At 45.5% G+C, this 57671-nt stretch carries 44 protein-coding genes (1 of these 44 cut by a window edge); 24 read left to right on the forward strand and 20 right to left on the reverse strand.

Annotation, left to right across the window (positions count from 1 at the left end):
- The 3 genes from AC2VDX_RS02790 to AC2VDX_RS02800 form a co-directional block, all read left to right on the forward strand.
- Window positions 1-1611: THxN family PEP-CTERM protein (locus tag AC2VDX_RS02790; RefSeq protein WP_486928089.1), on the forward strand; the 1611-nt coding region annotated here is incomplete at its 5' end.
- 299 nt (window positions 1612-1910) lie between these two features.
- Window positions 1911-2141 carry a hypothetical protein gene (locus AC2VDX_RS02795; RefSeq protein WP_378172756.1) on the forward strand — a complete coding sequence of 77 codons (231 nt, stop codon included), beginning with the start codon at window positions 1911-1913 and terminating at the stop codon, window positions 2139-2141.
- Window positions 2142-2202: 61 nt separating this feature from the next.
- Window positions 2203-2385: a hypothetical protein gene (locus AC2VDX_RS02800; RefSeq protein ID WP_378172754.1), complete on the forward strand. Its 183-nt coding sequence runs from the start codon at window positions 2203-2205 to the stop codon at window positions 2383-2385.
- A gap of 78 nt (window positions 2386-2463) precedes the next feature.
- Here the strand turns inward: AC2VDX_RS02800 and AC2VDX_RS02805 are convergent, their stop codons facing one another.
- The gene (locus tag AC2VDX_RS02805) at window positions 2464-4446 is read right to left on the reverse strand and encodes a lipoxygenase family protein (RefSeq protein ID WP_378172751.1); all 1983 of its coding nucleotides are present in this window, start codon (window positions 4444-4446) and stop codon (window positions 2464-2466) included.
- Between the two features lie 816 nt (window positions 4447-5262).
- Complete coding sequence (locus tag AC2VDX_RS02810; protein ID WP_378172748.1) at window positions 5263-6450, reverse strand: alpha/beta fold hydrolase; 1188 nt, start codon at window positions 6448-6450, stop codon at window positions 5263-5265.
- A gap of 309 nt (window positions 6451-6759) precedes the next feature.
- Between AC2VDX_RS02810 and AC2VDX_RS02815 the strand changes: the two genes are divergently transcribed.
- Window positions 6760-7272, forward strand: a complete 513-nt coding sequence (locus AC2VDX_RS02815; RefSeq protein WP_486928090.1) for a hypothetical protein — start codon at window positions 6760-6762, stop codon at window positions 7270-7272.
- Window positions 7273-7371: 99 nt separating this feature from the next.
- Here AC2VDX_RS02815 and AC2VDX_RS02820 read toward each other — a convergent pair whose 3' ends face one another.
- Window positions 7372-8667, reverse strand: a complete 1296-nt coding sequence (locus AC2VDX_RS02820; RefSeq protein ID WP_378172743.1) for a glycosyltransferase — start codon at window positions 8665-8667, stop codon at window positions 7372-7374.
- 697 nt (window positions 8668-9364) lie between these two features.
- Here AC2VDX_RS02820 and AC2VDX_RS02825 point away from each other — a divergent pair.
- From AC2VDX_RS02825 to AC2VDX_RS02845, 5 genes are all read left to right on the forward strand, one after another.
- The gene (locus AC2VDX_RS02825) at window positions 9365-11467 is read left to right on the forward strand and encodes a DUF4912 domain-containing protein (protein WP_378172740.1); all 2103 of its coding nucleotides are present in this window, start codon (window positions 9365-9367) and stop codon (window positions 11465-11467) included.
- A 29-nt stretch (window positions 11468-11496) separates the two neighbouring features.
- Window positions 11497-12549: an RICIN domain-containing protein gene (locus AC2VDX_RS02830; protein WP_378172738.1), complete on the forward strand. Its 1053-nt coding sequence runs from the start codon at window positions 11497-11499 to the stop codon at window positions 12547-12549.
- A 180-nt stretch (window positions 12550-12729) separates the two neighbouring features.
- Window positions 12730-14325, forward strand: a complete 1596-nt coding sequence (locus AC2VDX_RS02835; RefSeq protein WP_378172735.1) for a polyprenyl synthetase family protein — start codon at window positions 12730-12732, stop codon at window positions 14323-14325.
- Window positions 14326-14353: 28 nt separating this feature from the next.
- Window positions 14354-15907: a hypothetical protein gene (locus AC2VDX_RS02840; RefSeq protein ID WP_378172733.1), complete on the forward strand. Its 1554-nt coding sequence runs from the start codon at window positions 14354-14356 to the stop codon at window positions 15905-15907.
- Window positions 15904-16971 carry a hypothetical protein gene (locus AC2VDX_RS02845; protein WP_378172730.1) on the forward strand — a complete coding sequence of 356 codons (1068 nt, stop codon included), beginning with the start codon at window positions 15904-15906 and terminating at the stop codon, window positions 16969-16971. The genes AC2VDX_RS02840 and AC2VDX_RS02845 overlap by 4 nt, the downstream gene beginning before the upstream one ends.
- A gap of 65 nt (window positions 16972-17036) precedes the next feature.
- On the opposite strand, the gene AC2VDX_RS02850 is transcribed toward AC2VDX_RS02845, so the two are convergent.
- The 4 genes from AC2VDX_RS02850 to AC2VDX_RS02865 form a co-directional block, all read right to left on the reverse strand.
- Window positions 17037-19013, reverse strand: coding sequence for an AAA-like domain-containing protein (locus tag AC2VDX_RS02850; RefSeq protein ID WP_486928091.1), 1977 nt, complete (start codon window positions 19011-19013; stop codon window positions 17037-17039).
- Window positions 19014-19497: 484 nt separating this feature from the next.
- Complete coding sequence (locus AC2VDX_RS02855) at window positions 19498-20070, reverse strand: HD domain-containing protein (protein ID WP_378172780.1); 573 nt, start codon at window positions 20068-20070, stop codon at window positions 19498-19500.
- 119 nt (window positions 20071-20189) lie between these two features.
- Window positions 20190-20846 carry a hypothetical protein gene (locus AC2VDX_RS02860; protein ID WP_378172725.1) on the reverse strand — a complete coding sequence of 219 codons (657 nt, stop codon included), beginning with the start codon at window positions 20844-20846 and terminating at the stop codon, window positions 20190-20192.
- Between the two features lie 245 nt (window positions 20847-21091).
- Window positions 21092-22117 carry a serine/threonine protein kinase gene (locus AC2VDX_RS02865; RefSeq protein WP_378172723.1) on the reverse strand — a complete coding sequence of 342 codons (1026 nt, stop codon included), beginning with the start codon at window positions 22115-22117 and terminating at the stop codon, window positions 21092-21094.
- Between the two features lie 54 nt (window positions 22118-22171).
- Here AC2VDX_RS02865 and AC2VDX_RS02870 point away from each other — a divergent pair, with 54 nt between their 5' ends.
- Window positions 22172-22321: a hypothetical protein gene (locus tag AC2VDX_RS02870; protein ID WP_378172720.1), complete on the forward strand. Its 150-nt coding sequence runs from the start codon at window positions 22172-22174 to the stop codon at window positions 22319-22321.
- Between the two features lie 113 nt (window positions 22322-22434).
- Here AC2VDX_RS02870 and AC2VDX_RS02875 read toward each other — a convergent pair whose 3' ends face one another.
- From AC2VDX_RS02875 to AC2VDX_RS02885, 3 genes are read right to left on the reverse strand one after another with little or no spacing between them, the layout of a single operon-like run.
- Window positions 22435-23982 carry a sensor histidine kinase gene (locus AC2VDX_RS02875; protein ID WP_378172717.1) on the reverse strand — a complete coding sequence of 516 codons (1548 nt, stop codon included), beginning with the start codon at window positions 23980-23982 and terminating at the stop codon, window positions 22435-22437.
- Window positions 23979-24425: a response regulator gene (locus tag AC2VDX_RS02880; RefSeq protein ID WP_378172715.1), complete on the reverse strand. Its 447-nt coding sequence runs from the start codon at window positions 24423-24425 to the stop codon at window positions 23979-23981. The genes AC2VDX_RS02875 and AC2VDX_RS02880 overlap by 4 nt, the downstream gene beginning before the upstream one ends.
- A gap of 40 nt (window positions 24426-24465) precedes the next feature.
- Complete coding sequence (locus AC2VDX_RS02885) at window positions 24466-26517, reverse strand: PAS domain S-box protein (RefSeq protein WP_378172712.1); 2052 nt, start codon at window positions 26515-26517, stop codon at window positions 24466-24468.
- 336 nt (window positions 26518-26853) lie between these two features.
- Between AC2VDX_RS02885 and typA the strand changes: the two genes are divergently transcribed.
- Together typA and AC2VDX_RS02895 are read left to right on the forward strand one after the other, a co-directional pair.
- Window positions 26854-28644 carry a translational GTPase TypA gene (gene typA, locus AC2VDX_RS02890; RefSeq protein ID WP_378172710.1) on the forward strand — a complete coding sequence of 597 codons (1791 nt, stop codon included), beginning with the start codon at window positions 26854-26856 and terminating at the stop codon, window positions 28642-28644.
- A gap of 323 nt (window positions 28645-28967) precedes the next feature.
- The gene (locus AC2VDX_RS02895) at window positions 28968-29204 is read left to right on the forward strand and encodes a hypothetical protein (RefSeq protein WP_378172707.1); all 237 of its coding nucleotides are present in this window, start codon (window positions 28968-28970) and stop codon (window positions 29202-29204) included.
- A gap of 104 nt (window positions 29205-29308) precedes the next feature.
- Here the strand turns inward: AC2VDX_RS02895 and AC2VDX_RS02900 are convergent, their stop codons facing one another.
- Window positions 29309-30439 carry a type IV pilus twitching motility protein PilT gene (locus AC2VDX_RS02900; RefSeq protein WP_378172777.1) on the reverse strand — a complete coding sequence of 377 codons (1131 nt, stop codon included), beginning with the start codon at window positions 30437-30439 and terminating at the stop codon, window positions 29309-29311.
- 294 nt (window positions 30440-30733) lie between these two features.
- On the opposite strand from AC2VDX_RS02900, the gene AC2VDX_RS02905 reads away from it, so the two are divergent.
- The gene (locus AC2VDX_RS02905) at window positions 30734-31891 is read left to right on the forward strand and encodes a DUF58 domain-containing protein (protein ID WP_378172705.1); all 1158 of its coding nucleotides are present in this window, start codon (window positions 30734-30736) and stop codon (window positions 31889-31891) included.
- A 94-nt stretch (window positions 31892-31985) separates the two neighbouring features.
- On the forward strand, window positions 31986-32348 hold the full coding sequence (locus AC2VDX_RS02910) for a ferredoxin thioredoxin reductase catalytic beta subunit (protein WP_378172774.1): 363 nt from the start codon (window positions 31986-31988) through the stop codon (window positions 32346-32348).
- 452 nt (window positions 32349-32800) lie between these two features.
- Here the strand turns inward: AC2VDX_RS02910 and AC2VDX_RS02915 are convergent, their stop codons facing one another.
- The 8 genes from AC2VDX_RS02915 to AC2VDX_RS02950 form a co-directional block, all read right to left on the reverse strand.
- Window positions 32801-33985 (reverse strand): endo-1,4-beta-xylanase, encoded by a 1185-nt coding sequence (locus AC2VDX_RS02915; RefSeq protein WP_378172702.1) that lies wholly within the window; start codon window positions 33983-33985, stop codon window positions 32801-32803.
- A 13-nt stretch (window positions 33986-33998) separates the two neighbouring features.
- A complete protein-coding gene (locus AC2VDX_RS02920) occupies window positions 33999-34799 on the reverse strand; it encodes a WecB/TagA/CpsF family glycosyltransferase (protein ID WP_378172699.1) in 801 nt (266 codons plus the stop codon).
- A gap of 1176 nt (window positions 34800-35975) precedes the next feature.
- Window positions 35976-37223: a glycosyltransferase family 4 protein gene (locus tag AC2VDX_RS02925; RefSeq protein ID WP_378172697.1), complete on the reverse strand. Its 1248-nt coding sequence runs from the start codon at window positions 37221-37223 to the stop codon at window positions 35976-35978.
- A gap of 85 nt (window positions 37224-37308) precedes the next feature.
- The gene (locus tag AC2VDX_RS02930) at window positions 37309-38583 is read right to left on the reverse strand and encodes an O-antigen ligase family protein (protein WP_378172694.1); all 1275 of its coding nucleotides are present in this window, start codon (window positions 38581-38583) and stop codon (window positions 37309-37311) included.
- 50 nt (window positions 38584-38633) lie between these two features.
- Complete coding sequence (locus tag AC2VDX_RS02935) at window positions 38634-39923, reverse strand: glycosyltransferase (protein WP_378172691.1); 1290 nt, start codon at window positions 39921-39923, stop codon at window positions 38634-38636.
- Between the two features lie 49 nt (window positions 39924-39972).
- Window positions 39973-41487: a lipopolysaccharide biosynthesis protein gene (locus AC2VDX_RS02940; RefSeq protein WP_378172689.1), complete on the reverse strand. Its 1515-nt coding sequence runs from the start codon at window positions 41485-41487 to the stop codon at window positions 39973-39975.
- A 78-nt stretch (window positions 41488-41565) separates the two neighbouring features.
- The gene (locus AC2VDX_RS02945) at window positions 41566-43788 is read right to left on the reverse strand and encodes a GumC family protein (protein WP_378172686.1); all 2223 of its coding nucleotides are present in this window, start codon (window positions 43786-43788) and stop codon (window positions 41566-41568) included.
- A gap of 266 nt (window positions 43789-44054) precedes the next feature.
- Entirely contained in the window at window positions 44055-45485 is a 1431-nt protein-coding gene (locus AC2VDX_RS02950; protein WP_378172683.1) for a sugar transferase, read from the reverse strand.
- 737 nt (window positions 45486-46222) lie between these two features.
- Between AC2VDX_RS02950 and AC2VDX_RS02955 the strand changes: the two genes are divergently transcribed.
- The 5 genes from AC2VDX_RS02955 to AC2VDX_RS02975 all read left to right on the forward strand — a co-directional run bounded on the left by AC2VDX_RS02955 (window position 46223) and on the right by AC2VDX_RS02975 (window position 51351).
- Window positions 46223-46624, forward strand: a complete 402-nt coding sequence (locus AC2VDX_RS02955) for a DUF309 domain-containing protein (protein WP_378172771.1) — start codon at window positions 46223-46225, stop codon at window positions 46622-46624.
- A 132-nt stretch (window positions 46625-46756) separates the two neighbouring features.
- The gene (locus AC2VDX_RS02960; protein ID WP_190820239.1) at window positions 46757-47269 is read left to right on the forward strand and encodes an LptA/OstA family protein; all 513 of its coding nucleotides are present in this window, start codon (window positions 46757-46759) and stop codon (window positions 47267-47269) included.
- Window positions 47270-47371: 102 nt separating this feature from the next.
- Window positions 47372-48100 (forward strand): LPS export ABC transporter ATP-binding protein, encoded by a 729-nt coding sequence (lptB, locus tag AC2VDX_RS02965; RefSeq protein ID WP_378178314.1) that lies wholly within the window; start codon window positions 47372-47374, stop codon window positions 48098-48100.
- 282 nt (window positions 48101-48382) lie between these two features.
- Window positions 48383-49546 carry an LptF/LptG family permease gene (locus AC2VDX_RS02970; protein ID WP_378178317.1) on the forward strand — a complete coding sequence of 388 codons (1164 nt, stop codon included), beginning with the start codon at window positions 48383-48385 and terminating at the stop codon, window positions 49544-49546.
- A gap of 602 nt (window positions 49547-50148) precedes the next feature.
- Entirely contained in the window at window positions 50149-51351 is a 1203-nt protein-coding gene (locus AC2VDX_RS02975; RefSeq protein WP_378178321.1) for a hypothetical protein, read from the forward strand.
- Window positions 51352-51402: 51 nt separating this feature from the next.
- Here AC2VDX_RS02975 and AC2VDX_RS02980 read toward each other — a convergent pair whose 3' ends face one another.
- Window positions 51403-52830, reverse strand: coding sequence for an NADP-dependent isocitrate dehydrogenase (locus AC2VDX_RS02980; RefSeq protein WP_378178324.1), 1428 nt, complete (start codon window positions 52828-52830; stop codon window positions 51403-51405).
- Between the two features lie 689 nt (window positions 52831-53519).
- Between AC2VDX_RS02980 and AC2VDX_RS02985 the strand changes: the two genes are divergently transcribed.
- The 5 genes from AC2VDX_RS02985 to AC2VDX_RS03005 all read left to right on the forward strand — a co-directional run.
- Window positions 53520-54200, forward strand: a complete 681-nt coding sequence (locus AC2VDX_RS02985) for a response regulator transcription factor (protein ID WP_378178327.1) — start codon at window positions 53520-53522, stop codon at window positions 54198-54200.
- 113 nt (window positions 54201-54313) lie between these two features.
- The gene (locus AC2VDX_RS02990; protein ID WP_378178329.1) at window positions 54314-54808 is read left to right on the forward strand and encodes an adenylyltransferase/cytidyltransferase family protein; all 495 of its coding nucleotides are present in this window, start codon (window positions 54314-54316) and stop codon (window positions 54806-54808) included.
- Between the two features lie 99 nt (window positions 54809-54907).
- Window positions 54908-55630, forward strand: coding sequence for a GUN4 N-terminal ARM-like repeat domain-containing protein (locus tag AC2VDX_RS02995; RefSeq protein WP_378178332.1), 723 nt, complete (start codon window positions 54908-54910; stop codon window positions 55628-55630).
- A gap of 50 nt (window positions 55631-55680) precedes the next feature.
- A complete protein-coding gene (locus AC2VDX_RS03000) occupies window positions 55681-55992 on the forward strand; it encodes a hypothetical protein (protein ID WP_378178335.1) in 312 nt (103 codons plus the stop codon).
- Window positions 55993-56251: 259 nt separating this feature from the next.
- Window positions 56252-57671 carry the 5' portion of a GAF domain-containing sensor histidine kinase gene (locus AC2VDX_RS03005; protein ID WP_486928092.1) on the forward strand. The gene runs 185 nt beyond the window's last position, so 1420 of the gene's 1605 nt are visible here — the first part of the coding sequence; it begins with the start codon at window positions 56252-56254; its stop codon lies beyond the right edge, outside the window.

The following is a 57671-nucleotide window of genomic DNA, read 5'->3' on the forward strand; positions in this document are numbered from 1 at the left end:
CCCGGTGGCTACATCCCCGGACAACCCGGTGGCTACATCCCCGGACAAGGCTCAATCGTGATCCAAGGACAACCAGGTGGTTTCATCCCTGGACAACCAGGTGGCTACATCCCTGGACAACCCGGTGGTTTCATCCCTGGACAACCAGGTGGTTTCATCCCCGGACAACCAGGTGGTTTCATCCCCGGACAAGGCTCAATCGTGATCCAAGGACAACCAGGCGGCTACATCCCCGGACAAGGCCCCACTGTAATCCAAGGACAACCAGGCGGCTACATCCCCGGACAACCCGGTGGTTTCATCCCTGGACAACCAGGTGGCTTCATCCCTGGACAACCAGGCGGCTACATCCCCGGACAAGGCCCCACTGTAATCCCCGGACAACCAGGCGGCTACATCCCCGGACAACCCGGTGGTTTCATCCCTGGACAACCAGGTGGCTTCATCCCTGGACAACCAGGCGGCTACATCCCCGGACAAGGCCCCACCGTAATCCCCGGACAACCAGGCGGCTACATCCCCGGACAAGGCCCTACCGTAATCCCCGGACAACCAGGCGGCTACATCCCCGGACAAGGTCCCACCGTAATCCAAGGACAACCAGGCGGCTACATCCCCGGACAACCCGGTGGCTACATCCCCGGACAACCAGGCGGCTACATCCCCGGACAACCAGGCGGCTACATCCCCGGACAAGGTCCCACCGTAATCCAAGGACAACCCGGTGGCTACATCCCCGGACAAGGTCCTACCGTAATCCAAGGACAACCAGGCGGCTACATCCCCGGACAAGGTCAAGGTCCCACTGTGGTGCCGGGACAAGCTGGTGGCTACATCCCCGGACAAGGCCCTACCGTAATCCAAGGACAACCCGGTGGCTACATCCCCGGACAAGGCCCCACTGTAATCCAAGGACAACCCGGTGGCTACATCCCCGGACAAGGCCCCACTGTGGTGCCGGGACAAGCTGGTGTCATTCAACAAATGGCATCATTAGTAATAACCCTAACCACTTCTGGTATTTGGTCAAGTGTTGTTGAAGAAGCATCTGGTTTTAGTTACCTAAATGGTGTTGGCACAAACCAAATTAGTTGGGGTATCCCCTACAATACACAAGGTTTCCAAAGTGGTTACCGCTTCGATAGTTCAGGTACTACGTATTTACCCTTTAATGGCTCTTACTTTGCCTTAGGGGCATTTACGCATTACAATTACCCAATTTCCGGATACAGCATCCGTTCGGCTAATTTGAAGTTAACCCTGAATATTAATGGGACGAATGTAGAGTTTAACTTCCTGTTCAGCCACAATGAAACACAGAATGAGGGTGTTAATGGCGTTTGTCCTGTGACCCCCGGATATGCTCCGCCGTGTCCAGATGTCATCGCAATTGCCAACGTACAATCCCAAGAGAGTGTAATGATTAATGGGAAGCAGTACGTTCTATATATTTTAGGATTTCTCCAAAACGGTCAGATTGTTAATCAGTTCATCACCTTTGAAAATCAGCTAAACAGCGCCCAATTGTTTGGTCAATTAGTGGAAGCCCAATCACCAGTTGCAAGGCCAATAGCAGTGAACGAAAATCCAAATCTGAGATCCTACAGATAAGATAGACAAGCTGTAGCTAAACCTTTTTTGGGGGTGGGCATTGCCCACCCTTTATGTTAGATGGGTGCTGCCTATATCTTCTAATTAGAAAACCAACAGTGGTAGCTGGTGCAGAAACTCCAATCTGCCTACCTCTAGGATAAAGAGCGCTTTGGTTGCATTGTCGCCAGACATAACCGAAGATAAAAGTAAATAGTCTTTCAAGAATTAAGCCACAAAATCATTTTCTTACTGCAAAATATTGGATTATCTACTGCCGTCAAAATAGACTGAGTTTATTTTTCAATTCTCATAAATCTATGGTTTTTAAAATTTTCCATGCCAAGAAAGTCAATCAGTATAAATATATACCAGATCCAAACCCGGTATTTCCATTCTGCAATGTTCCTGATTTCCTGAATGAACCACTGTATGAATGTCTTCTTAAATACAGCGAAACTTATGGTGATGTAACTTTATTTTGGATATTTTCTCAACCAAATATTCTCATCACTAGTCCAGAGCTTCTGGAAAAGGTGCTGGTGACTTAACATGAATGATTATTACAAATAAGTCCCCAGGGATGCGGGAAAACCAGCATTGCGTAGCGATATGTTTATTTCCAACGGTGCTGATGACTGGGTTTGGAAACGCCAGGAGCATCAATTTTCTCAGAGCAATCGGGATGCACAATTTGATCGCCTCCTACCGGAACAGTGGCGATCGCTACTATTTAGCCTTGAGCCAATACTTCTCGGAGCGAGCCGCCTAACCCACCGACAGAATTACTTATAGGGAATAGGGAAAGGGGAGTTAAATTCTCCCCTTTCCTGCAACGACAGATATTAACCGAAAAGTATTGAGCCACAATCCTTAAATGTTGATCAGCGACCTGATGTTATTGGCATCATAACCAAGTTCTGCAAAGTCTTTCCTGTGACCCAACAAAATTGTTCTCAATTCTTCTGGAATATCTCCGTCTTCATTCTTGAGGATATATCCATACTTAGTTGCGGTTAATACGTTAGCTAGGTAAAGCAGTTCAATCGCTTCAGATATAGGGGGAGCGATCGCTGGATCGTCCTCACTACCAAAGCTGCCATTACGCATTCCCAGCGAGCTATAAGCAATTTCTCCTCCATCGTCAGCTTGACCATCGTTGACCCATGAGTGCCATAGAGTGAGGTGGAAAATCACATAACGGCAGAACTGCTTCAAGTTTTCAATATCAACGACGTTCGGCTGGTCGGATTGAGTAATGGGTCTGACAGCTTTTAAGACTCCATTAACTTTGTACCTGGGAAGAGCTGGTTTGTCCAGTTCGTTGACATCGTACCATTCGTAGTCATCGGTACCTGCTTTTGGGTTGTTTTCTTTAGCAGGTTCATAAGCAACGCTGTGTTCTACTATGTCATCAGATAAACAGCGAATCTCTACCCATTCTTTGACGATTTCATCGTAATGTTTCTCAAAGAAAACATCAGTATACTCGGTTAAAATGTTCCAATAGAGATTGGCAACCTTAGCATAGGTGTGTGAATCTGTTAATGGCTGACGAGGTTTCCAACCCTTCCAGTCCAGCTTCGACATCACTTCATGGCATATCTGATTAATGGAATTGTTGGTTAAAGGTCCGGCGCTGGTGACGTAGCCTATCTCTGATACCAGAACCGTGTCAGCTCGCTGATTGATGTTGATCACGCTCTTGACATGGGGAATCAGCATCAAGCGTACAGGATTTTTTCTCAAATTGCGGAAGGCAGCAATAGTATATTGCTCCATCTGCAAATGACCTTTTATATAATGCTCTATTAACTCCGCAGCGAATAAGTAATTTGTTCGGAAAATTCGCTTAGCCTGGAGCCACTTTTCCCCGTCGTTTGGAGTATAAGTTACTGACTCTTTTAGTGGAGAAAAAGGAGCGAAAGAATCGGGATATCGGCTTTGGACAGTGATGGCAGTAGGGAGCATTTTGCCATCTTTCACCTCAAAAATTGCTTCTACGTTGTTGAGGTCGTGAACTTTATCTTTTTCGTATGCATCCCAATTGAAAGTCATTTTATATTGATTGGGATTATTTTTATTGCGCTTGAGCAGGCAGGGATTCATGCCATTCAAAACCCGCAATCCGAAGTATTCATCGCTTCTGGTGTAGCCGGGATTTTTTTGTTCTAGCTGTAGTGTTAAGTTAGGTGGATAAACAGTTTGAAGTTCTGCTAGGGATGGCTTATTTGGGTTCAGAGTGTTTTCTAAAAGTTGCTTTACTTTTATAGGTGTAAAAACATTTGCTGCTTCGTATCCTTTGAGTTTGCGACCGATAGCATCCTCATCAGGACTACCTTCTAGCTCCGTGAATAACACCCGTGGAAATGGCGAAGATGGCTTATAAACCCAGTAGGGAACTGTACAGGTGCCAAAGTCGTACACTTGCTGCGTAACGTTGTCTTGCCCTTTAATTATGTAAGCTACCTTTCTGGAAAGAACCAGCTCGTTATTAGCGTTGAAACCAGAGCGTATTTCTATAAGTCTTAATTCCAAATCGGGAACATCTTTGAAACCAGCAGTGGAACCAGCATTTTCTGGATCGTAGTAAATCTCAAACTTACCATCTTTGTCGGTAATTCCTTTTCCCAAGTAGTCATCCGGCTTGCCGATATCTCGATCCCACAGCTCTACTTCTATGTTATGCAAAGGCTTATTATTGTCGGCGAATACCAACTGACCTACAGCTTTATGCAACGAGGATTGTTGTTTTTCTGTCTTTTTCTGAGCTTTTTGTTTTCCTACTGACGTGTTGAGTAGCTTGATCATCGCCAGCTTAAATACTTCTTTGATAAGTGTGGTGGTCTTTGTCATATTTATGATCCTGATAAAGGTTGATTATCTGTTTAATCCGATTTGGCTTTACAAAAGTTCTTTTCCAATAGGTTCCAAGCTGGGAATATTGTTTGCGAACTTCCCCCATTGTAGCCTTCTGGCTGGGGGTAGGTATTACTTGTAAAGCTTTAGTTGCTCAATGGATTAAGGATATCTCACTTGGGATAGATTTGCTCTGCTGAAGTTGATGCATATAAATACTATAAATTTTTTGATAAATTTAGGAAAATTTACTTAATTTTAATTTTTACTTAACTTTACATTTTTTGATACCCGTACATAGCAAATATAAAATTTACTTATTTTTACAATGTGACAGAAAAAGAATAACTATAAACACATACTGATTTTCAGATATCTGCTTATTGCATCCTGTTCCCTCCGTAACGCTATGATGCCTTGAGCTAAACCAAAAATTATTCCTTCAAGCCATATTAACAACAAGACGGCTAAAGTATAATTTTTAAACCAGTAGGAAAAGTAGGTTAATAGAATTTTGTGTGGAAAAATTTATTAAATTTTTGTCAAGAAGTAGTAGGATTATAATCCTAGCACTTTAAAGAATTTTTAAAGCGACACAAATATAAAATCCCAAATTTAAAGTCCTCAAGCTCCATCCTGTTGTGGGTGGAGCCAATGTAAAATCTAAAATCGATTGAGAGGAAGTGATGTGTAGCAGTAATTTGGTAAATTGCTACAGCCGCAAGCGCGATCGCTTCCCTGAGCAGAACGTCACCAGCTAGAAAGTTGCCATTGATGTAGAGCGCGATTCAGGAATTCTCGCACCTCGTCGAATCAGAAATAATTTGGAACTGAAGGTACGTCAGCCGCTTCCTCTATGTTGCTCATATTACCGCAATCGATCGCGCCACTAGCGAGAAAGCGAAAAGTTTCCTGGTAAAGACTCTTCCAAAAGCGATTAACCATTCCCTGGCTGACGTCAAAAGGGTTTACCATCGGGTGAGGCACTAAGTCGCTCTCAGGATAGAGATAGCAGCGATGACCCTTGGCATCACCACCCATAGAGTTAAAGAATTGCTGGATAACCTTGTTATCCGTAGCGTCATCGTTTTCTGTCAGCACAAAAAAGGTGGGAATGTTCTTTAAGTTTTGCAAGTTCTGCTGACTGCGGACAAAACCACCAAAGTAGTTAGCTGCTGTCAAGCAGCCTACAGGGAAGCTCACACCTTGCTCCCAGGAGAATTCTCTGACATCTAGCGGTCCTGCCAAATTTATATACCGCTCTCGCATTTCATCGCCAACTTCCAGCAAGGGAGCGTAGGAAACAACCTTCTTGACTCGGTTGGGTTGAGCTGCGGCTAGAGCCAAAGCAACCGCACCTCCTACTGACAACCCTACTGTATAAATTGGTCCCGGCATCGCCTCCAGCTCTGCCAAACGCTGTTTAGCGTCATTGAGGTACTCCATGTGGGAGGAGGTGAAATAGCGCTGAAACTCTCGGTCATTGCGCCGTTCAATTGCTAATGTCATATCCACCAGACGGGGAAAACGTAGACCGATGCGAGCAATTAAAGACCCCATTTGGCGAACGGTTGGTCGCTGCAACTGCGAGGGGCTATCCTTAGCAACAATATTAGAGAGGAAACTATGGATAACTGGATCTCGCGCCATTTGTTCGCGGATCGGGTCGCGAAATTCCGGCTTGAGGTCAATTTGCGCCCAGTAATTATCGGCTGGCACGAAACAATGCCCGGTTAGGGGAACCTGGTAGATGTTGAAGCCGTTACGATACAGGTAGTCTGCCAATACCCACATTTGGGTTGGTTTGGCAGCAAAGCCGTGGAAGATCATCACCGTACCGCGAATCGGCTCTCCTGGTTCGTGAATCTGGTAGTAGGGTCCAGCGCCTTCTCGTTTGTCTGGGTGAAAATACCATTTGAGGAAGTATGCCTCAATTGCTTGTTTAGTTTGGGCAATTTGTTCGTTAGTTGGGGTGAAATAGTTATCTAAATTGGTTGTCATAGAGGCAGCCTCAAAATACTTGCAATCTTTATAGATGTAGCTGTAATTTTACCAACATAACAATAATTATTATTTAACAAAAGTTTACAGTATAAAATTAATTTTATCGAGTTTTATCCCTTTTCCCTATTGACAAGTTTAAATTAAGCCAGCAAGATTTAATCATTCCAATAGAATTTAATTGCCAACCGCAAAAGTTGACCTTGGCTAAGTTAGAAAACTGGGTCTAAAAGAAGACAAAGACAACCGGAAAAAAAACTTATGCTCAATCAAGTTACCTCTCAAAGCTTATCATTAGGGGCTGATTCCGTGACTGTAATTAACATAGATGCAACAACCAACAACAAAGAAAATTCAGTCGTCCAGTTCTTAACAGCAGGAACCTATGAAGTAAGAGTCGTCGGTACATCAGAAGGGGGAAGATATGATGCATGGAGTCTTTGGAATTTTACTACTGGATGCGACGAAAAAGGAGAAAACTGCATCACGGGGTGGGTGAATGAATATAACATAATGTCAAGTGAATTTACCATCAATATTCCCAGTAGTGGTAAATATTCAACAGCCGAACAGGCGCTAGCTTTGGCTCAAAATACATCATTTACCCTGACATCAGATGCGAACGTTAACTTTTTCATTGGCGACGATATTCTCCCAGATAACCGAGGAGGAGTGTCACTAGCGGTGAAAAAAGTTCGTGAAGCCTCTGCTTACCCACAATTGAAGACTGGGTCATTGGTTCTGATACTGATAGTGTTACTTACGGTAGGGGTAATTTGGCTTTTGATTAACTTGATTACTTCCAATGCTACATCCAGTTAGGAGCGATCGCTCCTGTGGGGAAAGAGTGTGACTACAAGTCTTCAACCAATAAAGTTAAAACCTTTCTCCACGCATACTGAAGCGCCAAAAGTCAACAGCCTACTTCCTACGGCTTGAGGTTTCGTTGTCTAAATACGCTTCGATTGCATCGCCAGCGGCTTTGGTACCATCTTCCGCCTGTACCAAACGACCGACTTCTGCCGCACGAGCTGCATAAGTGGGGTCAAACAGCAGATGTTTGAGTTCGGCGGCGATCCGGTCAGCGGTACAATGCTGACGGTCGATGGTTCGCGCTACCCCCAACCGCACCAAACGGGCGGCATTATCCGGCTGATCGTAAGCGCAGGGAACTACTAGCATGGGACGACCAGAACGCAGCGCCTGCGCGGTTGTGCCGACACCGCCGTGGTGGACAATTGCCGCCGCACGGGGAAAGAGTGCTGAGTGGGGGGCGTAGTCAACTGCGATCGCTTCTTCAGGCAGATAGTTTGGGGGAATATTATCCGCCGCATTTCCCATCAGCAAGATTGCTCGGTAGCCTAACTGGTGGGCGGCAATAGCTCCCTCTAAATAAAAGTTCCCTTGCGTCCACACTACTAGAGAGCCTAAAGTGAATACAATTGGGGGCGGTCCCGCTTGCAAAAACTTCTCCAGTTCGGGAGACAAACCTTGCTGCTGTTGGTAGTTATATAAAGGAAACCCGGTAATCTTCGTTTGGGGAGGCCAATCGGGTTGCGGTTTTGCCAGAAGCTGGGAGAATAGACCAAGTACCAAATCCGGTGAATGCTGACCTTCAAAAAAGGGATCTCCACTCGGTGGTAAACCGAGTTCAGCTCGCAGATGCCGCACTGCTGCGCTCCAATAGCGTGCCTGCCACCGGAAAGATCGATACATAGCATCGTTGGCAACCAATGTCATGGCACGTTCGTAAGCTGATGTCGCTAGAGCAAGGCTGGGAGCATCGTAAACAGACATCAACGAGGCAGGGGAGAGAACAGTCGATACTCTAGGAGTCCCAGTTTTTTCAGCCGCAACAGTTGCTGCAAAAGCCAGATGATGCGTTATCACTAAATCCGCTTCCCCTACTGCTGCGATTAAGTCGTGGTAGGTTGCCCGCAAATGAGGCGCGATTAGGTAGCTGATACCGTAGTCCAGAGACTGCTGGGAGTATGAGAGCAACCCGATAAACTCTCCATCTTGTTCGAGATTGATTGCTCCGCTTGGTCTGACGGCAAGAAACTCAATTCCTTCTGATTCGATGATATAGCTATACAGTGGGCTGCTGGCAGCAAGAACAACACGATATCCCCTGGTTCGCAACTCTTTGGCGATCGCTACGTAGGGATATAAATCTCCCAAAGAGCCAAAGGTAGCGATCGCAATATATTTGCTCATTCTTCTGCCCTTGGCATACTACATGAAACGTTGACTTGATGAAGTATCATATTTTACAATATCTATCCTTTTTAGATTAACCATCTAGTTGAGTTGTACTTTCCTACTTTTCCTACTTTCTGTACCTATTATTTTTATGTCCTAATTTACATACATTTGACGCATTTATCCACCATAAACTTGAAGGTTTATTACTAAAAAGACTTTACTATAACATAATAATATGTTAAGAGTATTATCTAAAAGAATCTAAAAAACTTATTCTCAGAGGAAAAACGATTGTACCTAGTCCCATTATAAGGTGGTCGAGTCGGAGCTATTTTCCGATAAAATGCATTTTAAGAGTAGCCTCGTGCTGAATATGGCAGGCAACAATCCGGAACCTTTGAATAGATTTATTTATCCAGGCAAAGGTACTAATGTAAATTAACTTAGCAATGAACAAAGTATGTAGAGATAATTATAAAATTTTATGTATATTGATTTGTTGTAACGAAAGATTGACTTAATTTTGATGGGTAACGTTCGCACTCTAACCAAGCTACAAATAATTAAGATGGTCTACTAAATGTTGATAAAAAGAAGGAGCGATCGCTTCGTATTAGATATTTAGAGAAAGGATTTTAAGTTTAAATAATGATTATTTTACACTCAGCAAGCCGCCCAGCAAAAAAAAATAATTTAATCGAGGCAATTTATGATGGTAAATTTACATAAAAAAGAAACTTCCATCGTCTCTATTACAATGTTCCTTGCCCTCGCTGCTGTCACACCAAAGTTTCTAGAAGCAGCCCTTATTCTCAATCCTGTGCTGGCTCAATCTGCCCCACTCTCTTTCCAATTGCCCACATCTGTACCCCGTGGCACAACAGTGCGGATCGATGGATCGAGCAGCATGGAAAAAGCTAACAAAGCCCTAAAACAGCGTTTTGAGAAACAGTTTCCTGGTACGAAAGTGGAAATCGAAGCGGGGGGAAGCGATCGCGCGATCGCTTCCCTGCTGGATGGAAAAATCGATCTAGCTGCCATCGGTCGTCCTCTGACTAAGCAAGAAAAAGCTCAAGGACTGGTGCAAGTTCCCTTAAACAGACAAAAGATTGCGCTGATAGTTAGACCTGATAATCCTTTTAAAGGAAGCTTGAGCTTTGAGCAATTTGCTCGGATTTTTCGAGGTGAAATTACCAATTGGTCTCAGGTTGGAGGTGCCCCTGGGTTAATTCAGCTGATCGACCGCCCGGACGGTAGCGATACTCGGCGGGCGTTTCAAAGCTACAAGGTGTTCCAAACCGCTCCCTTTAAGACAGGAGCAAAAGCCAAGCAGATCCCCAAGGGTAGTACAGCAGAAGTCATTAAGCAACTAGAGAAAAACAGTATTACTTATGCGATCGCCGACCAAGTGCTGAAGCGGAAGGATGTGCGAATCGTCCCCATGCATGGAGTCTTACCCGATAATCCCAAGTATCCTTTTTCACAACCCCTGTCTTACATCTACAAAAAGCCAAATCCCAACCCCGCAGTTTTAGCATTTTTGGGCTACGCTACCGATCCATCCAATCAGCAGATCGTAAAAGGAGCGATCGCTGCTACAACTACTGCATCAAGCGTGACTGTTGCTAGCAACACAGCACAGATAGACACTGCCAATAGTAGTGCAGAAACTGCTACTGCACCAAGCGCGAGTGCTTATAGCAACACAGCACTGTTAAACGCTGCTAGTAGTGGTGCAGAAACTGCAACTTTAGAAGGGGGATTATCCTGGTGGTGGCTTTGGCTACTGGGGATTCCAATATTAGGAGGGTTCCTCTGGTGGTTACTAAAAGATCGACGAGTAGCGATCGCCTCCATAGCAGACACTACTGTTGCTGCCACTATACCAGCAACATCTGCCGCCACCCCAACGCCTGCCCATAGCATCCTATTCTTAGTGCCTTATGACGGCAAAAACGCCTACGCTTATTGGAAAATTGCCCCAGACCAAATCGAGGAACTCCAGCGCCGAGGGGGACAAAAGCTCGTGTTGCGGCTGTATGATGTCACCGACATCCCAGACCTAGAACGCTACAACCTCCCAAGCCTACAGCAGTTCGGCTGTCAAGTTCAACAGGATTATTTGCTCCTTACCCTACCAGCCGAGAATCGGGATTATATAACCGAGTTGGGGTACCTCACCCAAGTAGGAAGTTGGCTACCGCTGACTCGCTCCGGGACAGTGCAAGTTGCCAAGAGCGCACCCACAGGCAATATCCTCACCCTAGAAAACAGCAGCTATGGGGGCACAACTCAGCTCACCCAAGCCACAGACACCGCCGTGGTAGCGACAACCACCCCATCTTGGTACACAAGCGAACATCACTCACCAGTCCCATCCCACAGCCGCCTGTTCTTGGTGCCTTATGACGGCAAAAACGCCTACGCTTATTGGGAAATTGCCCCAAGGGAAATCGAAGCCCTCCAGCAACAAGGGGGACAAAAACTGATGTTGCGGCTGTATGATGTCACTGACATCCCAGACCCAGAGAGCCACATCCCCCACAGCCTACAACAGTTCGACTGTAAAATCCCAAACCAATATTTGCTGATTAACCTACCAGCAGAGAACCGAGATTACATAGTCGAGTTGGGGTACCTCACCCAGGCAGGAAGTTGGCTACCACTGACTCGCTCAGGGATGGTGCGAGTTGCCAAGAGCATCCCTACAGGCGATGTCGTCCTGCTCTTGGTGCTTCGCGATCGCCAAAATGCCTACACCTATGGGGAAATACCCCCAGTGGCAATAGAGGCTCTCAAGCGCCACGGGTAGAAAAGCTAACGCGGCAAATCTACGCAGCCATGAATATGGACATGGACTCTGAGGCTGTCCGTATATCAAATGTTGACTTAATTATCAAAGGAGCAAAAATGATTTCACAGGGTACTGTTCAAGAGCAGTCTAAAAGTGGCTACTTTCTGATCAGAAGTAAGCTCAATGGCTTCGTGCTGGATGTTGCAGGTAACAACCCGGAACCTAAAACCAACCTAGTGGTTTACCCAGCTAAGGGTACTTATGGAGAGCCGAATCAGCAATGGCAAATTACTAAGGATGGATTAATTAAAAGTAAGCTCAACGGCTTAGTACTGGATATTCCAGCAAGCAAAAGAGACCCTTTTACCCCCCTGATTATGTACCCAGTAAACGGTGCTAACGGTACGCCCAATCAGCAATGGACAATTACTGAGGATGGGTTGATCAAAAGTAAGCTTAATGACTTCGTACTAGATATCCTAGGAAGTATTCCGGAGCCTTTGACCCCCATTGTTATGTACCCAGTCAACGGTACTCACGGTACGCCGAATCAGCAATGGGAACTTGTTCCCGTTCCAGAAGAAACTTCGCCAGCATCAGTGTCCTTCCTAACACAAGGACCAAAAGGCAGCTTTATCAATGCAACGAATTTTGACATCCGACCAAAAAAAGAAACGCCTAAATCGAGAATTAAAACTGTGCGTATTCATGCTGCTTGGGCTATCGACAAGATTCAAGTTCAATATGAAAATCTGGCAACCAATCCACCTGAGACATACGAGTCAATAGCATATGGTGGATCGGGTGGTCAACTTGGCGAATTTAGCCTAGAAGCGGGAGATTATTTGACAGGAATTTTAGGAACCTGGGGGAAACAAGCCCCTAGTTATCCACAACAAGATATTGTCAGCTTACAGTTTCAAACCCATAAACAAGTTAAATCACAGGTATTTGGCGGAGGAAATAGCCAAAAGGAAGTTGAACCTTTCTCTTTTGAAGCACCTCAAGGTTACGAAATTATAGGCTTTTTCGGTGCCTATAGCGGCAATCTTGATGTGTTAGTTCGCCTGGGTGTTTATCTCAAAGCGATCGCCCTGTAACCCTGACAGAATGACAACCGTCTCAAAAGCTCGCTTGGGTGGGGATTGAAATAACTTGTAGAAAAAAATAAGCTTGATCTTGTCAATAACCCCACCTAAACCTGTTTTCAATGACAGCTAAAAAAATCTGACTCGGTTGGTATCCAATAGCTTGAATGTTTTGATTCATAGAGAAATTTAATGCTGGCAATTTTCTTATTTGCGGTATGTTTTTGTTTCTTGGCTTCGTTAATAAACAGCCCTAGCCACGACATCGTAAGTCAAACCAAAAAACTCTCACAGCAGCAAGTTATTAAAATCGTCACGGCGATACCAAAGGAACAAGCAGACAACCAATCAATACTCTCTGTAGAATTTAATTTAGGCAACGGTATTAAAAACCAATCGATAGCTTGCCAGCAGTTGATGCCTGCTTCTAGAGCAGCTTTTGAGGAGAATGGGACTAAGATAAGCCCAAATGGGAATGGGAGGAAAGAGGGCACTGAGAGAGGAAAACAGGGAGATAATGGAAATTCCTCAACCACACTCGCAGCGTTCCAAACTGTTAACTCAGTGCCATTAGCTTCTGATGGGATGTTGGCTTTCGCCTTACGTAATGACATTGCTACAAACTTGTTAAATGAAGAAACCATACAAAACCATAAGATTGAGAAAATTCCCAAGATTGCCCAAGAGGAATTGATGTATGACAAAAAAATTATCAATGAAGCAGTACACAAATCCCGCTTAGTTGTAATTGAAAAAATCCAAGAATTTGTTGAAACTAAAAGTTACCTATCAGGTGCCTATAAACCCTTATACGACTTGTTAACAGATTACCCCTTTCGAGTCGGCAAAATGCTGCGCCCAACCATGTGTATTAGTATTGCTAGAGCAGTAGGAGGGATGGGACATTCTGCCTTAACGTCGGCATCTGCTCTAGAACTTTATCACAACGCTTTTTTGATTCACGATGATATCGAAGATGGTTCTGAATCTCGACGGGGTAAGGGCACTTTACACCAACTGATAGGAATTCCTCGTGCCATTAATGTAGGCGATGCTACGAACGTGTTGGCGGTGGGTTTGTTACTAGAAAACTTGTCCGTTATCGGAGTTTCTAAAGCTCTTAATGTTCTGCATGAAATCGAGTTTATGGCACAGCAATCTGTCGAAGGACAAGCGATGGAATTAGATTGGGTTGCCACTAATGCTTCCCACCTAACCGATCAAGATTACTTTAAAATGTGCGTCAAAAAGACGTGCTGGTATTCGTTTATTACTCCCTGTCGAATTGGTTTTATCGTCGGACATCCATCAGCAAATGTTAAGGATATGGTTGAACATTTGGCAGGTCTAACTCGATTTGGTATGATTTTAGGAATTGCCTTTCAGATCCAAGACGATTTGTTGAATTTACAAGGTCAACTTGAAGCTTATGGTAAAGAGATTGGCGGAGATATTTACGAAGGCAAGCGCACATTAATGCTGAATCATGTCTTGGCAAATAGTGGCAAAGAATCTGAGAAGATATTAGAAATTCTCGCTTTACCCAGAGAGAAAAAAACAACCGATCAACTCGCCTTTATTATCGAGAAAATGGAGTGTTGCGGTAGCATCGAACACGGTTGGAAAGTAGCGCGATCGCTCTCCAACAGAGCCGCAGAAATTTTTGAGAGCCTAGATTTTCTTCAGCCAGAAACTCCAATACGACCAGAAGAACAATGGGTATGCTCCGTCCACGACCGACGATTCTTGAAAGAATTAATCAACTATGTAATCTATCGAAACGCTTAACTTTGCATAAGTAGAAGACAAAAAAATAATGAGCGAACACCCAACCGTCCTACAAAGTTCTCCTCACTTAAATATCAAAGTTTATCCAGGTGCAACCCTGGTTCTACGGGTGTTACTTCATAGCCAGATAGCTGAAACTTTATTGTTCCGTCTTACCTTGGATGATTGGATATTAGATGACGGTCAGATTATCTCTCTATCTAGCCGGATCGAACCCTCATATCTTTATCTATGTCAAGGAAATAAAGTCAACCAAACAATAACACTTTCAATTCCTTTTCTTCTGCAACCTGGGCAACATCTCAAGAGTTGGTTACGCTTTCCGGCAATTCAAGAAGAAGCTATTCCGATTGAACTAAAAATTTTGTCATCAGTACAGAAACAAGATAAACCTCAAGCTGTCGAAGTCTCCTTGCCAGTCACTTTGCCCTTCACTTCTCAATTGTCGGATACCCGAAATCAAGCGCCAGCCGCAATCTTTGGTTTATTGTCAGGTTTGATAGATTTAGATAAAATTCCATCTCGTCGGCTATTAGCTGAAATTTTAATAATTTTGTGTCAAACAGGAGAGGAATACGCCCAAACAGAATCAGGCGCACAGTTACTCAATCAACTTAAAACCACTCCCTTCTTTCAAAATGGAATCATCGCTTTTGCATTCGCTCAAATTCCTAACTGGATCGCCGATAGCCTCAAAAGTACGAATGCAATCTTAAGCAATCAGAGTTTGCTATATCTTTGGGAGCAATGGCTGTTAAGTTTGGTTCCAGAGGATATAGCAGTAGATCGCAAAAAAGCAGAAATATCTGTTCCTTTTTTAGCAAATTTTGTTTTCAAACTAGGAGGATCTGCCGAACGCTGGTTTGCAGGCATCCTTTTAGGACTGGCGCTAATCTCGCCAAGAATTACCATCAATTTGAAAGATTTAACCTCTGGTGAAGCATCTCTCTCAAAAGCTACCTTAGAAAGCGGTTCGTCAAGAGAGAAATCCGCTGTGTGGAATCGCGCTACCGCAGCAACTAAAACTTTGTTCCCCGCACTAGCGTGTTTAGCTACGCTCCCGGCTCGTTGGCTGGTGGTAGAATTATTGCTCCTGCTGTGCCGACAAGGCGACAAATACGCTCAAACCGATGCTGGTAGCATACTGGCACAGCTAAAGCAGACAAGTTTCTTTGATAATGGGGTACTCGCTTTCTCAGCAGCTCAAGTTCCCCGTTGGTTAGCTATCACTCAGGAAGCGGCATCTAGTTATCATGCTTGTGTTGGCACTCAGATGGGGCAAGGTGGTTTGCTTTATTTAGGGGAACAGTGGCTGTGGAGTTTGGTACCAACCGAATTAAATGTCAGTCAGCCCAAAGTTGATACATCGGTGTCGGATGCGGCGGCAGAAGTCGTGGCATCCTTGGGCATGGATGCAGAACGCTGGTTTACTGGCGTTGTTTTAGGACTGGCGTTGGTATCGCCTAGGATTGCGGCTACAGTGGAAGCGATCGCTACCAAAGCACCATCACCCGTAGAAATGCCTCCACCCCAGATCGATTTTGAGGATGTTATTGGGGCAAAAGGCTCGATACAGCGATGAGCATTAACGAACAACTAATAGCCCGTGTAGAAGATTTACGCATCCCCCTAAATGACCTCTTTTCACCCCTAGACTGGAAGGATTGGTACCACTTTATTTTGATAGATATTCAAAGTGGACTGCGAGTGCTGGTCAATATGACAATGATTGGCAGACCGCAGCAAGGAGAGATTCAAGTTAGCTTCATAGTAAATCTCCCCTCAGAACAGATTACGCAACAACACCAACCAGATACTCCTTTGGCTACCTTCGCAACCACCTTTTCCTTGGAATGGCAACAAGACATGGTGTGTCGTCATCCATTGCGTTTGCAAGGAAAAGGTATCTATTTAGAAATTAACGGCAAGCACTCAGTAATAGAAGTGCAAGACGAAAGGGCGCAGCTATTTATACGCTTTCAAGGGGAGGCCCAAGCAATGCCTCTATTAGTGACGGAGGATTCGCCTTTCGGTAGCGGGTTTATCGGATGGGGCTTAGTGCCCGGTCTAAAGGTAATGGGAGAATTATCAGTATGCGGACAGCGTTTTAATATCCATCAGGATTGGTTTTGCTATCACGATCGCAATTTTGGTCGCTTTCGTTGGGGTGAAGATATTGGTTGGGAGTGGTTTGTGGTTTTTGCTACTTGTAATGACGGTAGGAAAATCGCGCTGATTTTAGACCAACGTACTAATAAAGATCACTCTGTGGGCGGCTTGCCCTACATCTTTATTTATTTGGGTAACAACTTATCTAAAGTTTTTCTGGGTGCTAACTTAAGCATTAATTGGCATTGGTCTGAGTCGCCAGTTTTACCTTTGCGTCTGCCTGGAACTATGGCGTCACTGTTTGGCGATCGCAAATTAAAATATCCTCAAAGGTTGCAGGTAGAAGCCGCCGACGAACAAGACCAATTATTGCTTTCCGTACATTTTGATGCGATGACAGAGCTAGTAGTGCCCGACAATCAAAGTCGGCAATACACCTTTATTGAGGAAGTCACAGGCAACGCTGAAATCAGCCTTTCTCTGCAAGGAGAAACTTTGCGAGCTAACGGATTAATTTATGGTGAATACGTGGTGTAAACATCGGAACTGTTTTTCATCGCCCAAATGGCGATCGCCTTCCTTCCATCGGGGCTAAAGTAGAGTTAAGAGCAGCAGATGCTTACGCGATCGCGCCCTTGTCGTTTTGACTGCAAGAGGGCTTCCTCAGCTGTCGCAATCAGTATCGCTGGAGAGATTTGAGGGCTAGGCGTTATCGTTGCCACCCCTAAACTGACTGTGAGAACATCAGCAGGAAATCCATCGAAATTGGAATGATCGTGGGCGATGGCTAAAGCTTTGATGCTCTGTCGAATATTTTCTGCGAGTAAAATCGCCACATCAGCATGAGTTTGGGGCAAAAGCACAGCAAACTCTGTAACCCCATAACGTGCAACTAGAGCAGCTCGATCCGCCACGCACTGACGGGTAGTCCTAGCGATTCGCTCTAAACTGGCATCACCAGCTAAATTTCCGCGAATATTGGTGTAAAAATTGAAATAATCGACATCGCATAAAATGAGAGACAGCGGTAAAATCTCTCCCAGAAGCTGCTGCCACTTGGTTTCTAGATATTGGTTGAAGTAACGCCGATTAGCCAAGTGGGTGACTTCATCAATAATATTGTATAAATCCTGAAAGTTTTGTTTTTCTTGCTCTAACTGCTTTAGAAGCACGTCAGTTTCATTTTCCTTTCCTAACTGTTGGCGAAAATAGAGACGATACAACTCGCAGCTGACGCGAACCTGATTTCCATCCAGTTGAACCAATCCCATGCTTTCTAACTTATGGGCAGCGATCGCTTCTAATCGCACGCTTCCATTAGCAGTAACAACCTGTTGCAATGCCGATGCCAATGGTGGCTGCTCTCGGAGGATCGCCAAATAATCCCGCAGATGATGACTGTATACCCCACCTAATGTAGGGCTGAAAAGTAATAACTCCTCCAAAGTCATCTCTTTCCGACACAAGTAATAAAGCGCCACGCTGACTAGATAGGGATGTCCTCCCACCATTGCCATCAGTTTCTGGATTTCGTCATCAGTCCAATTAAGTCCATAGCGAACTGCCAAATCCTGCACCTGCTCGCTTGTAAACTGTGGCAAGCGAATGGATAGCCCAACGTTGAAGGGGGATTGATTCAGCTTGAGCGAAAGATAGCCTTCCGGCGCGTAAATTACCACCAGGCGAAGTTTTTGCCAAATTTCAACTTGTTGTGCCTGTTCGTGCCAAAATCGCAGCATCCCCAGAAAGTCTTGGGCAATGTTGGGATGCTCAAAAACCCGATTGACTTCATTCAAAGCCAAGACTACGGGAGTGTTAAGTTGCTTGAGCAGATAACTCTCAAAATAGATTTTGCAACTCACCTTGCTGCCCATATCCTCATCCCAATAATCGTCTAGCATGGGATTGAGGTTCAACTGCCTGCTGACATTGGCACAGAACCAGCGCAAAAATTTATCGAAGGAAGCAAAAATCGCTTCTTCGGCTTCTTGAAAGTCCAAGTAGACGGTTTTGTAGCCAACAGCTGTCGCGCCAGCAAGAATTCGGTTAAGTAGCGAACTTTTCCCCATCTGCTTAGGTGCGTTGATCCACAGCAGGCATTGAGGTTGGGTAATTTCAGTGCAGGCGAGTTCTTCAATCGAGGGGAGATTGATGTAAAGCGGGGAATCTAGCGGCACACCACCGCTGGGAAATTTGATCTCAGTCGCAGTGAGGGGGGCTGGAAAATTTTCTGGGGTTCTTGTAGAAGTTGGCAACTGGCGCGGCGCTGTGCCAATCTGCTCAAGAGTCCGGTTTTGCTGGTACTGGTTGAGGAGTAAATTCAGATTTTTTTTCGTTACTCTCTGCCCTAGTACCGCTGAGAGATCCTGCCACAACTGGGAGCCAACTTCTTTGAGGTGGGGGATACTGTAAGCAGAATCCCGTGCCATCTCGCTATAATCGTGCCCCAGCCACGACTGACGCAGAATTAATCGCTCAAGGTGATTGAGTTGCCGAGAAAGCAGAACTTGTTCTACAGCTTCCAGAACTTCATCTACATTCATGCGATCGCATCTTTTGACGTAGAGTGCATATAGCAAGTTATTTCCAGAATGTTCGGTTCCTAAACTGAAAAATTCTATCTTAATTTTCCAACTTTTCCTACTTTTTACCAATGAAAATAAATAAGTTTTGTGGTAATTATGCGGATGCAATTAAATTGAAGATTTTCGTAGGGAATGGAAAACGCTCTTGAAACCCAACATCTGCACGGGTTAGCGATCGCGTAACCACTACTACAAATAATTAATCCCACCTACTTATCTGTTTTTATAATAGACAGGACTTACGCAAACATCACCACATAGTAAGGGCAACCACAGGGGGATTGAACCCGAAAAAACGCTATATGTATAAGCTTTGCGTAAGTCCTGGAAGTAACAAACCTGCAAATCCTGTAACTGCATTTTCCTGTAGTCAAGATGTCGAGCGCAGGAATTAGGGCGTCCTTGCTCAGAAAGGAGGTTGCAATCCTGCGCGATCGCATAGAAGCATTTAGCTTCTTACCAGGGTGATGACACGATCCTAAGCAACCTTGTCTACCAACTCCTCCAGTTCTAAAACCACCCTGTCTAACTCATCAATGAGCGGTGATGAACCGGCTTGGCGAAATGCGACAACCAAAGAGCGATAATACCAAAGCGTTCCTTCTCTGCCTCCTTGAAAGCGTTCCCAAACTGCCTCGCCTACAATGTGATAATCAGTCAAAATCGAGCGGGCATTGTGGAGTTTATCGGCTGCTGAGACAAGCCGCACCGAGGTTGAAGCAGTCGGAATGTGGGCAATATAAGCTTCTTTGCGTTGTCGCCAGGGTGGTTTGGGTGTCGTGTCAGCATCGGTACAACCGTTGACAATTTCCGTCACCGTATCTCCAAACCGACGGCGAATTTCTTCTCGGATTGCGGCACCGCCTTGGTCTTCGATGGCATCATGGAGTAGGGCAGCGATCGCTTCATCTTCATTCGCCCCATGCTCTAAGGCAATACTGGTGACGCCAAGTAAATGGGAAATATAAGGAACACCTGAACCTTTGCGAATTTGGTTCGCGTGCAGCGTGGTAGCAAAGGTGAGGGCATCTGTAAAGCGTTGTGAGAGAATCATTTTAATTTTGGGTAATGGGTAACGATCAATAGTTTTTAGTTCTTAGTTGGTGGCTACTGACTAATCACGAATCACCCATAATGAATTACCAATTACTAATTCCCAACTACCCATCTTTAGTGTAAGCCTGCCTCCCAAATGCCAATATAAACGCGATCGCGCCGATCTCGCTCAATCACTCCCTGAAGGGACTCTAGCGAAAAAAAGAATTTGGGAGACTGACGCTGCTGCACCTGTTGTAAACCCTGCTTGATGGTGTCGTTGAGCTGGCAACCCAACATACTATTCAACGTCACCAGCACGATCTTGGTATTCACCCATTGGGCAAAAGATGCTTCGGTTTGGCGTATGAGTCCAGAAGTTTTATCAAATAAAAAACCCAGGCTCACCTGATCTGGTATTAATTGATATGATATTGCACGAGTATTAGGCCAGTAGCCTTTAGTCGTTACGCTGGGATTGCCGAGGATTCGTTGGACAACGTTATTATGTACTCCTGGTTGAAATCCTGGAATGCCAACGCCGATAGGAATATCCTGACAAATATCGGCATTAAAATCCTCCAAGGTTGGCTCCGGACGCAATTCGGGTGGTATATTTTCTAAAACCTGTGAAGGTGAATAAGGCTGAGCGCTCAGAAAAATGCTTGCTGGTACTACCAGCGGATTTGGCAAGCGCTGAGGAAAAACTAATGCCTGTGTTGGTTTAGTAAACAGTAAACCAGCAAAAATATAGGCACCCATCAACATCATTCGGTGAGACCGTTTCACCATGTCTTTAGAATTTTTTTTGCATTAGGTATTTACTCATAAAAAGCTGCCCTTTCATCCCAGAATAGGGTGAAAGAACAAAAATTAGCAGCCTTACCTTCTCACTCTTACCTGAGTCTGACGCCACGATCGCTCTAAGTTCCCCACGGTCTAGAGGATGCAGAACTTGGCTGCAATGAGTTTCAGGAAGCGATCGCATCCCGATCTGACAACTTCAAGATTCGGCTATCAGAGCCATCCTCTGTTCATCACTTTTGACAAGCTTTTCGCAAGCGATCGCGCCAATTATGATTATCTTTTAATCTGTCTTCTTGCGCCTTTCGGAATCGCTCCCGCCACTCGTCACTACCTTTTAATTTATTTTCTTGCGCTTCACGCAATCGCTCCTGCAATTGGACAAGAGGACTGGCATTAGCATTTCTGGGTGGTAAGATTCCCAACAATGCCAGCCATTCCTGCACTGACTGAGGGCGATCTTCTGGTTTTAAAGCCATACCTTTGACAATAGCGTAATTTGTGCGATCGCCGAGGAGCGAATTAATTTGTTTGGGTGGTATTAGTTGCATCCCATACGCTCTCATCGGAGAAGGCGTAGGTACTTGGGCGGTTAATAAGGTATATAGCGTCGCCGCCAAAGAATAAACATCAGTGTAAGCACCCCGTTTTGAGCGCCAGTCATACTGCTCAATCGGTGCAAAGCCGCTGGAGCAAAATTCTGTCTGCGTTTGGGTGATATCTGGGGTAAACTCGCGGGCAATGCCAAAGTCAACCAGAACCGCTTCAAAGACGCCCTCCATCTCAGAAGTCACAACATCAGCATTTTTACAAGAGCGCAGCATGATGTTGAGTGGCTTGACATCCCGATGCAGTAAACCATTGTTGTGAACCAGCGTCAGGGCGTCACCTATCTGCTGAATGTAGCGCCATGCTTCCGTTTCGGGCATTGCCCCTTTCCGCCAAACTCGATGGGCTAGACTCTCTCCAGCAATATATTCCATCACAATGCACCACAGTCCATCCTCTTGAATGACTTCATCAATTTTCACGATATGAGGATGATTGAATTTGGCTAACCGCACCGCTTCATTCAGGAAATCCTGTTGAAATTTGTCGAAGTCGTGTTGGTGTTGCAGAAAGTGTTTGAGGGTTTTGATGACCAGCAAATTGCCTTTTTTGTTTTTAACCAAATGCGCGATCCCAAAACCACCTTGTCCTAGCACTTTTTCAATAGTGTACTTGCCGTTTTGCAACTTCTGCCCAGGATTCCAAGCCATTATTTCTGACTCCCTTGCGCTTGTATCGATTTTGGCGCGGTCTGAAGAGGTATTATGTTAGTACAATTGTACTATATTGGGAAGACAAATACAAGCGATCGCTTCCTTACAACATTTCAGGACTTACGCAAAGCTTATACATATAGCGTTTTTTCGGGTTCAATCCCCCTGTGGTTGCCCTCAGATGTCGCGCAAGTTGCGTAAGTCCTGATTTTTCGGTTAACCCCTCGTCCAAAGGATTTCCTACAAAAAAATAAAAATATAATTGCCCCCTTTCCTCCCAGGGAATGGAATTGGGAGTTAGGTAACATGACAGCTTAGCTGACGAAATACGCACTCGCATCGTCTAACCCCTCGGTTGACATCTGACTGTTCAATGGCAGCAACACTGTAAAAGTGGTGCCTACCCCAACTTCACTATTAACGGCAATCTGACCGCCGTGCAAATCCACGAATTTTTTGACAATTGATAATCCCAGCCCCGTACCGGGAATCTTGCCAACATTTTTGGCTCGATGAAACACTTCAAATAGTTGTTCTTGGTCGATTGGAGGAATGCCAATTCCTTCATCTTTAATTTGGATAGTTGCCTGTCCATTTTGACAAGAAAGTTCAAGCTGGACAGTGCCGCCTTGAGGTGAATATTTAATTGCATTCGAGAGCAAATTCGTCAGAATATGCCACAGTAATTTTTGATCCATATACGCCTGGGTACATTCCGATTTACTGACAAAAGTGAGCGCGTGTTCCTTGCCAGCCGTAAATTGAATTTCTTCCACCAGATCGTGGCAAAATTGTTTTAAATTAAAATGCTCTAAGTTAATCTCTAATTCTCCAATTTCTGCTCTACTAATTGTCAAAACATCCTCTAACAACTGCGTCATATGTTTAGCAGCCAAGCGAATGCGATTGAAGTATGAAGTTTTTTGCTCTTCAGTCGTTTTATAGCTGTAATGTTCGAGAAGTTCGGCAGACATAAGGACTGTGTTGAGTGGATTGCGAAACTCATGAGCCATCATCGAAACAAAGTAAAATTTATCTTCGTTCAGTTCTTTTTCTTTTTCCAAAGCAATGCGAACTTCTTCTGTTCGCTTCCGTTCCGTAATGTCCCGGCAGTTAACAACAACTCTAGCGATTCCTGACTGGGGGATAAAATTGTTGCAAATGGCTTCCAAGATTTGCCAAGAGCCATTTTGATGCTGAACTTTAAATTCTATAGATAGGGTAATATTTGGTTTCTCAACTGCTTGATTTAGGGTATAAAGAACCTCTGCTACATCTTCGGGATGAACAAAATCGCAGAAGTTTTTGCTAACTAACTCTTCCGGTTTGTAACCTAAAACCTTCTCAACGGATGGGCTATTGTAATATACAGTGCCGTCAGTATCTAGAACGGCGATGATGTCTAATGCATTTTCGATAAGTAAGCGGAAGCGTTCTTCATTCTCACGTAAAGCTTGTTCTGCTTCGCGCCGTTTGCGCCGCTCAACTGCTTCGCGCAACTCGCGTTCAACTGCGGGAATTAATCGCGCCAGCTTGCCTTTCATCAGGTAGTCAGACGCTCCAGCTTTCATCGCAGCGACTGCAACATCCTCACCAATGTTGCCGGAAACAATAATAAATGGTAAATCTAGCTCTTTGTTCTTCAACAAAGTTAAAGCAGCGGGAGCGCTAAAATTGGGCATTGAGTAATCTGCAATGACAATATCCCAATGCTGTTTATCCAGTGCTGCATTCATGGCAGCCGCTGTATCTACCCGTTCGTAGACCGGCTCGTAACCACCGCGCTCTAGTTCATTCAGCAGTAATTCAGCATCATCTTCTAAGTCTTCGACTATGAGAACTCGCAGCGGTCGATTCATCATATTCCTAGCAGCGGCGGGGCTTCATTTAAAAGTAGCCAGTAGACTCCCAACTGCCTTACTGCTGTCATAAATTGTACATAATCTACGGGTTTGCGGATGTAACTGTTACAACCGAAGCTGTAGCCGTTGAGGAGGTCTTGCTCTTCTGTTGATGTCGTGAGAATAACGACTGGCAAGAGTTTTGTCCGGTCGTTGGCACGCAGTCGTTGCAACACTTCTAAACCATCAATTCTGGGCATTTTTATATCCAGGAGAACAACTGCTGGTAGTCTGTTGATGTCCCTGTCAGCGTACCTACCCGTACCAAACAGATAATCTAGTGCCTCTACTCCATCATGGGCGACTACAATATTGTAGGAAATACCGCTTTGATCCAAAGCAAGTAAGGTAAGCTCTTCATCGTCAGGATTATCTTCCACCAATAGGATGTGTCGGTTATTCAATTTATTTTCCGTTTAGAAGTAAGTTTGAATTCTGCCCACCCTAAAGCGTGAAATAGAAAGTTGCGCCTTGTTCTACTGCGCCTTCAGCCCATACTCGACCCCCGTGGCGGTGAACAATTCGCTGGACAGTTGCCAGTCCAATGCCAGTTCCGGGGAACTCAGTCATCGAGTGCAGGCGCTGAAAGGCTCCAAACAATTTGTTGGTGTAAGCCATGTCAAAACCAGCACCGTTGTCACGTACAAAATAGGCAGGTTGAGAATCTGCCTGTAGTATGATGCCAAATTCGATGTGAGCATATACGTGATTTGACGTAAATTTCCAGGCATTATGAAGTAAATTCTCTAGAATTATTCGTAAAAGCCGCGCATCCCCCTGTGCAACGATGCCGGGAGCGATCGCCAATTCAACGTGTCGTTCCGGTTGCGTCTGTCTTAGCTCAGTGGCAATCTGAGAAGCGATCGCGCTTAAATCAACTTTGGTGCTACGCATCTCGGTACGTGTCACCCGTGAAAGCTCCAGCAGGTCATCAATGAGTTCTCCCATCCGCTGGCTGCTTGCACGAATCCGATGCAGGTAGTGTTTGCCTTTCTCATCCAGCGTGTCGGCGCAGCGCTCCAAAAGTGCCTGACTAAAGCCATCAACACTCCGCAGCGGCGCACGTAAATCGTGGGAGACAGAATAAGAAAAAGCTTCTAGTTCCCGATTGGCGACTTCGAGTTGTGCAGTCCGTTCAACCACCCGGCGTTCCAAGTCTTGATTGAGTTGTGTAATTTCCTGCTCGAAACGTTTGCGATCGCTAATGTCTTCAATAATGCCAATAAAGTACCTTGGTTCACCTGCACAATTACGGACAAGCGATACTGTTAAATTAATCCAAATGTGGGAGCCGTCTTTGCGAATGTAGCGCTTTTCCAGCGAGTATGCCGAAAACTCACCCGCTAACGATCGGCGGACGTGTTCGCAGCTACTATTGAGGTCATCGGGGTGAGTAATATCTTGGAAAGTTCGCTCTAAAAGTTCCTCACGAGTGTAACCAGTAATGTCGCAAAGCTTTTGATTCACCAGTCGCCATTGTCCATTCATTTCTACCTGTGCAATGCCGACAGCGGCTTGATTGAAAGTAGCACGGAATCGCTGTTCGCTGTTCCGCAACGCTTCCTCCGCCTGCTTCAGTCCAGTGATGTCCCGCGCGATACCTAGTACAGAATTGATTAAACCGTCTTTGGTAAATTCTGCTACGAGGCGAGATTGATAATATTTCAGCCCATTCGGTGTCGGAAACTGAAATTCAACAACCTTCTCTTGGCCCGTTTCAACAACTTGGCGGATAACACTTTCCCAATGGCAGACGATATCCTCAGACATCCCTAATTCTCGATTAGTTTTGCCGATAAATACCTCAGGCGGTACTCCTGTTGCCAGTTCCACTGCTGAGTTGACATAGGTATGACGCAGATCCCGATCGAACCGTGAAATGATATCTGGAGTATTTTCGATTAGCGCTTTGAGTTCTTGTTCTCGTTCGTGTAGCGCTGCTTGCGCCTGTTTACGTTCAGCAATTTCAGCTTCTAACGATGCGTTGATGGTTGTTAATTCTGCCGTTCGTTCCCGAACCCGAATTTCTAGTTCATCATAAGCTCGCTGCAATGCTTCCTCCACTTGCTGACGTTCTAGCACTTCCTTTCTCAGCGCTAGGTTTGCCGCCTCCAGTTGTGCTGGACTGGGGAGAACCAGCACTTTAGGAATCAACTCTGCCAGCAGCACCGCCGTACCGAGGGAGACAATCGCGGTAAAAGCTTTGATCCATCCCGCTAGCCAGTAAGTAGGATGCCACAGCGTCCATATTTCCATCAGATGAGTGGTGCCGCAGGCGATGATAAAGCTGCCAAACATCAGAAAAATCCAGTTAAAGGGCACATCTCGTCTTTTGCAGACAAAATAGACCAGCATGAATGGAATTGAATAATATGCCAGCGCAATCAAAGCATCCGACGTAACATGAAGCCAAACTAAATCTGGCTTCCAGAGATAGCAGTGTCCGTGGGGAATAAACCCTCCTGAAGTCAAAAGGGTTCTTAAAAAATCCGGCATGAAGTCTCCCTCATGTTGTTGCTGGTGATAATATTTGCCTCGCCAATTCTTGTCTTCAATTAGGCTAAGGGCGATCGCACTTCTGGGCAGTGATTCGGTTCACACTACTACCGCAATCATTGCACCGAATAGCGTCTGTTACGTCTGTGCCTGACGCGCACTCGCACGAGAAAGGCAAAGATGAAGGATGCCTGAAACTAGCGTCATGTTTCGGGCGATTAGGCTAGAATTGTTAAGGCTTCTTTACAGGATTCATGTTAAATCCCAAATTCTGTTAAGTGAGTCAAGAGACATCTATTTCAATTTCAATCTCAACACCCTCTCTGGAACGCTTCTATGACGCTCCCTATTCGCAACGTCGCAATTATTGCCCACGTCGATCACGGCAAAACAACCCTCGTTGATGCCCTCCTCAAGCAATCTGGCATCTTCCGCGAAGGCGAAGACGTTCCTGATTGCGTCATGGATTCCAATGCCCTAGAGCGGGAGCGAGGCATCACAATTCTGGCAAAGAATACAGCTGTCACCTATAAAGAGACGCTGATCAATATTATCGATACTCCCGGACACGCCGATTTTGGCGGCGAAGTCGAGCGGGTGTTAGGCATGGTAGATGGCTGCATCTTGATTGTAGATGCCAATGAAGGCCCCATGCCCCAAACGCGATTTGTGCTGAAAAAAGCTTTAGAAAAAGGACTGCGCCCCATCGTTGTCGTCAACAAAATCGATCGTCCCCAAGCTGATCCCCACGGCTCAATTGATAAAGTATTGGATCTGTTTTTGGAACTGGGCGCAGATGACGATCAGTGCGATTTCCCTTATCTGTTTGCCTCCGGTATCAATGGTTATGCCAAAAATAACCTGGAATCCGACAGCATGGATATGCAGCCCATGTTTGAGGCAATTCTGCACCATGTCGCGCCACCTGTAGGCGATCCGAATAAGCCTCTACAACTGCAAGTGACTACCCTGGATTATTCTGAATATCTGGGGCGGATTGTGATTGGCAAAATCCATAACGGCACAATCCGGATGGGACAACAAGTGGCTTTGGTGACAGAAACCAGCGCCATCGTCAAAGGCAAAGTCTCGAAGTTGATGGGGTTTGAAGGCTTAAAGCGGATTGATTTGGAAGAAGCCTCCGCTGGAAATATTGTAGCGGTGGCTGGTTTTGCCGATGCGAATATTGGCGAGACAATTACTTGCCCGAACGAACCGCAAGCTTTGCCGCTGATTAAGGTGGATGAGCCTACCTTGCAAATGACCTTCTCGGTGAACGATTCGCCGTTTGCCGGACAGGAAGGGACTATGGTAACATCGCGGCAAGTACGCGATCGCCTGTTCCGCGAACTCGAAACTAACGTCGCCCTGCGCGTCGAAGATACCGACTCTCCCGATAAATTACTGGTTTCCGGTCGAGGCGAACTCCACCTCGGCATCTTGATTGAAACCATGCGCCGGGAAGGCTATGAGTTTCAAGTTTCCCAGCCACAAGTGATTTACCGCGAAGTGAGCGGTCAACCCTGCGAACCTTACGAATGTTTGGTGCTGGATGTCCCCCAAGAAGCCAGTGGTGGCTGTATCGAGCGTTTGGGACAGCGCAAGGGCGAAATGCAAGATATGCAGATGAGTGCCACTGGTCGCACTCAACTAGAATTTGTAATTCCCGCCCGTGGTTTAATCGGCTTCCGGGGCGAATTTATGCGCCTCACCCGTGGCGAAGGGATTATGAACCACAGCTTCCTAGACTATCGCCCCATCAGCAGCGATATGGAAAATCGCCGCAACGGTGTCTTAATTTCATTTGAGGAAGGTGTTTCTACCTTCTACGCGATGAAGAATGCTGAGGATCGGGGTGCATTCTTTATCACTCCGGGCACCAAGGTTTACAAAGGCATGATTGTAGGCGAACACAATCGCTCTCAAGATTTGGAACTCAATGTCTGCAAGGCGAAGCAGCTGACGAACCACCGTGCTTCTGGCGGTGATGAGTTAGTGCAGTTGCAAGCGCCAATCGATATGAGCTTGGAGCGTGCCTTGGAATACATTGGTTCAGATGAATTGGTGGAAGTCACTCCTAAGTCAATTCGTCTGCGGAAGATGACAAAGAAGTTGGCGAAGCGGTAAATTATTCGACAACATTAGCCCCATTCAGCTTGGGGCTACACGAAAAAAGCCCGCTGTCGCGGGCTTTTTTTTAAGAGCGATCGCTCCTTGGAGAAATGCGAGATTTGATCATGGATGTACAAGAGATAATTGACAATTGGTACGCTCTGGGATCTGGCAAAGATATTCAGCTTGATGAAGCCAGGGGTTCAAACCCCTGGCTAATAGCTCAAGTCCACTAAAGTGGACTGAAGTTCTTCCCCAGTCCACTTTAGTGGACTTGAGCTATTAGCCCGGAACTTGAGTTCCGGGCAGGATTGGCGGCTTGTTGAGAATGGTGCAAGATGTCAGTTGTAATCTTTTTCATGGTAGTTAAAATCCCTAACAATCCAAGGGATAAACGTCTAGTCGAGGCTAGCTACACAATTGTCTCAAAGCTTATAAAACCTTACATGAGTAATTTTGATTTATTAAACGAAGAGGAGGACTTAGTTGCTATGGCAAGCAATCCAGAAATCCAAGCTGAAATTGCGGCAATTAACCAGGAATTTGCCGTAACTGAAATGGATGGCTTGAAATAGCTGTGAGTATTGAGAGATCCCAAATATATTTTGTAGTCAGACGATCGCATTCTTGATATGACATCCATAGAAGCGATCGCTCCAACTTTTCCGGAAAACCCAGCTTACATCCAGGTACGAGCCGAGTTAGAAGCGTCAATTCCGCCTGTGCGGATACGGCGATCTAGATCGTTGGGATCTGGGGAAGCACTCAATGCCGCCTCTAGGGTAATCCGACCCTCTAGCATTTGATCGTAAAGCGCCTGATTCATTACCTGCATCCCGTCGAACGTGTCATCTAGCATCAACCGATAAGCTTCCTCATCGTTACCCTTGAGCAAGTAATCCTGCATTGCCGGAGTATTGATCAAGATGTCGTGGACTGCCGTGCGACGACTATCCGTGGTTGGCAGCAGCAGTTGTGCAATGACAGCCACCAAAGAATCGGTGATCTGAATTCGCATCGCTGGCTGTTCATCTGCGTTGTACAAGTTCAACAAGCGGTTAACCGCGTTGATGGCGTTGCGAGTGTGCAGAGTACCTAAAACTAAGTGACCTGTTTGGGCAGCTTGCAGGGCAGTATTAACGGTAATGCGATCGCGCATTTCCCCAATCAGAATCACATCTGGATCTTCCCGCAGAACTGACCGCAGTGCCCCGTGAAACTCATGGGTATGCAAACCCACTTCCCGTTGACTAACCAAGCACTTTTGGGAAGTGTGGACGAATTCAATCGGGTCTTCAATCGTAACAATGTGCTTATTCGTCGTCTCATTCAGATGACGAATCATCGCCGCTAAGGAAGTTGATTTCCCCGATCCCGTAGGACCTGTCACCAGAATCAATCCTTGCGGTTTGCTCACAATATCCTTGAGAACTTGCGGTAAGCCTAAACTATCAATGGAAGGAATATCCAGGCTAATCAACCGTAGAACCATCGCTCCGCCCATCAGGGATTCAAAACAATTCACCCGACAGCGCACGAAACCTGGGTAGAAAATTGCCGTATCCAGTTCCTTGTTTTCTGCAAACTGTTTTCGCTGAGCAGGAGTCAGGATTTCGGCAAGGTATTGTTCAAAAATTTCTGGTGTTACCTTGAGCTGATTCTCAGTCTCTACCATCTGACCTCGAATCCGATATCTAGGAGTTTGCCCGACTCGAATATGGATGTCCGAGGCTTTTTGAGCATACGCATCTTTCACCATCTGTTTAATGGAAGTCGCGCTGTTGACTTCTGGGGGGCGCCCTGGCTGCATCTGCGGAGGAAGTGGTGGCGGTGGTGGTGGTATGCGTGAAGGAGCTTGTGCGCGAGTCGCTTCAGCATCATTTGCTTTGGTCATTTTTTTTCCCCTGGGTACTCACTCTTGTCCGGCAGCGTCGGTAAAACCACAGTTTAATTGATCTTGCCTTTAAAAATTTTCTTTAAGTCAACCGTGAATGTCCTTAATTTTAAAAAATTACCAGACAGGTGTAAAATATCTTATTTATTTGTAATCAGAATTTTGTTAAGGTGCTGGGATAGCTAGACTCTAGACTGGGCAGCGCTGTTTATGAATATCGGTTATCGGATAGCAGACTGGCTGGAAACTCGGTGGGTGACGCCAGCCTACGCCGGGTGGATACTGGGAATCATCGCCGTCTGTTTTTTTGGAGCCGCCACGAACACAATGGCGGGGTGGCTGTATGTTATAAGTGGTCTCAGTTTGGCGCTACTGGGAATCGCCGCCGTCCTATCCGTGCGATCGCTTCGTCATCTTCAAGTCAGCCGACGCCCTATCCAGCCCGTCAGCGTCGGCGATGAGCTAACCATTGAATTAGAAATTGAAAATCCGGTTAACCATCCCAAAACCTTACTCTTAGTCCGGGACGTTCTTCCCTTCGTACTGGGACAACCCGTACAGACTGCAATTGAAACGATTCCTCCTCACAGCATTCACCGCTGGGTTTACTACCTACCCACGCAAAAACGCGGGGTTTATCGGTGGAACACGGTGCAACTGAGAACCGCTGCCCCTGTGGGATTATTCTGGTGTCGCCGCCAGCGTGAAGTTGCCGCTACAGCATTTGTTTATCCCACCGTTTTACCCCTCACCAACTGCCCGATGGTGGATGAAATTGGGCAAGAGAAAAGTCCCTTGTTTCTGAGTTTAGATCGCCGTTCCCAAGCTGCCACAGAAGGAATCACGCGATCGCTTCGTCCCTATCGAGTCGGCGATCCCACTCGTTTAATTCACTGGCGAACCAGCGCCCGTTACGGTGAATTCAAGGTGCGCGAACTAGAAGTTTTCACGGGTGGACAAGAAGTAATTATCTGCCTCGATAGCGCCACCAATTGGAATCTAGAGCATTTTGAACAAGCAGTCATTGCGGCGGCATCCTTGTACTTCTATGCCAGTGGGCGTCAGTTGAATGTAAAACTTTGGACAGCATTCACAGGTTTAGTGCAAGGTCATCGCGTGGTTTTAGAAACTCTAGCAGCAACCTACGCCACAGAAGATGCCCGTGCTGGAGATCCACCCACGCTTCCCTTAATCTGGCTGACTCCCAATCATGTTACTCTAAGCTCTTTACCCCCCGGTAGCCGCTGGATGATATGGATGCCGGAGTCTTCAACTGAGCCTGCAATGCCCGTAAATCGCAATTCTTCTGGAATTGTCATCAATACCGAGCAGCCGCTACAACTTCAGCTACAATCCCCTCTGAAGTAGGCTTGCCCGATGGCATCGATCCCAGCCAATCCCCTTGAGGAAAAGGCTTAAGATACAATGCATAAACACCTGTCGATCCGTGTCATCTCATATTATGAACCCATCAGAAACTGAAACAAAATCCAGCGAAAAAAGTCTAGAGGCGATGCGCCATTTCTCCGAAACATACGCCAAGCGTACCGGCACCTACTTCTGTGTCGATCCTTCCGTAACAGCCGTAGTGATTGAAGGACTCGCCAAGCATAAAGATGATCTTGGTGCCCCTTTGTGTCCCTGTCGCCATTACGAAGATAAAGAAGCAGAAGTACGTGCAACTTTCTGGAATTGTCCTTGCGTACCCATGCGAGAGCGAAAAGAGTGCCACTGTATGTTATTTCTGACAGAAGATAACGAGTTTCGGGGTGAGATTCAGGACATCTCCCTTGAAGAAATTAAAGCTGTACGCGATAGTATGTAACGATAATAGCTAATAACTAAGGGCTAATGACAATTAGTCTTTAGTTATTAGCAAAGTCCAAAGGACTATTAGACTCGTAAAGTTTATTGACAAGTTACGATGACTGGAGGCTTTTTGAAAATAGAGCCTCCGGATTCCAGAATACTCTCTTTAATTACACTCTATAGATAAATCCGGAAAAATTTTTCCGCAAAATCTAATCATTGTAGGTTCAAAGGAACTGGCAAACGTTGTATCTAAGCCAGAAAAATACGAGTAGGAGCAATTAATTTGAAAAAACTATAAATCCAAATATTGCAATTCAGCAATTTGCATTTTTTAATAATCATATTTCTATCCGGTTAGGAAATAAATATTTTCCTCGCTTATAAAATTACTGAGTGAGGCTTAATAGACAGTTGAAAAACCAGATTTAAAAATGAGCAAACCTTCATTATTTGGAGTCACGACAACTAGATGTCAGTCATGTTGCCTTTACGCACGGGTGCGGTATCAAAAGCACTGGCGATCGCATTCCATGCCAACTTGCGTTTCATTTGTGCATCAAGTGGCAGGGGACGCACTGGTGCATCATCTCTGCGTGGTTGCTTATCTGAAAGCCATGTATAGCGATCGCTTAATCCCCAAGTCAATACTGCAATGACCGCTGGTTGCTCCAACACTACTGATAGATATTCCTCATAGATTCCGGCGACGAGGCGATCGCGTACATTAATATTTTTTGGTAACTTTTTGTCTATTACATCCAGTTCGGTAATCATGATTTTCAGCCCAAGACTGGCAACATCCTCCAGAAAAGTCTTCAGCTTTTTAGCGCTAAAGCGAGTCTCTCCCCCCCATAAATGCGCTTGAATACCAAGAGCGTGTACTGGAGTTCCCCTAGACTTTAAACGCTCTAGCAACTTTAAGACAGCCGTTCTTCTTGATTCATCTTTCGGCGTGTCATACTCCAAACTATAGTCGTTATAAACTAATAATGCCTGTGGATCTGCCTCTGCTGCAACGCGAAAGGCAATCTCAATATAATCAGGTCCTATAAACTTCAGCCACGGCGTGTTTCGCAGACTATCAACACGTCCATGCTTTGGGAAAATTGCCTCATTGACCACATCCCATGAATGAATCTTTCCAGCATAGTGCCCAGCAACTGTCTTAATATGGTTTACCATGATCTGCTCGGCGTTTTGACGGTTAACTGTCGTTTTAAACCACTTAGGTAATCTGGCGTGCCAAACTAAAGTGTGCCCGCGAAACAGCATATTGTGAGTGTTGGCAAACTCAGCAAGCCAGTCGCTTCGAGTAAAGTCAAAATTATGTGGAGTCGGACGAATCGCTCTCCATTTCAAGTCATCTTCTGTCACCAGCATGGCGCACTCTTGGGCAAAGCGAGTTGCAAATGCTGTGTTTGAGGAGAGCATATATTTTTGAGTAGCTGCCCCATAAATTAATCCCTTTGCCGCCGCCCGGTTGCGTAGAGGGGTGTTCCCCAGCACTGGAAAATTTCGTTTGTTAGCAAGCGCTTGAAGTGGATTTCCATACTGGGATCTACTGGCGATCGCTAAAGCTCCTGTCCCCACCAAAGTCCCCAAACCCAATAAAAAGCTACGCCGCCCTCTTAGGATTCGTTTTTTTGCCACTGCAACTCCTTCCTTACTTGTTTAAGGGACGCTGCTTGAATTTTAGTAGTTCGGCTAAAAACAACCTCAGTATGAACCAAGGCTCGACTAAGTAGCGCCGCCACAACCGCTGCGGTTCAGCCAGCAGACGAAACAACCACTCTAGTCCCAATTTTCCTGCCCACCTGGGCGGAGTCGGTACAGCACCCGCCACATAGTCGATAGCGGCACCGGAGGTCAAGATAGCATTAGCAGAGAGTTGTTCAAGATTATCCAGTACCCAGTGTTCCTGGCGGGGCATACTCATACCCACCATCAGCACGTGCGGCTGGTAAGCCTTAATCCTTTCTAAAACGGCTTGGTTTTCTAGGCTATTTGGATGAGCATCAAAGTAGCCGTGTGCCGTTGCTATCTGCAAGCCTGGGTACTGTTCTCGCAGAATATCGGCTCCTCGCTCCGCAATTCCCGACTTGGAACCTATATAAAATACGCGCCAATCTTGTTGCACCGCTTCCGCCATCAAGGGATGTGTCCAATCTGCGTATGTAACTCGATGCTCTCGGCTGAGAGGAAGACCTAAAAACTTGCCCAACAAGACTAGAGCCATCCCGTCCACGTGTACGTAATTTGCTTTTGCATAAAAGTCACGCATCTTGCGGTCGTGGTAGTAAAGGTAGATGCTGTGCAAGTTGTGATTAGCAATAATCCACCGTTGGCTATTAGTGACAGCCTCAGCAATCAGACTATGAAGGTTTTCTATAGTCAAGGGATAAACAGTAACGCCAAGAAGACTCAGCGAACGTTTAAAGTTTACCTGATGTGTTGTAGATTTCATATTTTGCAATTTAGTAACGACAGAAAAGACTTTCTTTCCAACTAATGTTGTTGAGCTGAACTCCCAATTTAGTAATTTTTTGGTTTAACAGCGGCTGGCTCGTTGCTATTGATGAAAATTCGCATTTCTTTCAATTGCGAACTTATGTATGACAACAGGGCGTAAATAAAGATAATAATGCCTAGCATTTCCAGTAGTTCTTCGACAGTTGCGATCGTTTGCTTTCTTTTTACTAAAAGCGATCGCCGCTAGTAGCAGAGAACAGAATAGCAACGTTAATCCGGAATAATAAGTAGGAAAATTTTTCTCAGTTGCTAAATTGAACTGTGAGACAAAGCCGAATAGATCGGAATCCCCTAAGAAGTGTTTGGATATTTGTCCAGCAATACTTGCAAGAGCAAAACCCAGCACTACAAGAAGCATAAAACGGATAATTTTTTTTACAGATATTGTAATTTACATTGACAAAACCTCAAAAAAATAACTGCAATCGTTACCTTCTGATGTGGGCGATCGCTATAAGTCAAAGATTGTGTGTTTATAAGCGAATCCTGCAAAACCAGCAGCATTAAGTGTAACTATGCAAACAAACATATAGCGCTATAAAATTTGCTAAAAGCGCAGTTTTGCACTAAATAGCGCTTGAATTGAATGTCAGATTTTAAGCCCCTATTTGCTGATTTTTATTGTATCATATTGTAACTGATTATTCTCTATTTTTAATCTATTAATTTTAAATTCAATGTAAAGATTGTACTAAATTATTAGTTATAACGAAAAACAGAAAGTATTTATACCGAGTTACGTTCAAATCTGTCCTTCTGACGCAGCGTTAGAGGAATAAAAAAACATCTCTAGCCGGAACGAGATGCTGCGCTAGTGCTTCATCTCGTTCCCCATAAAAAAAATCTATACATGAAGCAACTTGGTATCAAGCTGTAGTTTCAGCAAAAATAGAATTTTTGAGAAGAAGGAAAAAGCAAGGGGACATATCTGTCAAAAAATGTGCCAATACTCGGCTGTTCAAGGCAATAGATTTGCGAGTGAGTTTATCTGTTTCAACAATACTGCACCTATTTGGCAAAGCGGATAGTCTGTAATTTTTGACTAAGGATGAATTCACATACTGCTAATTAAATCCGCTAAGTTTTATCAAAATCTGAACGCTTCCTGTCTTTAATCAGGTGATAATGTCACAACGTTCGCATCTGACTGCTGCTTTTTTAGCTCCAAGATTTGGTCAACTGTTTTAATCAATGTCTGCACGCGAGCAATCCAACTGTGATTGAGCAAAATTTCTTCACGAGCCTGACGCCCCATCTCTGGCAGTGCTGTCCTCGACTTATAAGCTTTGATCAATGCAGATTTGAGTTCCTGCCTGTCTCCGGATTGGAACAAAAATCCGGTTTCCCCTTCCCTTAGCACCCGTTGAGCATCCTCAAAAGCTGAAGCTAAGACTGGTTTACCCATCGCCATATACTCGTATATCTTGAGTGGCGAATGGTACATCTTGCCGATTTGTAGCTTGACATGACCAGAATATCCCATGTCAAATCCGGCAATATAAGCGGGTACTTCGTTCCAGGGAACTTGACCGACAAACTTCACGTTGTTGGATAAGCCCAGTTTCTGAGCTAATGCCTCCCATTCTGTACGCATTTGACCGTCTCCCACGACGACTAGGGACATATCCAAGCCATCTGTCCGCAGATCATGCAAGGCTACCAGCAAATCTTCTATCCCCTGCCAAGCATACAGAACACCTACAAAGCCAATTGTAAAGTTATCAAATATGCGCTTCGGCTGCTGCCCTTCGGGGTTAAATATAGAAGTGTTTACACCGTTAGGTAGCACAATGATTTTCTCAGGCGAAATATCTGCTTCGCGAACGATAATTTCTTTGAGCGCTTCGGTAACGCAAATCAGGATGTCGCAATCTTGGTAAGCTTTGATTTCTAACCATCGTTCAAGTCTGCTTAGGACAACATTTTTCCGCTCGGCTTTGGATTCGTAGAACAGAGGGGAATTGGTTTCTAATATCCAAGGGATACCGTGCCGCGTGAAAATCCAGCCTAAAGATTGAAGTGCAGCACGGCGTTCGTAAACCCAGTCAACTTGCTGACCTAATTCTTGCCAAGCTCGTCTTGCATTCAGGGCACCCATATTGAGGCGTACTATATCTGATACCAGGGTACGGAGAAACCCACCCGTGACGGCGCGTTCTGAGCCTGCCGTTACCCAGCTCAAGGGTACGCGATCGCCCACAATAAAGGGTTTAACTTCCCACTGGAGAACTTCAAAAGCTCGCATTACCCCAAGCATATGCGATCGCGGTCCGCCTACTTCCGCATCAGGATGAGTAGAAGAGCGCGGGGCAGCTGATAAGTATCCCAGTCTACGCTTCACACTAGCATTTTGTTCCATTGAACTTTTCCAAATACTTCAAGAACAACTTCAAACAAGCAAAGACTAAGAAATGTCTGTTTCCAGTCAGCTTCCTCAGCATTTTTCAACCTTTCTCCTTTGCTGCAAGTTTCGCTGACGCCGACATCTGAGGTGACTCCTGATGTTGGACAACCAGCGAAAGAGACATTGCTACATAAAGAACCCAAAAGATATTATTTTGCTGCAAAATTACGCTGTCGCTGATGTTATATGGCAACATCAACGTCAAGTATGTCAGAGGCAATAACCCAGATGCCGTCTTGTTAGTATGTGCCCTCGTTAATGCTCGCATAAGATTAATAAAAAATCCCAGCGCAAATATCCATATTCCTCCCCACCCTAAATCAAGACCTAGTTGGAGATAACCGTTATGGGCATAAGTGGGTTGCCATCCGATGATATTCCAGACCTTTCCAGATTCACCCTTCTCGCCTAGCCAGAAAGCACTGTATCCATAGCCTAACCAGGGATGTTTGTTAATCATATCTAGCAAAACCGACCATAGCTCTGTCCGTCCGCTAAAGGTCAGATCCCGCCCCGCAGCACCGAGTATGGCTTCCACATTTCCAAAAAACCATGTAGTAATTGTAGTCCCTGCCATCACTCCCATAGCAAATAAAGGCGCGCTCAACGGATGGCGCAATTGCAAAACCCAATATAATGGCAAAAAACTGACAAGAGTCAGTGAGGACAAAAGAGGTGTCGCTGAGGTTGACATCCGAATTAGGGCAACGGTAAGACCCAAGCTAGCCCATTTCACCAGACGATGTCTTCCCCCTTCCAGAGCTAGAAGCAAGAAGACCATAAAACTTAAGCTTAAAGCACGCCCCATTGCATTTTTATGCGTATATATTCCCCTCCAAGCTCCTACATGGGTACCTATCTGATGCACTCCATACTTCGGTAACGCTACAGCAAATACTAAACTCAGTAAGCATGCAATCCCTAATGCCCAAGCTAACAAGCGCAACTGGTCTTTTAAGCTATAGCGCGTAGCCAAGTACGTTCCAAAGATGGTGGTTCCCACTAACGCAATACTGCGGCGCAGAGTCACAGGTGGAGCGACTGACCATACTACTGAAGATAAAGCGAATGTTACTAAGACAAATGCTAGCTTTTCCTTGGTCACAGCCCAAACAACTTTTTGCCACCTAATAAAAAAAAATGTAATTCCATAAATTCCAAACAAAAGCACTTGCATAATTCCATCGCCGCTGCTCGCATCTAATTTAAATCCCAATTCTTCACGCACAAGCGAAATCAAAGCATCGGTGAACAGCAGAAGCGATATAACTACAAATACCTCTTCAAAAAAGTTTTTATGAATTATAATTTTCAACGTTTCATCTCACAGTTTATCTGTTCTTCAGGTCGATTGTGAGGAGGGTTTTACCCAACCATCCCATCTAAAGCGGGTAGCTTGTTTTGACTATAAATTTCTTGATTCAGCAGTTGTTTGTAAATTTCAACTAGATAATCATTAAGTTGGTCGAGGTTGTAGTGCTGTTCCACATACGCACGACCCGCTTGTCCCATTTCAGGCCAAACCTCCGAGTGTGCGATGAGATAGCCCAACTTTTCAGCTAAAGCATCCGCATCCCGTTCGGGTACAAGGAACCCAGAAATTCCATCTTCAACCAGTTCTGGAATTCCGCCGTGTTGGGTACTAACAACAGGCAAACCCATTGCCATTGCTTCTTTTAAGGTATTTACGGGAGCATCTTGATTGCCGTCTTTAGCTGTTACGCATGGAGCAATAAAAATATGAGAATTATTGAGAAGTTCAATGAGCTCTTGCTGTTGTTTTCGACCTATTAAGTGTACACTATGCTCAACTTTTAAGATTTGAATGAGTTGTTGTAATTCTTTCAATAAAGGGCCATCACCTACAATATTGTACTCAATATTTGGGTAGGTGTTTGCTAACTTGGTAACAGCGCGAATACCGTACTCTACACCTTTTTTTTCAACCAAGCGACCTGTGGTTACAATTTTAATACGTCCGTCCGGATGCGGATAGCGGGGACTAAAGCGAAATCGACTACAATCAATTCCCGATCCAAATACGATAATCTTGTTTTCTTCACAGCCCAATTTAACGAGTCGTCGCTTAAAAAAGTCGCAGTTCGAGAGAAAAAGGTCGCCTGTCTTGAACAGTGGCTCGTAAGCGTCTTCACCAACCTGCTGAATATATTTACTAATATCAGAACCGCGAAAATGCGTAATCAGTTTTCCTTGCAGAACCCCCAACTCTCTCAAAGCCATTGCCATCAGACCTAAATGACCAAATTGGCAATGAATGACATCATAAGTTGTCTGCCGTTTCATTAATAAAATTGTTGCGTATAGCAACTTGAGTGAAGTTGCCGATCGGCTGTACTTAAAAATGTTGAGTGATCGCAACAGCAGGACGGGTTTTTTATAGAAATTTGCTAATAGTAAACCAAAACCTTTGAGCGCTCTTAAGAGAAAATTGTCTGGTACTTCAGCACAATAAGTCTGCTCTAAAAGTCGGTAAGTTTTGACATCTGGATGGACTTTAGCAAGATTACCTGCCTTGTTCGTATAAATGGAATAAATCTCAACTTCATGCCCGCGCTCGATTAAACCTGTAATTTGATTTAAAATGAACGTTTCTGAAATGACAGGAAACCGATCCACGAATATTGCTACCTTCACAATAACTCTCCTACAGCTTAATAATTCACGTTTTTGAAATTCTGTTCGCTTAGCGTCGTTTGAACTGGCTCACAACAGATAAATAAAGCTCCTTTGCATTGAAGACATGAAACATAATTAGGTAATAAGTCAATGCCATTGCTAAGGAGGTAATAATACCCGTAGACCAGGCAGGCAAACTAGAGCCGATGGTCAATTTAAGGGTCAGAGCGATCGCTCCTGCCGGGATAGATGCGAGCAAAGGTTGCTGCACAGCACGCAATAAATCGAGCATAGTGATGGACGTGTTGCGCGTTGCATAGTACATACACGGCCATGTCTGCAAAAGTTTGGCAATCGAGTAGCTTAAGGCAACCCCCTTGGCTCCGTAGGGTAAGCCAATAAAAAACGACATTGCTAGAAAGGTGGAGCTAAATACTCCCCACTTAAACATCCGGTCAGTTCTACCTGTACAGATGTATAGCCAGCCAGAAGTGTTGGTAATTAGTTGTACCAGTGCAGATATGCCCAAAAATCTAAAAATGATACTTGCCTCACCCCATTGCGAACCAAGAATCAGCTCGACGATTTCTTCGGAGATGACCAGCATGAGGATAACTACAGGCGCAGTAATAGAAGTGAGCAGCGAAAGCGCCTTGAGGTAGTGGTTGCGAAATTGCTCTGGCTCAAAATGCAATCGGCTCAAGCTGGGAACGGCAACGGCTTTAATCGGGGAATTGATTTGTTGCAAAGGAAGCATCATTAAGCTGTATGCTTTCACATAAAGACCTAAAGCATTAGCTCCCCACACCCTTCCGATCAGCACGTTGTCAAGGTTGCGAGCCATGTAGTTCAGGAAGTCAAAACCCGCAAGGTTGCTGCCGAAAGCCAGCATGGAACGGATACCGGAACCTCGAACGGGTGGACCGGGACGCCAACCGCACATTACCCAAACTCCCACACAAGTAGCTATCACCGTTGCTACTTGCATCAGTACCAGTGCCCAGTAGCCAGCCCCATACCAAGCCGCGATAATGGTGGTGGCGACGCCAACCAAAATAGAGATAATATCGATAGCTGCTAAGGCTACAAAACGCATCTGCCTCCTGAGCAACGCTTGGTGCTGGACGGTCAGACCCGCAAAGATAAACGTCCCAGCCACCACGAGCGTAATCCATATCAGGCGTGGCTCCCCGTAGAACCAAGCAATCAGCGGTGCCATTGCTGCGGTCAGCAGCGCGAGCGAGATGCTGAGTGCAACATTCACCCAAAATAAGGTGCTGACCTGCTTATGGTTAACCTCAGCCTTTTGAATAGTTGCCGCCGACAGGCCCATGTCATTGAATATATAGACAAAACCTGTAAGGCTAGTGACCATACCGAGCAACCCGTAGTCTTGCGGGGAGAGCAGGCGGGCGAGAACAACCGTAGATCCCAGGTTAAGGAGGAATTTACAACCCTGCGTCACCATCGTGACTGCACCACCTCGAACGGAACGACCCTTCAGGTCATTCTTCAGATGGTCGGTGCGAAAGTGCTGAGCAGGGTCAGCCGCAGGAGAGATGTTTCTCAGGAGCTTTGACAAATTGGCACCTTTTCTTGTTTGAGCGCTACAGCAACCGATTGATGCATTTACAAAAACCCATCTCAACTTAGCGTCTGCTTAAGAGCGATCGCTATATTTTCCACTCTTGGACATAGCCTTTTTAGCAGTTGTATCATTCAGTTTGGCAAAGGAGTCTTCCTTGGCATAGTAAAAGTAGCTGTCAGATTCGTTTTCCAAGATCACGCCATTGACCACTAGACCTAAAATATTGTTACCCGAACGCTCCAGTGACTCTTTAGCAGCAATTGCACTAGTAGAATCAACCACCCCAGGCCGTGCCACGAATAAGATACCATCGGTCATTTGACCCAAACTCAAAGCATCAGCTGCCTGGATTACAGGAGGCGTATCGAAGATCGCAAAATCGTAGTGTTCGGAAAAATACGAAATCAGTACAGCCATGCGTTTGGAGTCTAAAAGAGCCATTGGATTTGGAGGCATCACCCCAGAAGTCAAGACATCCAAGTTTGGCATCACTTCTCTTGCCACAGTTGCTTCAAATTCAGCCTGACCTACCAGCACATCACTTAAACCTGCTACATTAGTCAGTCCCCAAATGTGGTGCTGTAACGGACGGCGCATATCCGCATCCACTAGCAATACCCGTCGTCCTAGTTCAGCCGTAGCTGCTGCTAAATTGGCAGCAACTGTAGACTTCCCTTCTTTGGGAGAAGAACTCGTTACTACAATTACTTTCAGCGCCTTATCTGAACTCATAAATTTCAGGTTAGCCTGAAGCATTGGGTACGCTTCGCTAAGCGACGAACCGGGAACAGCTCTAACCAGGATCTCTGGAATAGTCCATTCCTGCTCCTTACCACGCTGGTTAACTTTTTTCCCAAAAGCAGGAATTGTTCCTAGCAATGTATACCCAAACAGCTCTTTTGCTTCTTTAAGGGTTTTTATGGATGTGTCTCTGATTTCTAAAACTACAATGGTTGCTGTAGTAAATAGCATACCCAGCAGAATTCCTAAGGCTAGGATTAAAGCTGGTTTGTGAATTGAGGCTTTTTCAGGAACTAAGGCGAATTCCATAATACTAGCGTTCCCTATGTTTTGGTTTTCTGCAACTCGTACTTCTTGCAGCTTTTTTAATAGAACTTCATAGGTTGATTGGGCGGCTTCCACTTGCCGCTGTAGCTCCCGCTGATCTTGTTCCAATTTGGGTAGTATATTTATCCTTTGTTTATACATCGACTGGGTGTTAGATAGCAAAGCTAGCCGACTACCCAAAGCTAAGCGTTCTACCTCTGTTTTGACCAAGTCATCGCTAAGTTTTTGTTTGCTCTCTCCAATCTGCAAATTCCGTTCTGACAGTTGCTGCTGACTGCCAAGAGACTGTTCTACCCGCTCTTCTAATAAGGCTTCTAAAGTGGCTCTTTTTTCCTTCAAATCGACGATTGCAGGATGGGTGTCTAGAAAGCGGCTGCGCTGAGCTGCCAACTGAGATTCTACTTGTTGGTATTCTGCAAGAGCTTTTTGCACTCCTGAAGACTGGTTCAGAGAATTTATGGCTATGGCTTCCTGTGAAGTCGTACCCAATTTCTTTTGAAGAGTTATAGAACGAGTATTCATATCTGCCAAACCCGCCTGAGTTTCGGTAATTTGGTTGTCTAAATTCTTAATAACTTCTACTGTCGATTTAGCTTCCTCATCCAAAGCTACAACCTGGTTTCGTTCTTTGAATAGACGCAGGGCTGCTTCTGCTTGACGAACGCTTGCTTCAGCTTTAGGCAGCTGCGAAGCTATAAATTCACGAGCTGCAACAGCCTCAGCACGATTAGTTAGTAAGTTTTTTTCTATATAAAGATCCATTAGTTTGTTGACCACTGCCGCCGCTTCTTCAGGGTCAGAACTTTTATAAGAAATCTCTATTACATCTGTTGATGCAATATTTTTTACCTTTAAAAGTTTTTTTATCAATGATTTAGGTTTACTAGGAGTGCCATCTTCTTCTTTTACATTGAGTGCAGTTATGGTCTTCTGAACTAAAGGAACAGACTTAATAATTTCTATTTCTGTATTGAGAGGATTACTCTTTTGAGCTAAGGGGTCTAACTCACCTATTTCTTTGCCTACTCCAGTTAGGGAAGAGGTACGATTAATCTTAAATAACAGCTTTCCTTGGGTTTCGTAGTCTGGCTTTTGTAAGAGTGCCATGACGATAGCGATCGCCGTACAAGATCCAAAGACAGCTAAAGCTGGGAACCAGCGCCGTTTTAGGCTCAGCCAGTACTTTTGCAAATCTATATTGATGTAATCTGTAGATTGAGATTGCATGAAAACCTCATGAAAAAGTACGGGGATGTGGGAGGACTTGACAATTTATCCTAGCATTGCCGTAACGGAATCGCTACATTACTTTAAGCGATCGCCCAATCATTACTCTGTAAGACTCCTGAGTAACACTCAATTCCCCTGTATTCCCACCCCTATCTTGTTTTTCTTCAAAAAAACTGTAATTGACATCTGTTGTGCTACATCGATTTAATATTCTCTTGTTCTTACGTGCTTATCAATTACACATCTCTACCTTCTACTCTTCTTTAATAAGCTCCTTTTCTATATATAAGAACTGTAACGGTTTGCATCAAAATTTGTAAGTCTAACAGTAGCGACCAGTTCTCTATATAGAAAAAATCCAGTTGGATTACCTGTTCAAAATTGGTTATATCCGAACGACCCGATACCTGCCAAAGTCCTGTTATTCCAGGTAAAACCGCCTGACGTACAAAGTGATGTTCCGAAAAATTATTGACATCTCGAACAGGTAATGGACGCGGACCAACTAAACTCATTTCTCCAAAAATTACGTTCAATAGTTGGGGTAACTCATCTAAGCTATAATGCCGCAGAAATTTACCAACTTTTGTAATGCGTGGGTCACTTTTTATTTTAAAAAGTACCCCATCTTTCATTTCATTGTATGCTTCTAATTCCTTTTGAAGTTTGTCAGCATTAGTAACCATCGTCCGAAATTTCCATACCTTGAACTGCTTACCATTTAGACCAACACGGGTTTGCTTGTAAAAAACGGGTCCCGGAGAATCTAGTTTTATCAACAGTACAATCAAAAGATAAATTGGAGCTGCAAGTAATAGCAATATAATCGAAGAACAAAAATCAAAACAACGCTTAATCCAAAAATCACTTCCCGTAATCAGTGGAGGAGAAAACTTGATAGAAGGTATTCCACCTATCATAAAAGGCTCAGATCTCTGCGAAAAAGGTTCTAAACCTATTGGCAAAATATTTAATGTAATTCCTGCATTACGTAAGTTCCAATAAAGAAACATTCGCTCCTTTATAGTGCCCCAATAACATATAAAAACTTCTACAATTCCTAAAGATTGTATATGTTCGATTGTTTCTCCCCATCCTAATTCTTCAGCTAATGAAAGATCGGAAAAGCCCATTATCCTATAGCATTTTTCTCGTTTCAACAAATTTATAGCTTTTTCAGTATCTTTAGGATGACAGATTAAGAAAATGGGAGATCGCATTGCACCTTTTTGACGAAGATGCTTGATAATAAAATCCACGCTCAGGCGACCAGCATAAGTAAACAATATACTCAACAACAAAGACAGTATAAAAGTGGAACGAGAAACAAAATCTCCTGGTTTATAGAAAAAAGCGATGATTAGCAGAACTATATGAGATAAAGTCAGTGACTTGATTAACTTCCGGTAGGCGCAACGCTTTTGTCCACCTTCATACAGTCCTTGTGCTGCCATTACTCCAATCTGAGTAGTAAGGATGGGCAGTAATGACATCGGATTGTTTCCCACGCTCCAAGGAGAAGCTATGGGAGTACCGTAAGTTTCAGCTACTTGCCATGCCGCAAATAGCAGCGTGGAATCTACTGAGAGTAGCGTTAGCCGTCGTAGCCAGCCTCTACCAATTCCCTTACGTAGGGTTGTAAAGACAGGTTCCCGTAGGTCTAGCTTGGTCTTTAATAAAGGCGTATTTGTCATGCTTGGCTCCTTTACTTAATTACACTCTAAAGATCCGTATCTCAATATTTGCTTGCGTAGTTTTACTTGACACCTTAGATGTACTTTCCCCCTTCTTAACCTACTTTTAACCTAATTTGTAAAGATTTTACCATATTCTATAAGAATTATGTAGCAGAGGTATTCGCGTAACTTACGTCTATTTAGGTAGATGTTTGTAGTAGATTTAACAGTGGCTGGTAGTGGTTTGGCTCGGCTTCAAAACTCTTAGCTTAATTACGCAATAGCTCCAAATTTGGATGTAAATCTGCTGAATCTCTATCGAAAGTTATAGTGCAAGGCACTAGACAACATTCCAAATACCTATTTCTCTTTATAAGAAGATATAAGCTTTTTGAGGCAATTAGGTGAACTTCACAGAAACTTTGCCAAAACTTTATCTAGGGTTCATAAATTTCTAGTATGGTTAAGTAGGATACGGAATTTCTACTTAGGCAAAACGCTCTTTGCTACTTTATAGGAATGAAATTCAACACAAAGAGCAATTGAACAAGTAACTGCCATAGGCGATCGCCATCAAGACAGCTGCTGTCAAAGTCAAGACAGTCGGGTCAGTCATCAGTGTGCTTACTTACCCCTCAGAATTAACCAATCCAGTCATCCCCGGCTATTAAGTCCTACGGTAGACACTATTGTTTTTGGCTCAAGATGTATTTCAGGGAGCGATCGCAAACAATCTCAAGCTCAAGAAATACGTAATGACTGAAGAAACCCCATCTGAATTTTGGCAAGGGATCGAAGAGTTTAATCAGCGCGAGTTTTACGCCTGCCACGACACCTTAGAGGCTCTGTGGATGGAAGCCAGCGAGCCGGAAAAAAGGTTTTATCAGGGAGTGCTGCAAATTGCCGTTGGGTGTTATCACCTAGGCAATCTCAACTGGCGGGGTGCAGTTATTTTATTGGGGGAGGGAATCCGCCGCTTGGAGGCTTACGAACCTGCTTACAGTGGAATTGATGTCACCGAACTGCGCGAACAGAGTGCCGAACTGTTAATGGTACTACAACAAGCTGGGGCAGAAAACGTGGCTGATTTTGTGGAGCAGATGCAACAAGACGATAATGCCTCACAGTTGCCAAAAATAGTGCGAGTAGAGGCTTAGAAACTTCTCAATACTTAGAAACGTCGGGATTGTTGTGCCTGGTTATCGCTGGATTTGTTCTGGATCGATCCTTTAGAAAGAGTAAACTAGGCACAAGAGCCGATCACCGTCTTTGATGTCTCCGCACGACCCATGATGTCCTCATTTCAATTTAATCAAAGTCTAATGCGTCGCCTGGGATTAGTGCTGATGCTTCCAGCTGTTTTAGCGGGAGCGATCGCTATCCCCACCCAAATCCAAACTGCCCAAGCCCAAACCGCCGATGATGGACGCGCCCTCACCGTCCGTTCTGATGTGCAAGAAGCCAACTCAAAAACAGGCGTGGTAACAGCTCGTGGCAATGTGCAAATGTATTACCCCTCGCGGCAGATTCAGGCAACTGCTGCCCAAGCGCAGTATTTCAGCAAAGAGCGCCGCATCGTTCTGAGTGGTAACGTCTACGTCCTGCAACAAGGCAATAGTCTCCGAGGCGAGACAATCACCTATCTGATCGATGAAGGACGCTTTGTTGCCCTGCCTCAGTCCAATCGGCAGGTAGAATCAGTTTATCTGGTCGCCGATCCAAATTCTCCAACTACATCCGTAGCGCCACCGGCTCCCGCCGTCAATCCTAAGCCAGCCTTCAAAACGCCGAATAGTCGCTAGCCATTTGTCACATGGCTAATAGCGAATCGCTAATGGCTAATCGCTAATAGCTTTTAATAATTAGCAGTTAGCCATCAGCAATGAACAATCAGCTATTTCTCAATGAAAATCGTACTGGAGAATATCCACAAGTCTTACGGCAAACGTGCGATCGTCAATCGCGTCAACCTTTCAGTGGCGCAAGGGGAAGTCGTGGGGCTACTCGGTCCCAACGGTGCCGGGAAAACGACTACCTTTTACATTGCAACCGGCTTAGAAAAACCCGATCAGGGCACGGTTTGGCTGAATGAGCAGGACATCACTACCTTACCCATCCACAAACGAGCGCATTTAGGCATTGGCTATCTTGCCCAGGAAGCCAGTATTTTCCGCAACCTCACCGTCCAAGACAATATTCTCCTGGTGCTGGAACAAACGGGTGTGCCTCGCCGCGAGTGGCAAAACCGTCTAGATACCTTGCTACAAGAGTTTCGGCTAGAAAAAGTAGCAAATACGCTGGGGATTCGGGTGTCTGGGGGAGAACGTCGGCGCACCGAGTTGGCGAGATCCTTAGCATCGGGGCGAGAAGGACCAAAATTTTTGCTATTGGATGAGCCGTTTGCCGGTGTCGATCCGATTGCTGTATCGGAGATTCAAAAAATTATTGCCGGACTGCGCGATCGCTACATGGGCATCTTGATCACCGATCACAACGTCCGCGAAACCCTCGCCATCACCGATCGAGCCTACATCATGCGCGACGGACAAATCCTCGCCTCTGGCAACGCTGAAGAACTCTACAATAACCCCTTAGTGCGACAGTATTACTTAGGAGATGACTTCCAAAGATAGTCTTGGGTAATCGGTAATCAGGAATTGGTAATCCAAGAGTGATGAGTGAGAAGCATTGAATTTTGAGTCAAAAGAAAGTCTTGAACAGGACTTACGCAGAAAAGATCCCCCAACCCCCGATAAATTGGGGGCTTTAGAGGTTCCCCCCAATTTATCGGGGGCTAGGGGAATCAACGTTTGAAGATTCAAAATTCAGACGCGACAACCGCAAGTCTTTTACAACTTAAAACTTTCCCCCAATTACCCATTACCCATTACCCATTACCCATCCATCCTTGACCAATGACCAAATCTTTCAATCCGCTCTACCCCCTGATTTCGACAGTCTCGGTGATGGATCGCTATATTGTCACCGAACTAGTCGCGCCTTTCCTATTTGGCATGGGATTCTTTTCTTCCATCGGGGTAACGATTGGCAGCTTATTTGACCTGATGCGAAGGACTGTGGATGTAGGTCTACCAGCATCGCTAGTTTTGAAAGTCCTGCTGTTAAGTCTGCCACAGTTTATGGCGTATGCCTTTCCCGCCTCAGTGCTACTGGCTGCCTTATTAACCTATAGTCGTCTCTCCGCTGACAGTGAATTGGTTGCCCTCCGTAGCTGCGGGGTGAGTATTTATCGACTGGTGCTACCAGCGATCGCCCTGAGTTTTGTTGTGACTGGCATCGCATTTACGTTTAATGAGTATGTAGTACCCGCTGCTAACTATCAAGCTAAAGTTAGCCTAGATAAAGCTCTAAATAAAGAAAAGCCGTCTTTCCAAGAACGCAATATTTTCTATCCAGAATATACGAAAGTCAAGCTACCCAATGGCGAAAAAGAGCAAGTGCTAAAACGCCTGTTCTATGCAGAAAAGTTTGACGGTCAAAAGATGGAAGGATTGACGATTTTAGATTGGTCTCAGGAGGGACTCAATCAAATTGTCACGTCACAATCTGCTGCTTGGAACCCAGGACAAAATACCTGGGATTTTTTCAAAGGCACTATTTATTTAATCTCTCCAGATGCTTCCTACCGCAATATTTTGAAGTTTGAACACCAACAGTTGCAGCTGCCTCGTACCGCCTTGGATTTGGCAAATTCTGGGCGTGACTATGGCGAGATGAATCTTGCACAAGCCAGAGAACGTCTGGAATTAGAACGCCTCAGTGGCAATCAGCAGAAAATTCGCAAGCTTCTAATCCGCATTCACCAAAAAATAGCTTTACCGTTTGCTTGTGTGGTGTTTGGTATCGTGGGTGCCGCTTTAGCAAATAGACCGACTCGCACCAGTAAAGCGACTGGTTTTGGGATTAGCGTAATCGTAATTTTTGCTTACTATTTGTTAATGTCCGTTGCTGATGCTCTGGGACTAAGTAACTTCCTCTCTCCGGTGATTGCTGCTTGGTTACCGAATCTATTTGGATTGGGAGCGGGGACATGGTTCCTGTTTCGAGCTGCCCGTTAAACTTTAAGATGTGTCAATCGTTCGTGTAGGGGCGGCTCTTTACCAAGATATTTATAAATAGCTAAATAAATAGCTAAGCATAACGCTTTGTGCAAGTTTCTGTTTTTCTCTCCCCAATTTATTGGGGGCTAAGAAAAAGTTGCAGATGGCGTAAGCATATCTATAAACCCGCCCGTTCTTGGTAGCATACCAGTTCCCATTAGTATCAACTTAAGCCCTGGCGACTGGAAGTCGCGGCTAAACAAACTAAGTCCGCCTGACGCGGAAAGAGCGAAAAATCATGAGTTTTAAACCGGAGAAGGCAGTTTTGTCTGTATAGCTGTGGTTTCAACCGCCAAGCCAATCTTAAGTTGACACCAATGACCAGTTTCCTGCCCCTCAGTTAGTTGTTTTTTCGCTTCCAGTGACTAATGCTCGCTCTCGCGATCGCCACCTTTCTAGTTTCCTAACTTTAAACTTTAGGAAACTCGAAGCTTAGGTAAAACTTTACACAAGTGAAGGGAATCTTTTAACAAACTGTATATCAAGACAGTTCCTGTTTAATGCAATAGCGTATAAGATCGACTTACAATCCCTTGTGCAAGTCGAGCTGCACTACAGCTATGTCATCTTCCAAACAAGTCCCAGCCTCCATCCGCTATCTCAAAGCACGGTTACGGACATTCACGCGCCCTGCGTTTTGGGGATCTGCGATCGCACTGGTGATGATGGTGCTAGGGGTATGGGAGTACTGGGTACACCCAGAGTGGCTTAACAGCCTTGTAGATGGAGAAACGGAGGGGCAAGTCGATTCCGCAGATAATCCCTCGGATGACCCAACCCTTTCTCAAGAAAGCAGTGCGATTGGCGCTGATATAGATAACTTGCCCGCGCTGATGCAAGAATTTAATCGCAGCACTAATCAAGGCGCTGGCAAGACTGGAAAGGAGAAAGCTCAAGATCCCACCCAGCCAGAGGGTTTATTTGAGCAACTGACTCGCAACCCAGCTACTGCCTCTAATACAGAATCGACGGCTCAGCCTCAAGCGATCGCCGGAATCCCCAAAGCTCCGCAAAGCTTGAATAATCCTTTTTTGACATCGGCACAAGATTTATTAAATACTGGATTAAATGCTGGCTCCCAGCCCAATACTGGGACATTTTTGGGATTGACACCCACCAACCAACAGGCGGCAAGCCCTACAACAACAGCAACCTCCACGCCAAATCTGGGCTTAGGCGTGCCCAACCTAACCAACCAGAACCAAAACGCGCTGCCAGTCAGCCCCCTGCAACAAGCGTTGAATCAAAATTCGGCAAACCAAGCGGCAAATGCATCGCCACCGGCAAGTACGTCTAAACAGGCGCTTCCCAATTCCACATCCCTTGGGCAAATGGCACCACCGCCACCGAGTGCCCTAGCCAACACTACAAGCTATAGCACTCCCTCAACCACAACTAGCAACGCTACTCAGGGTTCTTCCACACCGAATTCTTACACCTATTTAACCCAACCCCAGGCGCTGCCTCCCGTAGCAGCACCCACTGGGACAGTGGTTGCACCGCAAATAGCACCGCCAGTGGTACCGCAGATAGCACCACCAGTGGTACCGATACCAACCAGTAATTTTGGTAATTACGGGCAATCCTCATTTGGGCAGCCCAGACAAGGAAGCAGGTTAAATACCAACTCCGGCTTGAATTCCAATTTTGGTAATTCAGGATCGCAACCCAGGCAGCTGAGCCAGCCTAACTTTACGGCTCCTCGTCCCATTCCAGGGCGCTACATTGGTGGGGGTCAGATTAATACTTTCTCAAATCCATAGCTGTTAGCAATTAGCTGTTGGTTGGCGAGCTAATTGCTAATCGCTCAACAGCTAATTACTTTGGAAGTGTTTGATGATGGCGGAGGCGAATTCCGAGCATTTCAAAGGCTCCACCGGCGGTTCCATGAGTCGAGCCAAATCATAGGTGACTTCGCCGTTAGAGATCGCCTGACCGATGCCATGCTTAATCAAGTCAGCTGCCTCCTGCCAGCCCATAAATTCCAACATCATCACGCCTGACAAAATGACAGAACCGGGGTTTACCCGATCGAGTCCAGCGTGCTTAGGTGCGGTGCCGTGAGTCGCTTCAAAGATGGCGCATCGATCGCCAATATTAGCTCCTGGCCCCATCCCCAGTCCACCGACAATCGCTGCCGCTGCATCTGACAAATAATCGCCATTCAGGTTCATCGTAGCCAGGATGGAATATTCATCCGGTCGAGTCTGAATCTGTTGGAAAATGCTGTCGGCAATTCGATCGTTCACCATCACCTTGTCTTTCCACTGACCGTTGCCGTGGGTTTCCCAGATGGCGTTGAGAACATCTTCAACTTCACGGGTGATTTGGGCTTTTTTCTCTGCCGTAAGGGCGTCGTACCCAGGCTCAATCTGACGGGCGTTTTCTTCCAAGGTAATCTCTGGATTGCGGGCTTTGTTGTCCAAAATCCACGATTCTCGTTCTGTAACGCACTCGGCGCGAAACTCGGCGATCGCTACTTCGTAACCCCAATCGCGGAAAGCGCCTTCGGTGTACTTCATGATGTTGCCCTTATGCACCAGCGTCACCATCTGTTTACGCTTGGGTAGCCGCAGGGCATTCTTGATGGCACGGCGCACTAAACGCTGGGAACCCGTCTTACTAATTGGCTTGATGCCGATTCCAGAGTCTAGGGGAATTTGCTTTTTGCCGTGTTCTGGCGTCGCTGGAATTAGCTCATTATTGAGTAGGTCAATCAATTTGTTGGCAATTTCGCTGCCTTGACGCCACTCAATTCCCAGGTAGATGTCTTCTGTGTTTTCTCGATAGATGATGACATCGAGTTTCTCTGGGCTTTTGTGGGGAGAGGGGGTGCCTGGGTAATACTTGCAGGGGCGGACACAGGAGTAAAGGTCAAAAATCTGACGCAGTGCCACATTCAGCGACCGGATACCGCCCCCAATCGGGGTTGTTAGCGGCCCTTTGATGCCAATGCCGTATTCTTTAATTGCGTCTAGGGTATCTTGGGGCAAATATTGGTAGGTGCCGTACTTCTCGCAGGCTTCATCCCCGGCGTAGATTTTGAACCAGCTGATTTGTCGCTTGCCACCATAGGCAGCTTGGACAGCGGCATCAAAGACCTTCTGGGCGGCGGGCCAGAGGTCGATGCCCGTGCCGTCTCCGCGAATGAAAGGAACGATCGGGTTGTCTGGAACAATGGGTTCGCCATCTTTGAAGATGATACGTTCGCCCATGTCAGGAGGAGTGATTTTTTTGTACATATTGCACTCTTGTTGGATCTAGTCTGAGCCAGACAATATTTTGACAGGAAGACTACCAAATCGGCTGATTCGCAAAAGTTTCAGTTAAGCTTTTTTGCAGTTTAGGCGGTTTGATTGCCATGATGTCCACAAATCATTCAAGCTGAGGCAGGGGCGCTGGGAGGCTGTTATCTCATTTTGGATTTTAAATGGTAGAACGCGATTAATCGGGTTTCTACCAAGGGGTAGCTGCAAAAATTTAAACCGCGTCACAAGGAGAGCAAAAAAGGATTATAGACCTAATCGTAGTCTCTAGAAGTGCTACTGGGATGAAGGAATTAGCGCTTCAAATCAAAACTTTGTCATCTATCTAGGCAAGAGACTAGGCAAGAGACTAGGCAAGCGGCTCTACTAGAATAGGTTGAACGACTAATTTTTTGAACAACCCTGAGCGCATTTTGTCATCAGCCTTTATGCTGATAATAAAGTAAATAGAGAGCGATCGCTGGTTTTTAGTACTTCTGTCTCAACTACTACTGGCTGAGACATTCCTGACGCTGCCAGATCGTGTCAAGCTGATCTAAAAAAGAGATATGCTGCACAAGCCGCCTCTGTCCTTTTCGCAAAAACCTCAACTCACATCAAAGCGGGATGGATTCAGTTTGCAGACCTAGGCTGATATGGCCCCTTAAAGGCGCTCTAGAGTAACGATGAAAAAAATTTTGCTCGTTGATGATGATAGAACCCTGCGAACTGTCTTGACACGCTACCTGCAAAACCAGGGGTATCTGGTTCAGGATGTAAGTTCTGGTATGGAGGCATTAATCTCTTTTGAACAAGCTCCACCGGATCTGGTGGTGAGCGATGTGATGATGCCGGAGATGGACGGTTTGGAATTCTGCCGACGCCTGCGAGCAACTCCTATAGGACAATTGGTACCGTTTATCTTTTTGTCAGGCAAAGGAGAGCTAGAAGACCGAATTCAAGGTCACACGATAGGAGCAGATGATTATCTGACCAAACCCTTCGATCCGAGGGAATTAGTCGCAAAAATTGAAGCTCAGCTAGAGCGATCGCGCCGCATCCATGCGGAAATGGTACGGTTGATGCAGCAGATGGCAGCCAGTTCCACCGCAGCGACAGCAATCGGAGCTTTGGGTTCTGCCACCTGCGAGCCACTTCCGTTAACACCAGCAGAACAAAGAGTTTTTTGGGAGGTGATTCAGGGATTTACCAATAAACAAATTAGCGATCGCTTGTTTATCAGTCCGCGCACCGTTCAGACCCATCTCAGTAACATCCTCAGTAAGCTGGAACTAGAGAATCGCTCTCAACTGGTTCGCTTTGCCTTTGAACACGGATACCGACCTCCCACCCATGAAGAGCAGTGAGGGATGAAGCAGTAATTGGTAATTGGTCATAAATTTTAAGTTGTAGAGACGCCAGCGATCGCCTCTGAATTTTGAATTAAAAAATTTCTGATAACTCAAAACTCTCATTAGCCATGATTTCAGGTATATACACATTAAATGAATTAAGTCAAGCGATCGCGGCAGATCCCAGTCGATGGCGACCGCTAGTGTTTACCAATGGCTGCTTTGATTTACTCCATACAGGTCATGTTCGATATTTACAGGTAGCAAAGTCCTTGGGGCGATCGCTCGTCGTGGGGTTAAATAGTGATCAGTCCGTCCGTGCCATCAAGCCCCATCGGCAGGGATTGCCTTCCCGACCTATCGTGCCTGAGCAGCAGCGGGCTGAAATTCTCGCCGCCCTTAAGCCTGTGGATGGAGTCGTGATTTTCCACTCATTGACCGCCACTGGCTTAATTGAAGCACTCAAGCCCGATATTTATGTCAAAGGAGGCGACTACAGCTTGGAAACCCTGCCTGAAAAACCTGCCGTTCAGGCATACGGAGGTCAGATTGAATTGGTCAAAGTGGAAATTCCCACCTCAACCACAGCGATGATTGACCGCATCCTGCACTCAAGTGATTAGCGCATTTGTCAAAAGTCATTAGTCATTGGCTACAGACTAAAGACTAGAGACTAATGACTAATGACTAATAACTAACAGCAACCTGAAATGACTTGCTTCATGACAGACCAAACGACTGCCGACCTACCACACACCAGCCAATACCTCACCGACCTACGCTGCAAGTTTGAGTCGGGTTCTGAAAAAACGCAACTACAACTCCTCCCAGAACTTCTAAAAGCGGGTAATTCCGGTTTGGAGGTACTCATGGAATTTTTACTGAACAGCCAGTCAACTCCTACCAATTTAGTTACAGCTAAAGCCTACCAGACCCTCTACAACGCCAACTTTCCAGCTGCAACTGAATTTCTCCAAACCCATTTCCCCTCCGGCATTATCCCCTTACACTCAGAACGCGGCATTGACTACAGTTCCCTGCAACACCTGCTCTTGCAACAGGACTTTCTTGCCGCTGACCGCCTAACCTTGCAAAAGCTCTGTGAATTGGCAGGGACTCAGGCTGTACAGAGAAAATGGTTGTACTTTACAGAGGTAGAAAACTTCCCCATTCCCGATTTACAAACCATTAATAGCCTGTGGTTCCTACACTCGGAGGGTAAATTCGGTTTTTCCGTGCAGCGGGAAATCTGGCTGAATGTCGGCAAAGACTTCTTAAAGTTCTGGCCCAAAATTGGCTGGAAGAGCGGCAACAACTGGACTCGATACCCCAACGAGTTTACCTGGGATCTCAGTGCCCCTAGGGGTCATCTGCCTCTCTCAAATCAGCTGCGGGGCGTCCGAGTGATTGCCTCCTTGTTATCTCATCCCGCCTGGTCAAGTTGAAAACTTCAGGACTCAGGACTCAGGACTCAGTGAACAAGAGTGATGAGTGAGTGAAGCAAGAAAGCCTCTTGCCAGCAGAAACGACTCCACTTTTCACTCTTGTTTTCCATCCTGACTCCTCACAGGACTTACGCAAAGCTTATACATACAGCACTTTTGAAGCTAGTGAGGTACGAGGATCGCCTAAAACCTTTGATTTTGGAAGCTTGACTGTACCTCATCCAGAAAGAAAACGCTGTATAGAGTTTTTTCGGGTTCAATCCCCCTGTGGTTGCCCTTACTATGTGGTGATGTTGCGTAAGTCCTGTCCTCAGTTGAATCACCGTGACTTAAGACTTCTAGGTTGGGTTACTCTCACTTGAAGGCTAAAGCCTTACGGCATGAACGCGCCTACGTGACCTCAAACACCACGTCGCCAGGGCGGGAGAACTCCCGCTCTTCTTGTGGTGTAACCTACGATAGAAGTCAATTTCGCTTAAGTCAGTGTCATTCAGCCTCAGTCCTTTTTTAACCGAAAAGCAAAACTCTCTGCTTAACGTGTTTGTTAGAGGCATTCTTCGGGAACGCTAAGTGTAGCGAGATATTAAATAAGTCATACAAGCAAAGCGTATGGGAGTAGGGATGGTAATGGCAGCCCCAGAAAGCAGACTTTTTTGTCGTTTGGATGGTTTGACACCGGCAGCACGAGAACAACAAAGGTTCACTGCTTTGGGAGAATTGGGTCTACTTGAAGCAGAGATGGTTCCCGTGTTCGAGGAAGCTACTCAAACCGCAGCCCGATTTTTGGAAGCGCCGATTTGCATTTTAAGTTTAATGGCTCAAGACAAGCAGCGGATCAAAGCATCTGTGGGTTTATCACGATTAGGGTTGATGAACGATCTCGCCACGTCCCGGCAACTCCCACGCCATCAATCTTTGTGCGCTTATGTGGTCGATAGTCATCAAGTTTTGATTGCTGGCGATACGCTAACAAATCGAGCTTTTGCTGAAACTGCTCTTGTGCAGCACTACGGCATCCGTGCCTATCTAGGGGCACCGCTGCTATCAGCTACTGGGATTTGTCTGGGCACCCTGGCAGTCATGGATTTAGTGCCTCGTAACTTTACCAGCAAAGATATTGACTTTTTGGAACTCATGGCTCGCTGGAGTCTGAGTGAATTTGAGAGAAACCGTCTGTTTTTAGAAACGCGACAATTGGGGTCTCTAGAGCGTACCAACTCCGGTTACTGGTTTGCTAAGTCGTCGTCTAACGGGCAGTCGGGACTGGGAAAAAATGTCGAATACAATGCCGCCTCGACTAACGGCAATGCGGGTGAAGTGTTGTCTTTGACCCGTTCAACCCCTAGCCCCTCTGCGACTAGCTCTGTTAAAGTCAAACTGCTATCCCATCTGTCACAGGAACTGCGGACTCCGTTGACTTCAATTATGGGGATGGCAAGTGTTTTGGGACGCGAAGTTTATGGGCCATTAACGACCAAGCAGAAGGAATACCTGGAGATTATCCACAACAGCGGTCAGCACTTAGTTTCGCTGGTTGATGAAATTTTGTCTCTGGGAGGGTTGGATGAGTTTACCCAAAAACTCGATTTTACGTCTGTGGACATCGAAATGCTGTGTCAACAGGCGATTAATAACCTGCAACAGATTGCGTCTGGGCGGCAGCAACAAATTCGTCTATCTGTAGAACCTGGAAAGCGCATCTGGTTGCTTGACAAGGATAAAGTGCGGCAAATTCTTTACTACCTGATTTTTAATCTAATTAACTCAGGTAATGCAGGGGGCGTGGTTCGCATTCATGTCTCTCGCAAAATCGAAAAGCTGAATATTGCGGTCTGGGTTTCTCACCCCTGGTTGGGAGATGGTCTACCTCAGATTGAGTTTTATGCCCAATCTGATATGTCGCCGAATCATCACTCAGAACCAGCCCTCTCAGAAGCCAGCGTTGCTTACATTCAAGAGCCATGCTCCGTGCCGTTGCCGTCCCTCACGTCAACGAATCAATTGCTGCTGAATGGCTCTCGTGCCAGTAATTCTGCCGTCC

The sequence above is a fragment of the Coleofasciculus sp. H7-1 genome (assembly GCF_057473865.1).

Coding starts and splice junctions, on each gene's coding strand:
- AC2VDX_RS02795 (WP_378172756.1), top strand. CDS start 1,911: ATGGTTTTTAAAATTTTCCATGCCAAGAAAGTCAATCAGTATAAATAT.
- AC2VDX_RS02800 (WP_378172754.1), top strand. CDS start 2,203: ATGTTTATTTCCAACGGTGCTGATGACTGGGTTTGGAAACGCCAGGAG.
- AC2VDX_RS02805 (WP_378172751.1), bottom strand. CDS start 4,446: ATGACAAAGACCACCACACTTATCAAAGAAGTATTTAAGCTGGCGATG.
- AC2VDX_RS02810 (WP_378172748.1), bottom strand. CDS start 6,450: ATGACAACCAATTTAGATAACTATTTCACCCCAACTAACGAACAAATT.
- AC2VDX_RS02820 (WP_378172743.1), bottom strand. CDS start 8,667: ATGAGCAAATATATTGCGATCGCTACCTTTGGCTCTTTGGGAGATTTA.
- AC2VDX_RS02825 (WP_378172740.1), top strand. CDS start 9,365: ATGATGGTAAATTTACATAAAAAAGAAACTTCCATCGTCTCTATTACA.
- AC2VDX_RS02830 (WP_378172738.1), top strand. CDS start 11,497: ATGAATATGGACATGGACTCTGAGGCTGTCCGTATATCAAATGTTGAC.
- AC2VDX_RS02835 (WP_378172735.1), top strand. CDS start 12,730: ATGCTGGCAATTTTCTTATTTGCGGTATGTTTTTGTTTCTTGGCTTCG.
- AC2VDX_RS02840 (WP_378172733.1), top strand. CDS start 14,354: ATGAGCGAACACCCAACCGTCCTACAAAGTTCTCCTCACTTAAATATC.
- AC2VDX_RS02845 (WP_378172730.1), top strand. CDS start 15,904: ATGAGCATTAACGAACAACTAATAGCCCGTGTAGAAGATTTACGCATC.
- AC2VDX_RS02860 (WP_378172725.1), bottom strand. CDS start 20,846: ATGGTGAAACGGTCTCACCGAATGATGTTGATGGGTGCCTATATTTTT.
- AC2VDX_RS02865 (WP_378172723.1), bottom strand. CDS start 22,117: ATGGCTTGGAATCCTGGGCAGAAGTTGCAAAACGGCAAGTACACTATT.
- AC2VDX_RS02870 (WP_378172720.1), top strand. CDS start 22,172: ATGTTAGTACAATTGTACTATATTGGGAAGACAAATACAAGCGATCGC.
- AC2VDX_RS02875 (WP_378172717.1), bottom strand. CDS start 23,982: ATGATGAATCGACCGCTGCGAGTTCTCATAGTCGAAGACTTAGAAGAT.
- AC2VDX_RS02885 (WP_378172712.1), bottom strand. CDS start 26,517: ATGCCGGATTTTTTAAGAACCCTTTTGACTTCAGGAGGGTTTATTCCC.
- typA (WP_378172710.1), top strand. CDS start 26,854: ATGACGCTCCCTATTCGCAACGTCGCAATTATTGCCCACGTCGATCAC.
- AC2VDX_RS02895 (WP_378172707.1), top strand. CDS start 28,968: ATGTCAGTTGTAATCTTTTTCATGGTAGTTAAAATCCCTAACAATCCA.
- AC2VDX_RS02900 (WP_378172777.1), bottom strand. CDS start 30,439: ATGCAGCCAGGGCGCCCCCCAGAAGTCAACAGCGCGACTTCCATTAAA.
- AC2VDX_RS02905 (WP_378172705.1), top strand. CDS start 30,734: ATGAATATCGGTTATCGGATAGCAGACTGGCTGGAAACTCGGTGGGTG.
- AC2VDX_RS02910 (WP_378172774.1), top strand. CDS start 31,986: ATGAACCCATCAGAAACTGAAACAAAATCCAGCGAAAAAAGTCTAGAG.
- AC2VDX_RS02920 (WP_378172699.1), bottom strand. CDS start 34,799: ATGAAATCTACAACACATCAGGTAAACTTTAAACGTTCGCTGAGTCTT.
- AC2VDX_RS02925 (WP_378172697.1), bottom strand. CDS start 37,223: ATGGAACAAAATGCTAGTGTGAAGCGTAGACTGGGATACTTATCAGCT.
- AC2VDX_RS02945 (WP_378172686.1), bottom strand. CDS start 43,788: ATGCAATCTCAATCTACAGATTACATCAATATAGATTTGCAAAAGTAC.
- AC2VDX_RS02950 (WP_378172683.1), bottom strand. CDS start 45,485: ATGACAAATACGCCTTTATTAAAGACCAAGCTAGACCTACGGGAACCT.
- AC2VDX_RS02955 (WP_378172771.1), top strand. CDS start 46,223: ATGACTGAAGAAACCCCATCTGAATTTTGGCAAGGGATCGAAGAGTTT.
- AC2VDX_RS02960 (WP_190820239.1), top strand. CDS start 46,757: ATGATGTCCTCATTTCAATTTAATCAAAGTCTAATGCGTCGCCTGGGA.
- lptB (WP_378178314.1), top strand. CDS start 47,372: ATGAAAATCGTACTGGAGAATATCCACAAGTCTTACGGCAAACGTGCG.
- AC2VDX_RS02970 (WP_378178317.1), top strand. CDS start 48,383: ATGACCAAATCTTTCAATCCGCTCTACCCCCTGATTTCGACAGTCTCG.
- AC2VDX_RS02975 (WP_378178321.1), top strand. CDS start 50,149: ATGTCATCTTCCAAACAAGTCCCAGCCTCCATCCGCTATCTCAAAGCA.
- AC2VDX_RS02980 (WP_378178324.1), bottom strand. CDS start 52,830: ATGTACAAAAAAATCACTCCTCCTGACATGGGCGAACGTATCATCTTC.
- AC2VDX_RS02985 (WP_378178327.1), top strand. CDS start 53,520: ATGAAAAAAATTTTGCTCGTTGATGATGATAGAACCCTGCGAACTGTC.
- AC2VDX_RS02990 (WP_378178329.1), top strand. CDS start 54,314: ATGATTTCAGGTATATACACATTAAATGAATTAAGTCAAGCGATCGCG.
- AC2VDX_RS02995 (WP_378178332.1), top strand. CDS start 54,908: ATGACAGACCAAACGACTGCCGACCTACCACACACCAGCCAATACCTC.